The sequence below is a fragment of the Staphylococcus sp. HMSC065D05 genome (genome assembly GCF_001813195.1).
Classification (GTDB): domain Bacteria; phylum Bacillota; class Bacilli; order Staphylococcales; family Staphylococcaceae; genus Staphylococcus; species Staphylococcus epidermidis.
Genome location: NZ_KV811739.1, coordinates 1 through 41002, shown reverse-complemented (window position 1 = coordinate 41002; position 41002 = coordinate 1). Strand labels below are relative to the sequence as shown.

41 protein-coding genes and 2 pseudogenes are annotated in these 41002 nt (G+C 31.6%); 16 read left to right on the top strand and 27 right to left on the bottom strand.

Features of this window, described 5'->3' with window-relative positions:
* Nucleotides 1–71: 71 nt before the first annotated feature.
* Together HMPREF2897_RS03840 and HMPREF2897_RS03835 are read right to left on the bottom strand one after the other, a co-directional pair.
* Complete coding sequence (locus HMPREF2897_RS03840) at nt 72–1406, bottom strand: NCS2 family permease (protein ID WP_002447326.1); 1335 nt, start codon at nt 1404–1406, stop codon at nt 72–74.
* Nucleotides 1407–1518: 112 nt separating this feature from the next.
* Entirely contained in the window at nt 1519–3654 is a 2136-nt protein-coding gene (locus HMPREF2897_RS03835; RefSeq protein ID WP_002457943.1) for a DNA topoisomerase III, read from the bottom strand.
* A gap of 295 nt (nt 3655–3949) precedes the next feature.
* Here HMPREF2897_RS03835 and HMPREF2897_RS03830 point away from each other — a divergent pair, with 295 nt between their 5' ends.
* Together HMPREF2897_RS03830 and HMPREF2897_RS03825 are read left to right on the top strand one after the other, a co-directional pair.
* Nucleotides 3950–4813 carry a GRP family sugar transporter gene (locus HMPREF2897_RS03830; RefSeq protein WP_002457944.1) on the top strand — a complete coding sequence of 288 codons (864 nt, stop codon included), beginning with the start codon at nt 3950–3952 and terminating at the stop codon, nt 4811–4813.
* Nucleotides 4814–4840: 27 nt separating this feature from the next.
* Nucleotides 4841–5618: pseudogene (locus HMPREF2897_RS03825) on the top strand (glucose 1-dehydrogenase).
* A gap of 198 nt (nt 5619–5816) precedes the next feature.
* Here the strand turns inward: HMPREF2897_RS03825 and HMPREF2897_RS03820 are convergent.
* Nucleotides 5817–6725 (bottom strand): AEC family transporter, encoded by a 909-nt coding sequence (locus tag HMPREF2897_RS03820; protein ID WP_002447322.1) that lies wholly within the window; start codon nt 6723–6725, stop codon nt 5817–5819.
* Between the two features lie 141 nt (nt 6726–6866).
* Between HMPREF2897_RS03820 and HMPREF2897_RS03815 the strand changes: the two genes are divergently transcribed.
* Nucleotides 6867–7037, top strand: a complete 171-nt coding sequence (locus HMPREF2897_RS03815; RefSeq protein ID WP_002447321.1) for an SE1832 family protein — start codon at nt 6867–6869, stop codon at nt 7035–7037.
* Between the two features lie 301 nt (nt 7038–7338).
* Complete coding sequence (mspA, locus tag HMPREF2897_RS03810; RefSeq protein WP_002438539.1) at nt 7339–7656, top strand: membrane stabilizing protein MspA; 318 nt, start codon at nt 7339–7341, stop codon at nt 7654–7656.
* Nucleotides 7657–7705: 49 nt separating this feature from the next.
* On the opposite strand, the gene HMPREF2897_RS03805 is transcribed toward mspA, so the two are convergent.
* The 3 genes from HMPREF2897_RS03805 to HMPREF2897_RS03795 form a co-directional block, all read right to left on the bottom strand.
* Nucleotides 7706–10861: an efflux RND transporter permease subunit gene (locus tag HMPREF2897_RS03805; protein ID WP_002447320.1), complete on the bottom strand. Its 3156-nt coding sequence runs from the start codon at nt 10859–10861 to the stop codon at nt 7706–7708.
* Between the two features lie 76 nt (nt 10862–10937).
* On the bottom strand, nt 10938–12188 hold the full coding sequence (locus tag HMPREF2897_RS03800; RefSeq protein ID WP_002447319.1) for a lipid II:glycine glycyltransferase FemX: 1251 nt from the start codon (nt 12186–12188) through the stop codon (nt 10938–10940).
* Between the two features lie 399 nt (nt 12189–12587).
* Nucleotides 12588–13349: a VOC family protein gene (locus tag HMPREF2897_RS03795; protein WP_070592713.1), complete on the bottom strand. Its 762-nt coding sequence runs from the start codon at nt 13347–13349 to the stop codon at nt 12588–12590.
* 161 nt (nt 13350–13510) lie between these two features.
* Between HMPREF2897_RS03795 and HMPREF2897_RS03790 the strand changes: the two genes are divergently transcribed.
* Both HMPREF2897_RS03790 and HMPREF2897_RS03785 read left to right on the top strand, forming a co-directional pair.
* The gene (locus tag HMPREF2897_RS03790; RefSeq protein ID WP_002490191.1) at nt 13511–13954 is read left to right on the top strand and encodes a MarR family winged helix-turn-helix transcriptional regulator; all 444 of its coding nucleotides are present in this window, start codon (nt 13511–13513) and stop codon (nt 13952–13954) included.
* Nucleotides 13954–15147, top strand: a complete 1194-nt coding sequence (locus HMPREF2897_RS03785; protein ID WP_002475365.1) for an MFS transporter — start codon at nt 13954–13956, stop codon at nt 15145–15147. The genes HMPREF2897_RS03790 and HMPREF2897_RS03785 overlap by 1 nt, the downstream gene beginning before the upstream one ends.
* 201 nt (nt 15148–15348) lie before the next feature.
* Here the strand turns inward: HMPREF2897_RS03785 and HMPREF2897_RS03780 are convergent, their stop codons facing one another.
* The 7 genes from HMPREF2897_RS03780 to glp all read right to left on the bottom strand — a co-directional run bounded on the left by HMPREF2897_RS03780 (nt 15349) and on the right by glp (nt 20175).
* Nucleotides 15349–15699 (bottom strand): SarA family transcriptional regulator, encoded by a 351-nt coding sequence (locus tag HMPREF2897_RS03780; protein ID WP_001832414.1) that lies wholly within the window; start codon nt 15697–15699, stop codon nt 15349–15351.
* Between the two features lie 414 nt (nt 15700–16113).
* Complete coding sequence (moaA, locus tag HMPREF2897_RS03775; protein ID WP_002475356.1) at nt 16114–17136, bottom strand: GTP 3',8-cyclase MoaA; 1023 nt, start codon at nt 17134–17136, stop codon at nt 16114–16116.
* A 12-nt stretch (nt 17137–17148) separates the two neighbouring features.
* Nucleotides 17149–17754, bottom strand: a complete 606-nt coding sequence (gene mobA, locus HMPREF2897_RS03770) for a molybdenum cofactor guanylyltransferase MobA (RefSeq protein WP_070592712.1) — start codon at nt 17752–17754, stop codon at nt 17149–17151.
* A gap of 5 nt (nt 17755–17759) precedes the next feature.
* Nucleotides 17760–17993 carry a molybdopterin converting factor subunit 1 gene (moaD, locus tag HMPREF2897_RS03765; RefSeq protein WP_070592711.1) on the bottom strand — a complete coding sequence of 78 codons (234 nt, stop codon included), beginning with the start codon at nt 17991–17993 and terminating at the stop codon, nt 17760–17762.
* A gap of 5 nt (nt 17994–17998) precedes the next feature.
* Nucleotides 17999–18442: a molybdenum cofactor biosynthesis protein MoaE gene (locus tag HMPREF2897_RS03760; protein WP_070592709.1), complete on the bottom strand. Its 444-nt coding sequence runs from the start codon at nt 18440–18442 to the stop codon at nt 17999–18001.
* A complete protein-coding gene (gene mobB / locus HMPREF2897_RS03755; RefSeq protein ID WP_070592708.1) occupies nt 18443–18919 on the bottom strand; it encodes a molybdopterin-guanine dinucleotide biosynthesis protein B in 477 nt (158 codons plus the stop codon).
* Nucleotides 18916–20175, bottom strand: a complete 1260-nt coding sequence (glp, locus tag HMPREF2897_RS03750; protein ID WP_002447310.1) for a molybdopterin molybdotransferase MoeA — start codon at nt 20173–20175, stop codon at nt 18916–18918. The genes mobB and glp overlap by 4 nt, the downstream gene beginning before the upstream one ends.
* 61 nt (nt 20176–20236) lie before the next feature.
* Between glp and moaC the strand changes: the two genes are divergently transcribed.
* Nucleotides 20237–20728 (top strand): cyclic pyranopterin monophosphate synthase MoaC, encoded by a 492-nt coding sequence (gene moaC / locus HMPREF2897_RS03745; protein WP_002447309.1) that lies wholly within the window; start codon nt 20237–20239, stop codon nt 20726–20728.
* Nucleotides 20729–20785: 57 nt separating this feature from the next.
* On the opposite strand, the gene HMPREF2897_RS03740 is transcribed toward moaC, so the two are convergent.
* From HMPREF2897_RS03740 to modA, 5 genes are all read right to left on the bottom strand, one after another.
* Nucleotides 20786–21316, bottom strand: coding sequence for a MogA/MoaB family molybdenum cofactor biosynthesis protein (locus tag HMPREF2897_RS03740; RefSeq protein WP_002447308.1), 531 nt, complete (start codon nt 21314–21316; stop codon nt 20786–20788).
* A gap of 20 nt (nt 21317–21336) precedes the next feature.
* Nucleotides 21337–22338, bottom strand: a complete 1002-nt coding sequence (locus HMPREF2897_RS03735; RefSeq protein WP_070592707.1) for a ThiF family adenylyltransferase — start codon at nt 22336–22338, stop codon at nt 21337–21339.
* A gap of 86 nt (nt 22339–22424) precedes the next feature.
* The gene (locus tag HMPREF2897_RS03730) at nt 22425–23033 is read right to left on the bottom strand and encodes an ATP-binding cassette domain-containing protein (RefSeq protein WP_070592704.1); all 609 of its coding nucleotides are present in this window, start codon (nt 23031–23033) and stop codon (nt 22425–22427) included.
* On the bottom strand, nt 23034–23705 hold the full coding sequence (gene modB, locus HMPREF2897_RS03725; protein WP_002447305.1) for a molybdate ABC transporter permease subunit: 672 nt from the start codon (nt 23703–23705) through the stop codon (nt 23034–23036).
* 13 nt (nt 23706–23718) lie between these two features.
* A complete protein-coding gene (gene modA / locus HMPREF2897_RS03720) occupies nt 23719–24504 on the bottom strand; it encodes a molybdate ABC transporter substrate-binding protein (RefSeq protein ID WP_070592703.1) in 786 nt (261 codons plus the stop codon).
* Nucleotides 24505–24723: 219 nt separating this feature from the next.
* Here modA and fdhD point away from each other — a divergent pair, with 219 nt between their 5' ends.
* Complete coding sequence (gene fdhD, locus HMPREF2897_RS03715; RefSeq protein WP_002447303.1) at nt 24724–25518, top strand: formate dehydrogenase accessory sulfurtransferase FdhD; 795 nt, start codon at nt 24724–24726, stop codon at nt 25516–25518.
* A 122-nt stretch (nt 25519–25640) separates the two neighbouring features.
* Here fdhD and HMPREF2897_RS03710 read toward each other — a convergent pair whose 3' ends face one another.
* The 5 genes from HMPREF2897_RS03710 to yut all read right to left on the bottom strand — a co-directional run bounded on the left by HMPREF2897_RS03710 (nt 25641) and on the right by yut (nt 30818).
* Nucleotides 25641–26396, bottom strand: a complete 756-nt coding sequence (locus tag HMPREF2897_RS03710) for a GNAT family N-acetyltransferase (protein ID WP_002447302.1) — start codon at nt 26394–26396, stop codon at nt 25641–25643.
* A gap of 36 nt (nt 26397–26432) precedes the next feature.
* A complete protein-coding gene (locus HMPREF2897_RS03705) occupies nt 26433–26981 on the bottom strand; it encodes a biotin transporter BioY (RefSeq protein ID WP_002495925.1) in 549 nt (182 codons plus the stop codon).
* A 108-nt stretch (nt 26982–27089) separates the two neighbouring features.
* Complete coding sequence (locus tag HMPREF2897_RS03700; protein WP_002447300.1) at nt 27090–28031, bottom strand: nucleoside hydrolase; 942 nt, start codon at nt 28029–28031, stop codon at nt 27090–27092.
* A gap of 309 nt (nt 28032–28340) precedes the next feature.
* On the bottom strand, nt 28341–29483 hold the full coding sequence (locus HMPREF2897_RS03695; RefSeq protein ID WP_176744854.1) for an acyl-CoA dehydrogenase family protein: 1143 nt from the start codon (nt 29481–29483) through the stop codon (nt 28341–28343).
* A 432-nt stretch (nt 29484–29915) separates the two neighbouring features.
* Nucleotides 29916–30818 (bottom strand): urea transporter, encoded by a 903-nt coding sequence (gene yut, locus HMPREF2897_RS03690; protein ID WP_049386414.1) that lies wholly within the window; start codon nt 30816–30818, stop codon nt 29916–29918.
* Between the two features lie 267 nt (nt 30819–31085).
* Between yut and HMPREF2897_RS03685 the strand changes: the two genes are divergently transcribed.
* The 7 genes from HMPREF2897_RS03685 to HMPREF2897_RS03655 are packed head-to-tail and all read left to right on the top strand — an operon-like array spanning nt 31086 to nt 36132.
* Nucleotides 31086–31388 carry an urease subunit gamma gene (locus HMPREF2897_RS03685; RefSeq protein ID WP_002476246.1) on the top strand — a complete coding sequence of 101 codons (303 nt, stop codon included), beginning with the start codon at nt 31086–31088 and terminating at the stop codon, nt 31386–31388.
* A gap of 13 nt (nt 31389–31401) precedes the next feature.
* Complete coding sequence (locus HMPREF2897_RS03680; protein ID WP_070592697.1) at nt 31402–31803, top strand: urease subunit beta; 402 nt, start codon at nt 31402–31404, stop codon at nt 31801–31803.
* A gap of 2 nt (nt 31804–31805) precedes the next feature.
* Nucleotides 31806–33521, top strand: a complete 1716-nt coding sequence (gene ureC / locus HMPREF2897_RS03675) for an urease subunit alpha (protein ID WP_070592696.1) — start codon at nt 31806–31808, stop codon at nt 33519–33521.
* Nucleotides 33522–33534: 13 nt separating this feature from the next.
* On the top strand, nt 33535–33987 hold the full coding sequence (ureE, locus tag HMPREF2897_RS03670; RefSeq protein WP_002457967.1) for an urease accessory protein UreE: 453 nt from the start codon (nt 33535–33537) through the stop codon (nt 33985–33987).
* A complete protein-coding gene (locus tag HMPREF2897_RS03665; protein ID WP_070592692.1) occupies nt 33980–34669 on the top strand; it encodes an urease accessory protein UreF in 690 nt (229 codons plus the stop codon). Before ureE ends, HMPREF2897_RS03665 begins: the two co-directional genes overlap by 8 nt.
* Nucleotides 34670–34681: 12 nt before the next feature.
* A complete protein-coding gene (ureG, locus tag HMPREF2897_RS03660; protein ID WP_002447292.1) occupies nt 34682–35296 on the top strand; it encodes an urease accessory protein UreG in 615 nt (204 codons plus the stop codon).
* Entirely contained in the window at nt 35296–36132 is an 837-nt protein-coding gene (locus HMPREF2897_RS03655) for an urease accessory protein UreD (protein WP_002491569.1), read from the top strand. Before ureG ends, HMPREF2897_RS03655 begins: the two co-directional genes overlap by 1 nt.
* A gap of 104 nt (nt 36133–36236) precedes the next feature.
* Here the strand turns inward: HMPREF2897_RS03655 and HMPREF2897_RS03650 are convergent, their stop codons facing one another.
* The 4 genes from HMPREF2897_RS03650 to HMPREF2897_RS03635 all read right to left on the bottom strand — a co-directional run bounded on the left by HMPREF2897_RS03650 (nt 36237) and on the right by HMPREF2897_RS03635 (nt 40085).
* Nucleotides 36237–36581, bottom strand: coding sequence for a SarA family transcriptional regulator (locus HMPREF2897_RS03650; RefSeq protein ID WP_002457969.1), 345 nt, complete (start codon nt 36579–36581; stop codon nt 36237–36239).
* 404 nt (nt 36582–36985) lie between these two features.
* Nucleotides 36986–37309 carry a PH domain-containing protein gene (locus tag HMPREF2897_RS03645; protein ID WP_002447289.1) on the bottom strand — a complete coding sequence of 108 codons (324 nt, stop codon included), beginning with the start codon at nt 37307–37309 and terminating at the stop codon, nt 36986–36988.
* Nucleotides 37310–37344: 35 nt separating this feature from the next.
* On the bottom strand, nt 37345–38073 hold the full coding sequence (locus tag HMPREF2897_RS03640) for a transcriptional regulator, SarA/Rot family (RefSeq protein ID WP_002447288.1): 729 nt from the start codon (nt 38071–38073) through the stop codon (nt 37345–37347).
* A gap of 38 nt (nt 38074–38111) precedes the next feature.
* Nucleotides 38112–40085, bottom strand: coding sequence for a helix-turn-helix transcriptional regulator (locus HMPREF2897_RS03635; protein ID WP_070592690.1), 1974 nt, complete (start codon nt 40083–40085; stop codon nt 38112–38114).
* A gap of 571 nt (nt 40086–40656) precedes the next feature.
* Here HMPREF2897_RS03635 and HMPREF2897_RS03630 point away from each other — a divergent pair.
* A pseudogene (locus HMPREF2897_RS03630) lies at nt 40657–41002 on the top strand (CHAP domain-containing protein); the annotation flags it as partial.

Here is a 41002-nt window from a genome sequence, read left to right as displayed (position 1 = left end):
TTCTATATTATTTCAATAGAAATTGTCTTTTTTTCACTTATCCAAGAACTTTATGTCCCGGACTCTTTTTATTATTTATGAACGAATATAAAATATAATATGAACAAAGCCATTAAAAAGTACATAATAGGATGAACTTCTTTATACTTTTTAGTAATAATCATTGTTATTGGATAAAAAATAAATCCACATGCAATACCAGTGGCAATAGAATAAGACAATGGCATCATAATGATTGTAATAAAAGCTGGTACCGCAACTTCAAATTGCTTCCAATTTATATCAGCAAAATTAGCCGCCATCAGCACACCTACTACGACTAAAGCAGGTGTAGTTACTGCACTTGTTACAACTTCAATTAACGGACTGAAGAATAATGCTAATAAAAAACAAACACCCGTAACTATACTTGCAAATCCTGTTCTAGCACCTACAGCTACACCAGAAGTAGACTCAATATATGATGTTGTGGTAGTTGTACCAAACACAGACCCTACAATAGTCGCTAAAGAGTCAGAGAATAACGCTCTTCCAGCTCTAGGTAATTTGTTATCTTTCATCAATCCTGCTTGCGTGGCAACAGCTACTAACGTACCAGCTGTATCAAAGAAATCAATGAATAAGAACGTTAAAATAACAATTAGGAATTGAATTGTAAACAGTTGACCAGGATCTTTAAATGATTCAAATGCCGCACCAAAGGTTGGCTTGATACTTGGCACTTCTCCAATTATTCCTGATGGTGGATGGATTTGACCAGTTAGCATACCCGCTACGGCAGTTACAATCATACCTACAAAAATTGAACCAGGAACCTTCATAGCATATAAAATGACCGTAACAATAATTCCGAAAATAGCTAAAAGTACTGGTGCCTCAGTCAAATGTCCTAGTTTTACTAAAGTTGAATCACTTTTAATTATTATCCCTGAACTTTGTAACCCCACAAATGTGATAAATAAACCAATCCCTGCCGAAACAGCTAGCTTCATTTGATGAGGGATAGCATTGATAATAACTTCTCTTAAACCAGTAACAGTAAGTAATGCAAAGAATATACCAGAAAATAGAACACCTGTTAATCCCACTTGCCAAGGAATTCCCATAGTTAATACTACTGTAAAAGCAAAAAATGCATTCAACCCCATACCAGGTGCTAAAGCTATTGGATATTTAGCAATTAATCCCATAAATAATGATCCAACAAACGCTGCTAAAGCTGTCGCTACAAAGATTGCTCCTTGGTCCATCTTCATATCACTTGTTGCACCTTTTACACCAGCTAAACTTAAAATTTGCGGGTTTACAGCTAGAATATATGCCATTGATAGGAAGGTCGTAATTCCACCTAAAATTTCATTTTTATAACTTGTCCCATGCTTATCAAACTGGAAGTACTTTTTCACAATGAATGCTCCTTTATTTGAAATACTTTAATAGTTTAATATCAAATTTCTTAAAAAACAATACCAAAAACGAACTTTTTAGTCTGAAGTCACAAAGAAGTTCGATATTTATCTACAATTTGAGATTTTTCAGAGCATCTTTAAATGGATTATTATCGATTTCCTCTTTTTTATTTATATATTTTTTCATTTCCTTACGTGACACTTTACCATTCGTTTTATCTCTCATTCTTTTGTCCATTTGTGATTGAGTTTCTGTATGGCCACATACACATCTATAAACAGCTTCTTTTCCTTTACCGAATAAGGTCATTTTTTTCTTACAATTAGGGCAACGTGCATTGGTCTTTCGTTGAATATTTTTCTTAGTTTTACATTTTGGATCTTGACATACAAGCATCTGTCCATTTTTAGTTTTGACTTTAATCATAAACTTACCACATGTTGGACACTCAGTTGTTGTTAAATTATCATGTTTATATTTTTGCTCACTGCTTTTAATTTTATTTACCACTTTAAATGTAAAGTTTTTCATTTCTTGTATGAATTTCTGAGAATTATATTTCCCCTTTTCGATAAGCATTAATTTTTCTTCCCATTGGGCTGTTAGTATAGGTGAGGTTAATTCACTTGGAGACAATTCTAAAATTTGTTTTCCTTTTGATGTAACTTTAATTTTGCCATCTCGCGACTCTAAAGCATTCATGTTAAATAACTTTTCTATAATATCAGCCCTAGTTGCTACAGTTCCAATCCCCCCCGTATGTTTAAGTGTTTTTGCATACTTTTTATCATTCAAATCAATGTGATTTTGTGGATTCTCCATGGCTTTAAGTAATGAACCTTCATTAAAATATTCCGGTGCCTTTGTTTCATGTTCATGAATATCAATACGATGTACATTAAATAACTGACCTTCTTTAAAAGAATGCGTTAAAGTATTCGAAGAGGGGTTATCTTTTAAAGCTTTATATCCTAATTGTTTAGGTATTTTCTCTTTTAAAACAAAATGGTAACCTTTCAGTTGTGCATGGATTGTTAAAACTTCATATAAATAAGGATTCATTAAATTTTCTAAAAATCTTTCTGCTATTAGCATATAAATTTTAAACTCTCGTTGACTCAATTGTTCAATTGAAGGTCTAACTTCCGTAGGAATAATCGCATGATGATCTGAAACTTTTTGATTATTAAAAATATGCATTTTAGAAGAAAAGGTCTCAGATATTAAATCTCGAACATGAGATTTATAATCTGTAGCTAGAATTGCTCTTAACCGTTCTTGAATTGTATCGACCATATCATGTGTTAAATAATTAGAATCTGTACGGGGATAGGTTACTAACTTATGTCTCTCATATAAATGTTGTAATGTATTTAGTGTCTCCTTTGGCCCCATCTTGTAACGTTTATATGCCTCTTGTTGTAAATCTGTTAAATTAAATAAAGGTTGCGCGTAAGATTTCTTATTTTTTCCTTTAACTTCTAATATTTTTCCTTCTTGATGTTTAATTTCATGTTCAATCAATTCTAATTCTTTTTTATCTTTATATCGCTTTTGTTGGTTAAGATTTAAATCGTAACCATCAACATTAATGGATAACGTGTAATATTTTTCAGATTTAAAATAGTTAATCTCATCTTGTCTTGATTTAACTAACTGTATTGTTGGAGTTTGTACGCGACCTAATGATAATTGCGCATCATATTTTGTCGTTAGTGCACGTGTTGCATTAATCCCTACTATCCAATCTGCTTCACTTCGTGCAAGTGCTGCTTTATATAAATTTTGATACGCGTTGCCATTTTTCAACTGCTTAAATCCTTCTTGTATGGCTTTTTTTGTAACTGAACTAATCCACAAACGCTTGATTGGTTTTTTATTACCTACTTTATCTAAAATAAGACGAGCTACAAGTTCACCTTCTCGTCCAGCATCTGTTGCTATAATAATTTCTTTAACATTTTTATCTAAAATTAAAGATTTTACAACTTTAAATTGTCTATTTGTTTTACTAATCACTACTGTTTTCATTTTCTTAGGAATGATAGGTAAATCTTCTAAATTCCATTCTTTATATGAAGGGTTATATTGTTCAGGCGTTGCATTTGTCACAAGATGCCCCAATGCCCAAGTCACAATATACTGTTTCCCTTCTATATAACCATTACTTTTTTGTTGAAGATTCAAAGCATTAGCGATATCTCTTCCAACCGATGGTTTTTCAGCTAAGATTAAAGATTTCATTTTAATTTTCCTTTCACATTTATAAAGTACATCATGTTATAGAATTACATACATTGTAACATGTATCTTTTTGTAAATTAGTATATATAAAATTAATTAAGATAGTTATATATATGTACATATCTTGTTCAATCATATTATTCAAAAACTCATTATCTGTTATTATGAATATTTTCCTTACTAAAAATTTCAGCACTTTCAAGGTGTTGTTTTTTACTTCTTTTTTTAATTACTATAGAATGACTTCGAGTGTAATTGGGACACTTAATTTTGTTCTTAGGAGAGTGAGTAATAAGTGCAAATTGTAGATTTTTTGATAGCACTTTTACCAGCCCTGTTTTGGGGTAGTGTAGTCATTATAAATGTTTTTGTAGGTGGTGGACCATATAATCAGATTCGAGGTACAACTTTAGGGACACTTTTTATCGGATTTTCTCTACTAGGTACTGGACACGCAGCGTTTGATAATCTAACAGTAATTATTGTCGGTTTAGTATCAGGAGCTCTATGGGCTTTTGGTCAAGGAAATCAATTAAAATCAGTGCATTTAATAGGTGTATCTAAAACGATGCCTATTTCAACGGGTATGCAACTTGTCGGTACCACTCTATTTAGCGCTATTTTCTTAGGTGAATGGAGCACGATTGTTCAAGTAGTGCTGGGACTTATAGCAATGATTTTATTGGTTGTAGGTATTTCTTTAACATCACTTAAAGCCAAAAGTGAAGGCAAATCCGATAACCCGGAATTTAAAAAAGCAATGGGAATATTACTTCTATCAACAATCGGTTACGTAGGTTATGTAGTTCTTGGAGATATTTTTGGAGTAAGCGGTACAGATGCTCTCTTCTTCCAATCAATTGGTATGGCAATTGGAGGATTAGTTCTTTCAATGAACCATAATACTTCAATTAAATCTACTGCTTTAAATCTTATACCAGGTGTTATCTGGGGTATCGGTAACTTATTTATGTTTTATTCACAACCTAAAGTTGGTGTTGCAACTAGTTTCTCATTATCACAACTCCTAGTTATTGTTTCAACTTTAGGGGGTATCTTTATTCTAGGGGAGAAAAAAGATCGTCGCCAAATGATTGGTATTTGGTCAGGTATTATTGTTATAGTTATAGCTTCAATCATTTTAGGCAACTTAAAATAGAATTTTAAACTTTAGGGAGGTAACATAATGTTTGAAGAATTAGAAAATAAAGTGGTTCTTGTTACCGGAGCTGCCACTGGAATTGGCAAATCTATTGCTGAAAACTTTGGTAAAGCTAAGGCCAAGGTTGTTATAAATTACCGTTCTGATCGACATCATGATGAAATTGAGGAAATTAAACAAACTGTTGCTAAATTTGGTGGTTCAAGGTGATGTTTCAATTGAAGAAGATATTAAACGAATGATCGAAACAACAATTAATCACTTTGGAACTTTAGACATTATAATTAATAATGCTGGATTCGAAAATTCAATCCCAACTCATGAAATGTCGATTGATGACTGGCAAAAAGTGATTGACATAAACTTAACTGGCGCCTTTGTAGGTTCAAGAGAAGCCATCAATCAATTTTTAAAGGAAAACAAAAAAGGTACTATTATTAACATTTCAAGTGTTCATGACACTATTCCATGGCCTAATTATGTACACTATGCCGCAAGTAAAGGTGGCTTAAAATTAATGATGGAAACAATGTCAATGGAATATGCTCAGTATGGTATTCGTATTAATAATATATCCCCAGGGGCAATTTTTACTGAACACACTGAAGAAAAATTTTCTGACCCAACGACGCGTGAAGAAACAATAAAAATGATACCCGCACGTAAAATTGGAAATGCTCAAGATATAGCTAATGCAGTACTATTCCTATCTTCAGATCTTGCAAGTTATATACACGGTACAACATTGTACGTTGATGGTGGCATGATGAACTATCCAGCATTTATGGGTGGTAAAGGCTAAGTTGCATTTTTTCAATTTTAACTAGAAATAAAGTGTCATCATTTGATAGTGAATAGTAGTCTTAAAAAGCATCAGTCATCGGCTGAATATAAGTTACAAACTATAATAAAAAAGCTATGAAGATATCTACAATGATATATTTCTTCATAGCTTTTTTTAGTTATATATAAATGAGCATATTAATTGTGCAATCAATTTTTATACAAATGCAGCTTGATAAATATACAAAATGATAATGCTAATAATAATGGTTAAATTAGTTACCATTCCAACAAATGGTAATGTCTTATATTTGAATTGAATCGAATATGGTATGATTGCTACTCCTACTGGTAATAACCACGTTATAAGCAAGGTTGTTTTAATCATATCATCAGATACAGGTAATAAAAAGTGAACTAGTGTTCCAGCTAACACACCTAACCCGTAATGTAAACAAAGATATTTTATTGTTACAGGGAGGTATTCTCTCTCAATACTAAAATTAAGCATTACACCTAATAATATCATGGATAAAGGCATATTCGCCTTTGATAATACACTAAAGAAATCAATAGCTGGTTGCCATATATGAATATGAGACATATTCAATCCAAACATAATCATATAGGTTACTAATGGGACTGATTGAACTAATTTTTTCCCTAAAAATTTGAAGTTAAATTGGTCACTACCTTCGCTATAATAACTTCCTACAAAATAAGTAATACCAAACATGATAATGGCCCCACCAATATCAACCATTCCGAAATATATCATACCTTTAGATGGCCATATCGCCTCAACCAACGGATATGCAAATAAACCAATATTCATGGATCCAGTCATCATACCAACAGAACCACGCATATGGTTATCATATTTTCTAAAGAACCAAATTACAATAATTTTAGCTACTATACCGTAAATAATCATCATTATAGGCAATATTGAAAAAGATACATCTAATTTCGCACTATTTAAGTTAACTATAACGAGTGAAGGTAATGTAACATTTAACACTAAAGTTGAAAGTACTTGACTATCAGTTGCTTTCAAGTAATTCATACGTTTAAGAAAATAACCAAGTGCTATTAATAATATAATTATGACAAATTGTTCAGTCACATTGATTCCTTCTTTCTAGTTTATACAAATGAGTACTTTGATATCGTGTCCCTCTTATTTAGAAGTATCGTATTTCGTGATATAATCTTTATTAAATGTAAAAATTACTATTATTAACCCTTTGAAGAGGAGAATGATACGATGGACTTGAATTCAAAGTTATCAGAACTTAAATATGATTATACACGATTACAAAACGATTTAGAAAAACGTGAGTCGCTTCATCAAGATATTGACCCTCTACTTAAACAACTTGAAAATATTGAACAAGAAATCGCCTATGTACGTTCAAAATTAAATCAACAATCCTAAAATTTAGCACGTTGATTGTTTAACCCATAAGTATAAATTTAAACTACAAAATTTATTAAAATTTTTTTGCCAATTTTAGATGACATTAGAATCTAAAAATCAATGTTTTAAACATTGTTACCATATTGACAATCAATAAGCGATTTAACAAACACGTATTTCTAGAATTTTTAAATTTTGGTTTACAAAGCAACGTATGAAGCTACGACAACCAATTAATACGACTCATCTCTACTCGCATTCTAGTCATATGATTTTTATCGTGCTAATATATTATTCGTAATAGAAAGGGTGGCTTTTTATGAAACTTTATCTTATTTTATTGCCTGTTTTATACTTAATTGTTTCGTACATTAGTATTTTTAAAATGCATTCTGTCATAACTCGAATCTTGAGAATTGTTATGGGCATATTGTTACTATTTGTAGTTGCTTTGACGACGTTACAGTTCCCTAAAGAAAATTGGTGGGTATTTGTCGTTTTATTACTTTTAGTTGGTAATGTTGAAGTGACTGGTTTTAAAGAATTAAAAGATGATAAAAAAGGTGTTAGCATCTTAAATATCTTATCACTTTTATTATTTGTTATATTTATTATTTTAATTTTTATATTATATTAAATAATAAAAAAGACTTAGGTAAGTATAATCATCTTACCTAAGTCTTTTTTTACATATTAAACTTTTTAGTAAGTTTATTTTTCAAAGTGAATAAAATTTCGTACATAACCGGTACTACAAAGAGTGTGAGTAGCGTTGAAGAAATTAATCCACCTATTACTGTTGCAGCCATACCTTTGGAAATTAATATTGAACTGTCTTGACCAAATAACAACGGCACTAGTGCACCTATTGTTGCAATTGCTGTCATTAATATAGGTCTTATCCGTGTACCACCCGCTTCTATCAATGCCGATTTCATCTGCATACCTTGTTTTTCATTGTTAATAACACGATCGATTAATACTATAGCATTCGTAACAACGATACCAATTAACATAAGCATACCTATTAAACTTGGAACTGAAATGGTTTCTCCAGTAATGATGAGTGCCAGTACTACACCGATAACCGTAAATGGTAATGAGAATAAGATTGTAAATGGTGCCAGACCACCTCTAAATGTAATAACTAAAATTAAATAAACTATGATAATTGCTGCTATCATCGCCATTGCAAGCTGAGAAATAGCCTTATCAATGTCATCAGTAGCACCGCCGACATTAATTTTAATATGACTAGGTTTCTCAAGATCTTTCACTTTAGCCATGACTTGTTGAGATTTACCACCCACATCTTTATCAGTCACTTTACCTGTAACAGTCGTAGCATAATCGCCATCTTCTTGTGTCAGTTTACTTGGTGTGTATGATTTTTTGAGAGATGCTATTTCACTAAGTTTAATCGTACCGCCCGTAGGCTTATTTAGTTTAATGTTTTTAATTTTTTGAGAAGACCAATCTGTTTGCTTATTTTGTTTGACCTTTACATCGATAGATTTACCCTTTTCATTAACTGTAGAAATTGTTTTCTCAGGCAAGTTTTCATTAAGATTCATCGCAAGTTGTGCAGCAGAAATACCATTATCTGCAGCTTTATTTTGGTCAACTTTTATTTCATATTGGTCATACGTCTGTGATAAATCAGATTTAACATTCGTTATGCCTTTAATATCAGTCATCATTTTCTCTACACGGTTGACTGTATCTTTCATTGCACTTGTATTAGGTCCTTTGACAGTTACTTCAACAGAATTATTACCTGCTCCTGTTCCTAAATCTTGATTTTTCCATTCTCCAGGTTGTTTAAATGTCTCGATATGTTTAAGTACTTTATCAGGCTCTTCGTCAAAATTAGGCGTGTCAGATTGATATTTAATCATAATTGCCATGCTGTTAGTACTACCGGTAGGATCTTGTGGTGTAGGACCACCTATAGAATATTGAACAGTTTCTACTTTATCTTTTTTATCTAAATAATTTTGTACTTTTTCAGCATGTTGTGTTATAGATTTCTGTGTTTCTCCAGGTTTTGGAGTATATGTTAGAGCTAAAAATTTATTATCTCCTGTTGAAATATAACTCGTTCCTAGATTTCTTGCGCCTATGACCACACTTCCAACTAAAATAAAAATACTAACTATAAGCACAATCCATTTATGATTAAGTGACCAATTCAAAGCGCTTCGATAGGCTCTCCCAACTACTCCTAGACCTCCCTTTTGTTCCCTATTTTTAACGCCATTTTTAAAAAATGTTGCACCTAAAGAAGGCACTAGGGTAATCGAAACAAGTAGTGAAGCTAATAAACTAAAAGTAATAGCTAGCGCAAATGGTCTAAACATTTCCCCTACTGAACCTGACACAAACACTAGTGGTAAAAACACTACAATAGTAACAAGGGTCGATGACATAATAGGTTTAAATACTTCTCTAGTAGCGCTTATAATTAAATTTTCCCCTTTGAGCTTCTCATTCGGATCAGATAATCTTCTAAATATATTCTCAACGACAACTATAGAATCATCTATAACTCGCCCGATTGCAACCGTTAATGCACCTAAAGTAAGAATATTTAATGATACGTTGCTTAATTTTAATGCTATGAGCGCAATTAATATTGACATTGGTATAGATACAATTGAAATAGCTGTAGTTCTTATATTTCTTAAAAACAGAAGAATAACAATAATAGCAACGATCGTACCGAGAGCGGCCTTTTCAACCATAGTATAAAGAGAATCTTCAATAGGTTTAGCAGTATCCATAGTTTTAATAGATTTCATTCCACTCTCATTACGTACAAATTCATCTACTTTTTTCTGAACTTCTCTCGCAACTTGCACAGTATTAGCATCTTGTGATTTCATAATTTGTAAGTTAACAGCATCTTTTCCATTTGTCTTGGATATAGAAGTACGTTCATCACCGACACTAATATCTGCTAAATCTTTAAGTGGTACAGATGGCATTTGGCCTTTTTGTGCCATATGAGTTGAACTATTAGACGTGCGGTTATTATCAGTTGGCATTAGACTATCATTGTCGGAATCGCTATCATTTTGTCCAGCTTGTCCAGAAATAGATAAAGGGATTTTAAGATTTTTAAAAGCGTCTACAGATTTAAATTGACCATCAACAATAATAGATTTATTACTCTTATTAAATTGGAAAAGTCCTAATGGCGTTTCACGTGTAGCCGTTTTTATATAGTTCTCAACATCATTTGCAGTTAAACCTTTTTCATCTAAATTTTTTTGTTTAAACTTTAACGATACTTCACGATTAGTTTGACCGTTTAATTGTGCATTTTGCACACCATCAATGGTTTGCAATTTTGGTACGAGCTGTTGATTTAACTTATTAGTAACGTCTTTTAACTTTTGATTATTACTTGAAAAAGAATATGCCACAATTGGAAAAGCATCCATAGAGTTCCTTGTTAATTCAGGTTCACCAACGCCGTCTTTAAACTTAATTTTATCGATTTCTTTTTTTAATTGTTCTTCAGCTTTATCCATATCTGTACCATTATCATATTCTACAGTTACTATAGAAGCATTTGGTATAGATTCGGTCTTCACACTATTTACGTAGGCCAACGAACGTACTTGATTATCAATCTTGCTACTTATTTCATCTTGTGTTGACTGGGGTGTTGCTCCAGACATTGTAGTTTGAACTGAAATAACTGGATTTTCAACATCTGGTAATAATTCAAGTTTTAATTTGGCGCTTGAATAAACACCACCTAATATAATTAAAACTACCATCAAAAAAATAGCGAATTTATTACCTAACGAAAATTGTAATAATTTTTTAATCATGCAATTTTTCCTTTCTTATAAAAAAATCTGAACGCTCACAATTTATCATAGAAGCGTTCAGATCTGAATGTAGTAGTTATTTACCTTTAAGTTTACGTGATATTTTAATTTTGGCTTTCGTTAAACGAGGTTTCACTTTCTCAACTAAATGATATAACGGTTGATTTAATACATAATCAAATTCTCCAATTTTTTCACTTAAATATGTACCCCAAACTCGTTTAAATGCCCACAGCCCATAATGTTCTGAATCTTTATCAGGATCATTATCTGTACCACCAAAGTCATAGGTTGTTGCACCATGCTCTCGTGCATATTTCATCATTTCAAATTGCATGTGATGGTTTGGTAAGAAATCACGATAGTCATTCGATGAAGCACCATAGAGATAGTACGATTTGTTTCCTGCAAACATTAAGAGCGCACCTGACAAGTAAATACCTTCTGGCTCGCTTTTTTCAAGTTCTGTTAAATCAGATTTTAATTCATTTGTTTTTTTAATTTTATTTTCAATATCATTAAGTTTATTGAGTGTCTTTTTATCTTGCTTTTTTGATTGTAATTTCTCTTTCTCAGCTAATTGTGCTTCAAGGTCTTGATTAACCATATCTAATACTGGCTTGGGCTCTAATTTAACAAGGAAGAGTTCTGCATCACCGTCTTCATGAAGTGCATCATATATATTTTCAAAATAACTAATATCTCTAGTTAAAAAACCATCTCTCTCTCCAGTTATCTTCATTAAATTAGCAAAGACTTTAAGCCCCTCGCGATTTGATCGTTCTACTTTAGTTCCACGCTTAAGCGCAAGTCTTACTTTTGAACGATTTCGACGTTCGAAACTTTGAACTAATTCATCATCTGTTTTATCGATAGGCGTAATCATAGTCATTCTTGGTTGAATATAGTCTTTAGATAATCCTTCTTTAAAACCTTTATGTTTAAACCCAAGCTCACGTAAATTTTTAAGTGCTTCTGCACCTTTATCAACTTCGACATCGGGATCTATTTTGATAGCATACGACTTTTCATCTCTTGCTACTTCTTTAGCATAGCTAAGTAGAGCTTCTAACACTTCTTTATTATTATAATCAGCTACAAATCCCCTAGATACATAGCATAAAGTGTATGGGAGTTTAGGTATTTTTTTGAATAGTAGCTGGCCAACACCTTTAATTTGACCATTTTCACCGACAGCAATTCTTCTCGAATACCATCCTGTTAATTTTTTCGTATCTGCCCACTTAGATAATTGTAATAAATCACCATTGGGATGAGATTTCACAAATGCGTCATGTTGTTGATTAGTGATGTTCATCTTTTCCATGGTTTAAAATATCTCCTTTATTTTACAGTAATTTTAATTATACATCTTAATAAGAACGATGTCGACGATGTCACTTTCAAACCGTTTTAGTTCTTTCAATACTATTACCCTTGATATAATGGTTACTAACAACTAGTATAGAGGTTTTTATATGAGAAAGTTTATTTTGTTATTATTTATTATCCTAAATCTCGTAGCAATCATTATTACAATCAATCACCCACTAACAATTTCATATTTTAGTCTTCGTGTCATCTTCGTAGCATTTATATTTATTATATCCATATTTTTTATTTTTTTACGTACTACAAACTATGAATTGATTCTAAGTATTTTATCTACCGTTTTCGCTTTCATACACATCGGTTTAATTATTCACAGTGCATATCTATATTTATACTAGTTGGATGGCTCAAAACGATATTTAGCACCACGTATAAATATTGAGTATGGAGCTGTGGCATGGATATCGGTCATTATTAATGTATGAAAACCGGAATCTTTGCCGTCTTCTATTTTATAAATAACTTTATCAGTTTCTAATTTGAGATCAGTAGATGTAGCTGTTTCATTTACTATTTTCATTTTATACCATTCTTTCCAAAGACTTACTGTTGTTTCACGTTGAGTACTAGTAATAATCACCTCTTTAATTTCAAATTCTGACAAGTTGAAATTATGTATTTGTGATAGGTTTTGCTTTCTGCTGTTATCCCATTCTATAAAGAAAGGTGGTTTGACTCTATAGTCAGGGTTAGCAATATATAGCAATCTCCAACGTAATTGATGCCCTTTCTTATTTTCTCTTTCCATGTCAATAGGACCAATTACATCAACGCCTCTATTTTCTAAAGTACTTTTAACTTGATCTATATCCTTTGTTCTAAAACAAATACCTTTAAAGCCTTGTTTAAAATGATCCTGCACTATTTTTGTAGCAAATGATACACGACCTTCTTCAGTTTTAGCTACATTGTTAAGTTTTGACTCATTTTCAACATCTAGCAATTCGATATAACTATTTTTAATCGGTGCTATTTGATTAAAGGTGCCCAAATGATGATGTCTTCCACCATTTTGCAATTCTAATATTTCTCCAGGAAACTTAAATGACTCTAATTGATGTAAATAGTGAATGATATGGTCTAATTTTAAGTTCAACTTTATCCCCTCCACATGTTATTGCTCATTTTAACAAAATTTAACTTTAATTACTTTAAATATTAAAAAGGAATCAAAGACCATTGCAAAATTCACATTTTAGTCATATAATTGTCTCTGTCTTTTAAATGGTTAGCTAGGCTAACTAATATAACAATGAGGTGTTAGATATTTTAACCAATGAATTTTTCAATAGTTTTATAGGTATATATAGACCCTATATTAAACTTACACAACCTATATTAGATCAGCATCAGATTCATACTGGCCAATGGCTTGTGCTAAGAGATATCGCCAATTATCAACCTACTACACTTGTAAAAATTTCTCATCGTCGTTCAATAGAAAAGCCTACAACACGAAAGTTGATTAAAGTATTGTTAGACAATGGTTGGGTTATGACAAAAACAGGAGTTGATAAGAGAGAGAAATTATTAAGTTTAACTGACAAAGGTCAAAGCCTCTTTGAAACTATTAATAAAAAGGTCACTGTCATTCAACAAGATATTATAAAAAAAACTGGATTAACTGATGAGCAAGTATTTGATATTACAAATGCGATGTCTCAAATTCATGAAGCAATGATAAAGGAGGAGGAGCAGTAATGAATCAGTCTACAATAACTAAAGACCCCATTTTTACGAAGAGTTTTAATATTAACTTTGCTATTAACTTTTTTGTTTATCTATGTATGTATTTATTAATTGTCGTTATCGCGAGCTATAGTAAATCAGAATACCATGCTTCTGATTCTGTTGCTGGACTCGTAGTCGGACTTTTTATAGTAGGATCATTAATAGGTCGATTTGTAACAGGTAAATACGTCAATCGATTTGGTCCAAAAAAAATTCTCATTTTTGGTTTAATATGTTTAGTAGTAACACAGCTACTTTATTTTATACCTGGTTCTGTTTGGTTCTTAATGATGGTGCGTTTACTGAACGGTTTAGCAACAGCGGTTGCCACAACTGCTACAGGAACAATAGCAGCATATATTACACCACCTACACGCAAAAGTGAAGGTATCAGTTTATTCTCATTAAGTTTGGTGTTGGGAACCGCTATTGGCCCATTTTTTGGTATGTTATTGATGAATTCCTTTTCTATCAATATTTTATTTACTATTTGTGTAATTTTAGGTGTCATAAGTGGTCTATTATCACTGTTAATTAAAATTAATTTCACAACAGTTAAAGAAAACACAATTACACATAAACGGTTCAATTTGGCTCATTTTGTAGCCAAAGAAGCCATTCCGGTAGCATTCGTCATGTTATTAATCGGTGTTACTTACGCTGCTATTTTAACTTATTTACAGGCTTTTGCTGTTGAAAGAGATCTAGTTACATCAGCAAGTTACTTTTTCATTTTTTACGCTATTGCGTCCCTCATAACAAGACCTATTGCTGGAAGATTAATGGATGATAAAAACGAAAATGTAGTTGTTTATCCAGCATTTATCTTCTTAGTATTATCTTTTGTTCTACTGATGCTTAGTTTTAACGGATGGGTATTACTTATTGCAGGTATCGCATTAGGAATTGGTTATGGTAACTTGTCATCTTCTATGCAAGCTATCGCAATAAAAGTATCTCCATCAAATAAATATGGCTTAGCTACATCAACTTACTTTATTGGTTTAGATATAGGAATTGGATTTGGACCATCCTTACTAGGTCTTTTCACACATACGATTTCTTATAGTCAATTATATGGAATCATGGGTATTTTAGGATTTGCAACTTTAGTCATCTATATTATTGTTCACGGACGTAAGGTTCACAGCACTGCATATTAACTGCTAGAATTTTTTAAAAATTTCTAAGTTAACAAACCTAAATATGCCAAAATGACTTTTATGTAAATTTTATTCCAACATCGCTATATCACTCATATTAGGATATAAATAATAACAAAAATAGCAGTTACCTTAATATTCATAAGGTAGCTGCTATTTTATAATTTATTTAGTCACTTTTAGATTTAAAATTTACTGTTCTTAATTTGCAATACTAATTGTTTCAATTTCTCCAGTCATTTTGTCCAATAATTTCTTTTGCTTTGCATCGAAGAAATAGTAAACTTGTCTTTCATCGGTTTCTGAGCGTAATTTAGAAATGAGTTCTTTCTTATAGATTTTACGAATAATCACATCAATTTTACTAGTATCCCATAACATCTCGAAATGTAATGTGTCTCGTAACTCTTTACCACTAATTTTAGTGTCTGCATAAACCTTGTAAAGAACTACAAATTCTTCAATAGAAATACGATATGTTGTTTTAAGCCAATGCTTTAATTGACTTAATTCTCTCTCTGATTCAATAAAACGTTGTACTTTGTTACTCATAATAATATGCCTCCTAAGTTGATTCTTGGATGTTGTGTTTGTGTGATAAAACTCAATTGCTTATTTTTATTATATTACAGGTTTTGCATTTAATCTATAACAAATATTAAAATTGCCTCTAAATATTGTTTTGAAATTAAACAATTTAAACAATCAGTTATATGTTGAAAGGCATTTAAAATATCTAAATAGGTTTTGTCGTAGCTATATTAACTAACTAAATGTATAAAATTATGGATTTAAAATGTTTAACATGAAGACTTAAGCATATGTTGTCTATAAATACTCAAAACTGTATTAATTGTTTCTTGCTCATTTAATATAATTTATTAGTATTATAAACTTTTGAAACTAAATTTAAATGCTTATAATATAATGTCCAAATCCCATAAGTAGTAAAATTCTAAACTACGCCTATCCACCTATATAATTCATATTAATTTTTTTCTTTCTATTATTCTCAATAGTTTGCATCGTACGCTTATCAGAGTACTGATTGTTTCTAATACTCCACAATCGTTTAAATTGTGCTTTTAAATCATCATCTGTAGCTCCATTACGTATTAAGGCTTTTACATCAAACCCTTCTGAGGAGGCAAATAAACAACCATAAAATTTACCATCTGAAGACAATCGAGCACGCGTACATGTGGAACAAAATGATTCAGATACACTCGTAATTAGACCAAATTGCGCATCACTATCTTTATGTCGAAAATATTTAGCAACTTCCCCATAATATTTAGGCGCTACAGGACTTATCTCAAAATGTTGTTCTATCATATTAAGCATTTCTTCTTTAGTTACAACTTTATTGAAATTCCATCCATTATCGTTACCTACATCCATAAATTCAATAAAACGTACTTCAATATTTTTATTTTTAAAATAATCAATCATCGGAATAATTTGATTATCATTAACCCCTTTTTGAATAACCACGTTTACTTTAACTTCAAAACCTATCGATACTGCATAATCAATTTGTTCTAAAATTGTAGACGCTTTAATATTTCTATTGTTAATTTCTTGAAAAACGTTATCCTCAATCGCATCTAAACTTACATTAATACGTCGTAAACCAGCTTGATATAAATTTTTTCCATGTTTTTTTAATAACAAGCCATTAGTAGTCAATCCAATATCCTCTATACCATCTATGAGATTTAATTGCTCTACAAGTTTATAAAGATTGCGTCGTAAGAGAGGCTCTCCTCCTGTAATTCTTATCTTTTTAACTCCTAATTGAGCATAAATCTTTGAAATTCGTGTTAATTCTTCAAAAGTAAGCAATTCATCCTTAGGTAAGAAAGTGTAATCATCTCCAAAGATTTCCTTTGGCATACAATAATCACATCTGAAATTACATCGATCAGTGACCGATATTCTTAAATCCCGTATTGGACGACCTAATTTATCTTGTATTACCGTTTTCATTGTTGGACCTCCTTATTCATTTATCTGCTTTTTTAAAGAGTCCAAATCATGCTGAAAATTAATATTCTTATACCAATAATGAGGCGAGTCAATTTCAGTAACGTCTAACCAATCTGTTGATAATTGTTTAAAGACATGCTTTAGACTTAAATGATTTGAATTTAAAGCTTTTTCAATAAAAGGAAACGTCGAAAGTGTATAAAAACCAATCGTCGGTATACATATTTGTCCTTCTTTAAATGCTACAATATCTAAACGTGATTCAATTAAGTTTGATACCATGAAATGATATAACCCATTCATTGCTTTACTTGTAATCATTGGTGTATCAACAGATACAATGAAAAACAATTCTTCATCCATGTATTGCTTCATCACTGAGTAAATTCCTGTTAGCGGCCCTTTATTTTGATGATGTTCGTCATCAATAATCACATATTCATATTCAAACTGAGAAGCTAATTGTGAATTAGTGCTAATGATAATGCGATTAAACATATTTGTAGATTTTAACGTTTCTACAATTTTTTGATAAAAATATTGATTATCAATTTTAGCAAAAGCTTTAGCTTTACCAAATCGGCTAGATTCTCCACCTGCTAAAATAATTGCTTTCATCTTGATCAACCCCCACTGACCGGCGGAATGAGCGCAATTGTATCTTCTGGTTGGACCATATCATCTTGTCTGACGAATTCTTCATTAACAGCAATTTGAAATTTTTTTGATTTAAGTTCTCTATGGCGTTTTAATAAATATGACTCGAATTCTTGAACAGTTAATGTCGTATCTAAATGTATTGTTTCGGTAGATCGATTGAACAACTCTTTTAACTCTGCAAAATATAAAATTTTCATCTTGCTTACCCCTTTTTTGCTTCATTATATGTTCCCTTTTGATGGCCTTGCCATTCAGAACCATCATCCCAAATTTCCTTTTTCCAAATTGGAACAATTTCTTTTATGCGCTCTATGGCGTATTCATTTGCTTCATATGCCGCTTTTCTATGAGGAGAAGATACTGCAATTAAAACTGCTATATCTGATATTTGTAACGGCCCAATTCGATGTACAATTGTTGTTATTGTTCCAGGCCACTTTTCTTCAATTTCTTTTCCAATTTGAGCTAATTTTTTCTCAGCCATTGGTATATAAGCCTCATATTCTAAGTGTTGTGTACGAATACCTTTAGTCCACTCTCTTACGTGACCAGTAAATACGACTACGGCACCTTGACGTTCGTTAATCGTAAAATCCCTATATTGTTCTGTTTCAATAGGTTGAGTCACGATTTCAAATTGCTTCATTTAATTCATTCCCTTATCCTTAATTAATTTGTTGAGTAAGTGCTTAAGTTGATTATTTGCTCGTGGATGATTGGTTTCTATTTTCCCTATGACGTGAGAAAGTCTTTGTAGAGTTCTTAATTCATCATTATTTTTATAAACGATAATTTTATCATAATTTTCTTCTTTAAAGCCCTCAACTAAAATGATACTACAATCAATTGTAACAGAATTTTCAATTATTTCTCTAAGCGATTGTTTCTTATTACGTGTCACTGTTTGCTGTAAATGATGTCCCTGAACAATACTTTGATCTGCGCCCGCAGCAAAATGTTTCATGTGGTCAACATCAGATGACTGTAATTCAATTTCTTCACCAATATGCCCGTGATGTTTAATTGTTGCTACTGAATAACCTCGTTCTTTTAAAAATGATATCGCATGGTTCATCAATGTAGTTTTCCCTGAATTTTTCATACCTACAATTTGTAAAATCATAGTATCAATTCCTCTTCAAAACTATTAGATTCGGTCAAAATCACATCAACAATGTTACCTGCTTTAAATCCACGTGTACCACCAGGAAGCATAATCATAGCATTAGCGTGCGCAATAGCTACAACTGCACCTGATTTATTAAATCCAGATGGTATTACTGTCATTCCAGCTTTTGTTAATGTTGCCTTAGCACGAATCAATCGTGTAAATGGGTTAGCTTTATTAAAATCTTCCATAAGTGTAGCTTTGATTATTTGCGGATAACAAGCTTTAGCTCCCATGAGCTTATTTACAGCGGGTTTAACATATAATTCAAATCCTGTATAGCAGGCTGAAGGATTTCCAGATAAGCCAAATAAATATTTACCATCTACAAATGCAACCGTAGTAACACTACCTGGTCTTTGAGCCACTTTGTTAAATAGTATCTGCGCTTGGATGGACTTGTATATTTCTGGTAAGTAATCAAAATCTCCTACCGACACACCTCCAGTAGTAATTACTAAATCATGCTCTGATAAAGCTTTTCTTACGACCTCAATACTCTTTTCTAGATTATCATGCTGAACTTTATACATTCCAACTTGTATTCCGAATTGTTTAGCTAATGCTTTAATCATCGGTCCGTTTGAATTTCGTATCTTTCCTGGTTCAAGCTCATCTTCTACTTCAAGCAATTCACTACCTGTAGCAATTACTGCAACAGTTGGTTTTCGAGACACTCGCACTTTAGTATAACCGTATGTTGCTAAGACTGCTATCACACCAGAGTTAATACGCATACCTTTATGCAGTACGATATCACCAGCTTTTATTTCTTCACCTTGTAGTGAAATATTTTCTAAATGTTTAAAAGATTTTCTAATTGTAAAAGTTGTTTCAGATTCAATAGTTTGTTCAAACATTACTACTGCATCAGCTCCAGAAGGAATCTGAGCACCAGTCATTATTCGTATTGCTTGGTTTTTATCAATTGTTTTTTCTGAAACTGAACCTGCACCGATATGATCTATTACTTCAAATTCAATACGGTTTTCGCCACTTGCACCTTGTGAATCTTCACTTCTAATTGCAAATCCATCATAAGGTGATTTATTAAACCTTGGTATATCATAGGTCGCAACAATATCTTCAGCAAGAATATGTCCTAAACTTTCATCTAAATTAACATTGATATTCTTCACTTCTACATGTTGTTTCATAATACGATTAATTGCTTCTTTAACTGATATTGGCGTTCTTTTCTCTACAGACATACACTCATCTCCAAAAAATATTAATTTTCATGATATACTTACTCCTAATAGGAGGGAAAAAATGACTCATTTCACACATATTAATAAACAAGGTAATGCTAAAATGGTTGATGTTTCTAATAAGAAAATTACAAAACGTGTAGCAGAAGCACACTCAAGTATAATAGTTAATGAAAAAATTTATAGACAAATTACTCAAAATACTAATAGTAAAGGAAATGTACTTAATACTGCGCAAATTGCTGGTATCATGGCAGCTAAAAACACTTCTACAATCATTCCAATGTGTCATCCATTACCACTTACAGGTATAGATGTATCCTTCAAATGGGGTTCAAATAATGATGATTCATATCGTTTAAATATTACAGCGGTCGTGTCTACAACAGGCAAAACTGGTGTTGAAATGGAAGCATTGACTGCTGCTTCAGTTACAGCACTTACAATCTACGATATGACAAAAGCTATAGACAAAGGCATGGTAATTGGCGAAACGTACTTAGAATCTAAATCTGGTGGTAAATCTGGCGACTTCCACAGAAAAAATTTATAATTCTATTCATTTTATACATTAAAAATTCCTACATTATATCTAAAATCTTGAAATTACTTAATTCCTTATGTCTTTATTTAATTCAAACACTAAGTGACTCAATTCAGGTTTAATTAATTTTTCTATTGCAAGTTTAATTGCACCTGTTGAGCCAGGAAGTGCAAAAATCAAGGTATTATCACAGGTACCTGCAATAGCTCGAGTTAATAATGCTCTTGTACCAACATCTTCGGTATAACTTAAGTATCTAAATAATTCACCAAAACCTTCTAATTCTTTAGTTAATAATGGGCGAACAGCTTCTATTGTCACATCTCTTTGTGAGATACCTGTTCCTCCCGTTGTAATAATGACATCTAGTTGATTTGGTGAAGCTAACCAAAGCTTAAGTTGGTGTGTAATAGCTTCTATATCGTCTTTAACAATTCGATAATAATTAATATCAACATGATTTTCATGTTGATTTATCAAAGATTGAATCAGTTGACCACCTTTATCAGAATCATAATCTCTCGTATCCGATACAGTCAAAATTGCTACATGAATCGGTCTGTTTAAATGAATATTCTGATGTTGATGTTTGTGCATGTTTATCCACTCCCTTATATTTAACCAAATAGTTGATGCATTAATTGAATTGCTTTTTTAGGTTCTGTCGTTCCATGTATCAAAAATCTACCTCCAGAAAATGCAACAATTCGATATTCTCTAAACCTAAACATTGTCATATATAAATTCGTACGATGTTGAATATGATTTCGCTCGAGAAATGATAGTAATATTTCCTGAGAAATATCAGCATTTTTATATTGAACAGTGTCTCTTCCACATAAGGTCGCGTAATCTTGTTGATGTTGATTAAGGTGTGGATATGTTGGAGCATGACCACATGTTTTACAATCTTCATTTTGCATACGACTAAAACCAAATGTATAATGATCCCCTTCCCAAATATCCCCGTAAGTGAAGTGTGTCTTAACCTTATTACCAGTCAATAACTTTAATGCATCACTGAGTTGTAAACTGGTTGTCATTGTTACAGCTGGTTGAATAACTCCAACCGTATCACATGTTAAATTAATAGATGGTAATTGAGGCATTAAGCAATTAAAACACGGTGTTTGCCCAGGAATAAACGTTGCCTGAACATATGTACTTTGAACAACACCACCATATATCCAAGGAATCTGATGTTTATAAGCAAAATCATTAATTAACTCACGCGTATCAAAATTATCAGTTGCATCTAATATAATATCGACATCTATTCCATGTTGCTCTAAGAAATTGTAATTGACATGCTCAATATAAGCATCTATCTCTACATCTTTACGTATCTCTTTTAAAACTTTCTGTGCAGCGATTACTTTTGGTAGTACATCTTCTGCATCACGCTCTATAAAGAGTGTTTGTCGTTGTAAGTTGCTAAATTCAATGTAGTCTCTATCAACAATAGTTAACTTATTTATTCCTGCTCTCACTAATCCCTCAGCTAAGTGTGTTCCTAACGCCCCCATACCTACTATAAGTACATGTTTTTTCTCAAGTTGACTTTGACCTTTTAAACCAATTTGCTTAAACAACACTTGTCTCGAGTATCTTTCTTGCATCAAATTCCTAAACCTCTCTTTATATTTTGAATATACGAATAATTACTAAAATTAACAGGTAAATAGCACTTCTTGCTATATTTTATTCAATCTTCAATTGTTATAATCTTATGTGCCATTTGCTGCGCTTCATAATTTGAATGCGTTACAAATATAATGGGAATTTTCCATGCTTCGAATATTTTTAAAATTAATTTAATACCTTCTTTTTTTGTCTTATCATCTAAACTTGAAAAAGGCTCATCAAGCAAAATTAAATCGGGTTTCGTACTTAGCGCCCTAGCTAAAGCGACGCGCTGAGCTTCACCTCCTGATAAGGTCACAGGATACTTTTCAAGTAAATGCTCTATTTTTAGAGTATGAATAAGTTTATTGATATGTTCAGAAGGCTTAGTCATAAACGTTATATTGTTATAAACATTCATATTAGGGAAAAGTTGATAATCTTGAAATAAATATCCTATACGACGTTGTTGAACCTTAACATTCAAATGATGTCGTGAATCAGTTAATACACGTTTACCAACCTTTATATATGAATAATTTATAGCTTTCAAACCGGCAATTATATTTAAAATTGTTGTCTTTCCAATTCCAGACGGTCCTTGTATCGCATATATCTTAGGGAGTTGATCATCTATGTTTATATTAATTTTCGTCTGATTAAGCACACCATTCAATTTAATTGTGAGCATTTAATCAACCTCCCTAAACGTATCACGATTAACTAGATTAATAGTCGCTATGACAGTTACCGCAAATGCAACTAATACAAGCACCCATAACCAAGCTTCATTTTCTTTCCCTTGCTCCACTAAAAAATAAATTTCTAAAGGCAATGTGTTTGTTTTGTCTGGAATATAGCCAGCAACCATCAAAGTAGCACCAAATTCACCTATTGCTCTTGCAAAGCTCATCATAATACCTGCAAGAATAGAACGTTTAGATAATGGTAACACCAATTTAAAAAATATTTTTGTTTCACTTGCTCCCATGGTTCTTGCAGTATTTAACATCTTTGAATCTATACTTCGAAACCCATTCACTGTATGTTGATACATAAGGGGAAAACTAACAATGACAGATGCAATCACTGCACCTGTCAAAGTAAATACTACTGGTAAGTGTAAGATATTAGTAAAGAATTCTCCTACAGGACTTCTTGTTGAAAATATAATTAATAATATAAAACCAAGAACAGTAGGTGGTAACACAATTGGTAAAATGATAAAACTTTCTAATAGTTTTACCCAATATCTATTTTTATTGTAAAGCCATTTAGAAATCAATATGCCAAAAATAGTAACTATTATTGTACTAATTAAAGCAACACGAAAAGAAATCCAAAAGGACGTTAAATCAGGCATAGCTCAGAACCCCTTATACAGAAAATTGATATTCTTTAAGAATTTGTTTAGCTTTATTGGATTTTAAGAAGTTAATCCATTCTTTAGCTATTTTTTTATCTGAAGTTGCACCTGCTTTATAAGTAATTGGCTTGCTTAATTTAATTTCTTCGATGACTTTAACTTTATTTGCTTTTTTCTTTTGTTGATATAAGTCTGTTTTATAAACGAATCCTTCCTGTGCGTTTCCTTTTTCCACATAATTTAATACTTGTTTTACGTCTTTAGCAAAAATAATTTTATCTTTAACATCACCATATAAATGTTGATCATCTAAATATTGTTTTGCATATTTACCTGCAGGCACTGTTTTTATTTGTCCTAGTGCGAGTTTGTCGTTTTGATTTAAATCTTTTACAGAGGTATAACTTTTATTTTTATCACCAATTAATACAAGCTGATTCTTTGCATAATTATAAGTATCATGTGCTTTGTTTTTTTTCTTCAACAGATCTATATCTTTAGTGTTAGCTGACATCATGACATCTGCCGGAGCACCCGCTTCTATTTGCTGTCTTAACGCACCTGATCCGCCATAGTTAAATTTAATCTCTACATTTGGATGGTCCTTTTTAAATTCATTTCCTAATGATTTACTGACTTCAGTCAAACTTGCTGCAGCAGAAACTTGAAGTTCTTGTTTATCACCTTTTGGCGATTGTTTTTCATTCTGTTCTTTATTCAGACCTCTCTCATTAGTACAACCTGCTAATACTATACTTAATGTTAAAATAGTAATAAAAATATGTTTTATTTTCATGATAGCCTACCTCCATTTAACCTTTATTATACGCTTTAAATAATATTTGAAAAAGAAATAAAATGTGATAAATTATGTCATTATTTATACAACTAAATGTACTCGAATTGACTTTATAAAATCTTCTTAAAAGTCCTTTCCTAATAATAGGATATACAAAAGAGTGAGAAGTGAGTTACATTTAAGATAATAAGTAGTCATGATTAAAGGGGTAAAAAAATGAAAAAAGATGTGACGCAAAAACAAACTATAATCAAATTTGAGAATGGACACTTATACACAGCATCGGATTCATGTGTAACAGAGATGCCATTAACAATTAAAGTCAACGATATTGAGTTTGCAACTATTATTTGTAGTCCAAACCATTTAGAAGAATTGACTTTAGGTTTTCTTGCATCTGAAGGTATATTCTTAAAGAGGAATGACTTACAATCCATTCATATTGACGAAAGTAAAGGATTCGCTCATGTAAAACTAACTCAATCAGTAGGTCAACAATTCGAACATCCTACAAAACGTGTGCTGGCTTCCTGTTGTGGTAAAAGCAGAGCATTTTATTTTCAAAATGATGCTGCTATTGCCAAAACATCAATGACAAACATTCAACTTCAACCCAAACAAGTTATTAATTTGATGACGCAATTACAGGATGCAAGTATTATTTTCAAACAAACGGGTGGTCTTCATAATGCTGCCATCAGTGATGGAAAAGACTTTTTTGAACATCGCCACGATATCGGACGTCATAACGCTCTTGATAAATTATACGGTTACTGCATTCAACGACATATATCTGTGAGAGATAAGATTTTGATTTTTAGTGGCCGTATTTCATCAGAAATTTTAATCAAAGCAGCTAAAATCGGTGTAGGAATTATATTATCTAAATCTGCTCCTACTTCACTTGCAATACAACTTGCAAGAGATTTAAACATTACCGCAATTGGGTTTATTCGAGAAAATCATTTTAATATCTATAGTCATCCAGAAAGAATCATAAATGAATTTTAAACTTAAATGAATTTTAAGGTTAACACTACATGTCCGATCACCTTTGAACATATAAAAAATAACCTAAGATAGATTTAATAATCCATCTTAGGTTATCACTTCGATGTAAAATTTCGATTAACTTAAATATTTTCTTTTAAAATATGATACTTAAAACCTTGGTATATATATCCTTGTCTTAGATACATATCTTTAGCAGTATCTTCTCCATCTGCAACAAGAATAACAGGTCGCTCGTTAGCCATACGTCCAACGTAAGCTTGTATTTCAGAACCAATACCTTGATGTTGGAATTCTTTTAAAACCCCAAAACCATCTATTTCTATTGTTTTATCCGTCATTATAATATCAACTATTCCAACTGGTTGCTGGTTAACATATGCAACTAAACGTTCAATGTCATCCAAGTTGTGTGAGCTATAAATATGTTGTTTAACCATGTTGGTATAGTTATCACCAAAAGGCCGTGCAAACGCATCATAGACATGAAGGTAATCATTGATATTACTACTTGTTACAAGTTGAATATCTACGTCTCTTTTGCGTGAAAGTTCCTTTAACGCTTTAGCTTCAATGACATAAAGCTCAAGTACTCCTATCTGAAAACCTAGGTCACGTATTTTTTCCAACAATACTTCATCTATATTTTCATTAGCTGGAAATGAAAATGAAAGATGATAGGATGATTGATTTAGATGCGTTTTCTTTTGAACCTCAATGTCTTTAAGCCATTGATTCATTGTTGGCATCGTTTTATAAATCCACGTGTTACTTGCATATTTTAAAGGTTGAGAAGGTAAGATATAAATCACCTTTCTAGAATCTTCAGTTATTTTATTTCCATCAATATAAATATCTTTAAAAGTTATTTTCGACATAAATATCGCCTCATCAACTTCATTATTATTTTTTAGTTACCGAATAAGAGTCTTGAAACGTGAATGATTTAAAATTGCTGCACCTATTAAACTTGCAATAATAGCCTTAATAATATCACCTGGCATAAATGTAAATGATAATATAAATGCCTTAGAGATAGGTATATGTATAATGAAGCCCATAATGATTGTACCTAATATATCTAATCCTAATACACCGATAACTAGTGTAGCTATAAAAATCACTAAGAAATTAATTTTATGCAAATATGCATCACGAATAATACCTATAAAGTAAGCTACAACAGGATATAAGAATAAGAATCCTGTCGAAGGTCCTGCAAATACGCCAATTCCCCCACGGCCTCCAGAAAGCACTGGTAAACCTGTAGCTACTAATAATAAAAAGACAATAACACTTGTAGTACCAAGTTTTCGCCCTAAAATAATTCCTGCCAAAAAGATTCCTATATTCTGTAATACAATAGGTACTGGCATAAATGGCAGAGGTACACTTGGTACTAAACCTAAAATACAAATGATAGCAGTCATTAAAGCTGTATATACTAAATGTTTTGTAGTCACTTGTTCAACCTCCTTACATAGATTTTATTATAGCACCCTTGTAAACTTTTATGAACGGAAAGTTTACAATAAGTTGAAGTAGATAATCTTTTTATTAACTAATAAAACTTAAGACTCAATTTTCTTTGCTAAATCCGTTATGTATTTAAAAAATGCTTGTTTATTTACATCCGTAATGACTTGAACTTCACGTCCATTTTCAGATTGGAATGTTCTCCCTTGACTAGGTCCTTGACTGACTACATCAATTTTCAATTTCGTTGATTCAACTAAATTTGGAGAACCCACATAAGCAGTAGTTAATACATCCCATAAAAAGTATGTTGAATTGGTCACAAAATGTGTGAGTGGTGGTACTGCTGCGTAACTTGTGCCCAGAAAATCAACGCCTAAATATTGTCTTTTATCTGCCCACATTTGACGAACTTCCATTGTTAGAGGGACTTGATTTGTACTTTCTAAAGCAACAATATCGACAATCATATCACTATCTAATACAACTTTTACAGCCTCGGGATCCCAAAATGCATTCCATTCAGCTGTACCATCATGTTCTGGTTCTTCAACATTTCCTTTGTCTAAAAACGTTCCACCCATCCAAACTAATTTCTCTATATTTTTTAAAATTGAGTTGTCATAGTTTATAGCTTTAGCTAAATCTGTAAGCGGTCCAGTAAATAACAATGTAACTTTCTCATCACAACGCTTCACCTTACGAATAATATCTATATACGCCTCGTCCTCACTAGCCTTACATCTTTTGGGTATACAAGACTCATTTAGCACTGGTAGGGCATCCATAAAGAAAGCATGCATTCTCCATTCTTTTGGAAAAGGATTTTTCCCTCTTTCATATGATGGTGCTACATTAATTTCAACGTCTGAAAAACGATTTATAATCTTTAATGAAGCACTTAATGAAGGCTCTAAATAGCAGTCTGCACCAATCGTACTTACACCAACAAGTTCTATATTTTCCATTTGTAATAATAAAAATAGTGACACTAAATCATCAACGCCACCATCATGATTAAAATATACTTTGGTCATAGTTGATACTCCTAACGTTTTTAATGAATAACTTAATTATATTTGAAATCTTTTATGACACCAAATAATTTCCAGTTGATCATTGAATACATGCCAATCTATAAATAATTAGCAGTTACATAGCCATTTCATTATGATTGCATTAGAAAAGCCTGTGACAAAAAGATTGTCACAGGCTTGCTTAACTTGAAGTCTATCAATGACTAAATTAAATTATTAATGTACATCGCGCTTTTTTTAAAATTTATATGCGTTGCAATGAAGAACATTAAATTCCATCTCATTCCTTTAAAGAATATCAATATAACATTAGAGTTTGTTTGTAATACTTTTAGCAATATTAGTGTAAGCCATATCTTCCATTGGTGGATTATGTAATCCAGCACGTATATCTCTATAGTACCGCTGAAGAGGTCTGTTCATTTCTAGGCTCTTAGCTCCAACTATTCTCATAGCTAAATCAACGATTTCTATACCTTGGTTCATTACCACCACTTTACTTGCTGAGGTTTCATTCCATATTTGTGCATCCTCTGTATATGATTGATATCCTCTAGCTGTACTCCATAGAAAATGTCTTGCAGAAAGTAATAAACTTTCCATTTTCCCTAAATTTTGTTGCACTGTAGGTAAACTATCAATCGTACCTGTAATACTGTTAGGACGATAATTTTTTGCAAAATCTACTGCATAGTCACGAGCTGCTTGTGCAATACCTAGATAACAGCTCGGTATATGAAGAAGCCAACCATTAGGTATTGATTCACGTTTTGATTCTACAAAATTTTCATTAGGAACATGAACATTATCAAGAATTAAATCATGGCTCTCAGTCGCTCTCATACCAACCATATCCCAATTGTCAGCAATACTTACTCCTTTAGTTGACCGAGGAATTAAAAAGAATCCCATCGATTTAGTTTCTTCAACATAGGCGCCAACAATATAATGTGTCAATGCTTTACTCATAGATGTAAAGGTTTTAACACCGTTTATAACATAACCATTTTCAACTTTAACAGCATGTGTAGATGGGCGACCACCTCTAGTAGGACTACCAGTTTCCGCTTCACTGACTGCTCTATTGATCAGTGCACCGTGAACAACTTCTTTAGCAAAGGAATCTAACATTGATGGTGTCCACATATGTTGCTCGTACAATTGACCAATTACACTCAAATGCCACCCTATAGATAAAGCAGTCGCTCCATCAATAGCACCCAAATAACTTTGTAAAATCACCATATCTTCAATAGTAGCACCTTCACCTCCATACTCTACAGGCAAAGTTAGTTTAGTATATCCTTCCTTTATCAGCCATTCAATATTTTCATATGGGAATCTAGATTGAATATCATTTTCAGCTGCACGTGCTTTGAATTCACTTTCAATCTTTTTAAATTTACGAATCCACTTCTTTTGAATGTCAGTGTGAATTAAAAAAGACTCCATCACATTCACGCCCCCTATGACTCATTTTATTTTAAAATTAATTATTCATAGTTTAACACTCGACTTTATTTTTTCAAAATTTACGAATGGATCTTCATACGCATTTTTCTCTGATATTGAAAGGTTACCAATAAATATATACATCACTTAACTATGAATATATCTAATTAGTCAATTTTATTTCTTTTATAAAATTTCAATATAAAATCATCGCCACATTCATAATGAAGACAGATGCTTTTTAGTAGAATTTTGATTTTCAAATACATTTAAATTTTATAAAGTAATGCTAAAATTTCGGACATAAAACGTAGTGAATTAAATATCTGTTCTAAAACAGTTGTGATTATAAATTTAAAAATAATCATAGTGTATCAATTAAGGTTAACTCAATTTGCAAATTTTAATATTTTCACTTTAATTATGCATTATTTATACAGATTGATTGTTAATTCCTGCAAACAACATAATCCATGTAGCAAAAATAAATGGCCATGTTAAAGGTGGTAAACCTAGAGGTGCGAGCAATGTACTCAAACCTAAATGTATGAATGCAGTGAGCACTATTCCTAAAATCATTGCGAGATAACTATGGATTGCTGTCTCAAAAGTGACACCTAGCGCAATCGCAGATAAAACTACATTATAGCCAAAAATGCCGTCATTTATACTACTATAGTCTCCACCCAATAATATAATTATTAGGAACCCAATGATGTTTGCAATTATAGAAACAATTCCAGCTTTTTTAGAACCTATAAAAATCCCTATTAGAATTAATAAACCACCTATTATGCTGGGCATTAAAAATATTTGTCCAAATCCATCTAAAACTGATTGAAAAAAATGAACACGGATGTGGTCATTATTTAAAGATACCTTTTCTATATGCTCCGGAATAATATCAATCTGAGTATGTAACGTTTTAAGTTGATTAGGTATTAACAAAGTAATCCACGTCATAATAACAAACGGGCTAGTTAAAAATGCTATTTTATGTGGTTTCAATACTTCTCTTACCGCTGCTCCAATCGGTAACGTTAAAATAGTGGATACGAATGTGATTAATATACCGCTCCAATTGCTATCCAAAAATAAAGTAAGTGCAATTGCTGTTAATACAGGGTTAAACCCGGCTAATCCACTTTCGATTTCATCTTTTGTGTAATTCATATGTGGTGCCAATATCCAAGTCATTACACTTGCAATTATAGCACTGATTGCTACTTTCCAATTCACTGCAAACAATCCAATTAAAATAAATAATCCAGTGTATGGATTATTTATTAAAACCACTTGAGAGATACTACTTAAAATTACTTTTATCAATTTCAATTTTATAGCCTCCTTTTATTCATAACATTAATTATTTAATAAAGACAATTTTCAAATTACCACTAAATATTCATCATATCAATTACATTTTACTAAAATAATGTTTATGTACGCTGGATTTTTTCATATTTATTCAACTTTATACACTTAATTTTAAAAAAACATTGTTAATTCTATAAAATTATCAAAGTATTATACTTGTATAATTCATTAAATGGTTTTAATATAAAATTCGCAAGACAAATTATTTTGAAAGAAGGGATAGTTTTGCACTTTACACAACGTGAACAAGACAAATTAATGATAGTTGTAGCTGCTGAAGTTGCACGTCGTAGAAAAGCAAGAGGACTTAAACTTAATCATCCTGAAGCACTTGCTTTAATCAGTGATGAATTATTAGAAGGCGCGCGTGATGGTAAAACGGTGGCTGAACTCATGAGTTATGGAAAAACAATTTTAAACGAGGACGATGTCATGGAAGGCGTAGCTAACATGATTACAGAACTTGAAATTGAAGCAACTTTTCCAGATGGTACTAAGTTAATAACAGTCCATCACCCAATCGTTTAAGGAGGCTATATCAATGATTCCTGGTGAAATTATTGTTAAAAACACTGAAATAGAAATCAATAAGCATCACCCCGAAACGGTGATCGAAGTAAAAAATACAGGCGATAGACCTATACAAGTAGGTTCACATTTCCACTTTTTCGAAGCAAATAAGTCATTAGAATTTGATCGTGAGAAAGCATATGGTAAACATTTGGATATTCCTGCAGGCGCAGCTGTGAGATTTGAACCTGGTGATGAAAAAAAAGTACAACTTGTCGAATATTCTGGACGACGTAAAATTTATGGATTCCGTGGTTTAGTCGATGGCGATATTGATGAAGAACGCGTATTTCGTCCAAATGATTCAAATCAAAACGCCGCTGTTAAAAACGATGCAGGCGAAGACAATGCGAATAAAAAAGGTGGTAAATAAGCATGAGTTTTAAAATGACACAATCTCAATACACTAGTCTTTATGGACCAACTGTAGGAGACTCTGTGAGATTAGGAGATACGAACTTATTTGCACAAGTTGAGAAAGACTATGCAAATTATGGCGATGAAGCTACTTTCGGTGGCGGTAAATCAATTCGTGATGGTATGGCTCAAAATCCTAATGTGACAAGAGATGATAAAAATGTAGCTGATTTAGTTTTAACTAACGCATTAATTATTGATTATGACAAAATTGTTAAAGCAGATATCGGAATTAAAAATGGTTATATTTTTAAGATCGGTAAAGCTGGAAACCCAGACATAATGGATAACGTTGACATCATCATTGGTGCAACAACTGATATTATTGCTGCTGAAGGTAAAATTGTTACTGCCGGCGGTATCGATACACACGTGCACTTCATCAATCCTGAACAAGCTGAAGTTGCACTTGAGAGTGGTATTACAACGCATATCGGTGGAGGAACTGGTGCTTCTGAAGGGGCTAAAGCGACTACTGTAACACCAGGACCTTGGCATATTCATCGTATGTTAGAAGCAGCAGAAGAGATGCCTATTAATGTAGGATTTACTGGTAAAGGTCAAGCTGTCAATCATACTGCACTTATTGAACAAATTCATGCAGGCGCTATAGGTCTTAAAGTACATGAAGATTGGGGAGCTACACCTTCAGCATTAAGTCATGCATTAGACGTTGCAGATGAGTTTGATGTTCAAGTCGCTTTACATGCAGATACATTAAATGAAGCTGGATTTATGGAAGATACTATGGCTGCTGTTAAAGATCGTGTATTGCATATGTATTATACTGAAGGAGCTGGTGGTGGTCATGCACCTGACTTAATCAAATCAGCTGCATATTCAAACATCTTACCTTCTTCAACAAACCCAACATTACCTTACACTCATAACACTGTAGATGAACATTTAGACATGGTTATGATCACACACCATCTTAATGCTTCAATACCAGAAGACATTGCATTTGCAGATTCTCGTATACGTAAGGAAACTATAGCAGCAGAAGACGTATTACAAGATATGGGCGTATTTAGTATGGTAAGTTCAGATTCACAAGCAATGGGACGTGTCGGTGAAGTTGTAACACGTACTTGGCAAGTTGCACACCGTATGAAAGAACAACGCGGACCATTAGATGGTGACTTTGAATATCACGATAATAATCGTATTAAACGTTACATTGCAAAATATACAATCAATCCTGCCATTACACATGGTATTTCTGACTATGTTGGATCTGTAGAAGCGGGTAAACTTGCCGATTTAGTAATGTGGGAACCTGAGTTCTTCGGTGCCAAACCCGATCTTGTTGTTAAAGGTGGCATGATTAACTCAGCAGTAAATGGTGATGCTAATGGCTCCATACCAACTTCAGAGCCTTTGAAATATCGCAAAATGTATGGTCAATTTGGCGGTAACATTACACATACTGCTATGACTTTTGTTTCTAATACTGCATACGAAAACGGTATTTATCGTCAACTTAATTTAAAACGTATGGTACGTCCTGTTAAAAATATTAGAAATTTAACTAAAGCAGATATGAAAAATAATAATGCTACACCTAAAATAGATGTGGATCCACAAACATATGAAGTATTTGTTGATGGTAATAAGATTACGAGTGAAGCAGCAAAAGAATTACCTTTAACGCAAAGATACTTCTTATTCTAGGAGGACGTAAATCATGATTATAGAAGAAATACAAGGAAATATTGCTAATTTATCACAAGATGAAAAGCAAAAACATGTTGAAAAAGTTTATCTTGAAAACTCTGATTTGGTTAAACGTATACAACGTGTTAAAACAGATCACGGTAATGAAATAGGAATACGACTTAAACAACCCATTGATTTACAGTATGGTGATATCTTATATCAAGACGATACAAACATGATTATTGTCGATGTAAATAGTGAAGACTTACTAGTAATTAAGCCTAGAAGTTTAAAAGAAATGGGAGATATTGCCCATCAACTTGGTAATCGACATCTGCCTGCCCAATTTACAGAAACTGAAATGCTTATTCAATATGACTATCTTGTTGAAGATTTATTAAAAGAGTTGGGTATCCCCTACTCACATGAAGACAGAAAGGTCAATCAAGCATTTCGACATATAGGACATTCGCATGATTGATCATCAACATTTAAGACTATTTCAGTTCTGTGATTCTCAGTTTCCAACTGGTGCATTTAGTCATTCATTTGGACTTGAAACATATATTCAAAGAGAAGCTGTTCATGATACTGAGACATTTATTGAATGGTTAACATTGTTTATAAATGAACAATTAACTTATTCAGATGGGTTAGCTATGAGAATTGTGTACAACGCATTAATACGCAATGATAAAGATAAAATTTTAGATATTAACCAAAAACTATTCGTACAAAATTTACCTAAAGAAACACGTATTGGCGCTAAGCAAATGGGCACACGCATGGTAAAATTAGCTTTAGATCTTTATGAAAGTGAATGGATTCAATGGTACTATGACCAAATGAAAAGTCATAAAATACAGCTTCATCCAGCTGTGTGCTTTACTATGCTAGGACATGATTTATGCGTCAATGTAGAGTCCATCATTGATTATTACTTATATCAAAATATCTCTAGCCTTACCCAAAATGCAGTTAGAGCGATTCCTTTAGGACAAACAGCTGGGCAGCAAGTCGTAACTGAAATGATATCCCATATCGAGAAAGTACGTAATCACATACTAGAATTAGCTGAGAGTGATTTTGGTATGACTGCTCCCGGCTTAGAACTTAATCAAATGGAACATGAAAATGTTCATGTTAGAATCTTTATTTCATAGGAGGCATATGAGATGTCAAATCCAATTAAAATTGGTATCGGGGGCCCTGTTGGTGCAGGTAAAACCCAATTAATAGAAAAAGTGGTTAAACGTCTTGCCAAAGAAATGAGCATCGGCGTTATAACAAATGATATCTATACTAAAGAAGATGAAAAAATATTAGTTAATACTGGTGTTTTACCAGAAGATAGAATCATTGGTGTAGAAACTGGAGGTTGTCCTCATACAGCGATTCGTGAAGACGCCTCAATGAACTTCGCAGCCATAGATGAGTTATTAGAACGTAATGATGATATTGAACTCATTTTTATTGAATCAGGTGGCGATAACTTAGCGGCTACGTTTAGTCCAGAACTTGTTGACTTTTCAATTTATATCATTGATGTTGCACAAGGCGAAAAGATACCACGTAAAGGTGGTCAAGGTATGATTAAATCTGATTTCTTCATTATTAATAAAACAGACCTTGCACCATATGTGGGCGCTTCATTAGATCAAATGGCTAAAGATACTGAAGTATTTCGTGGAAATCGTCCATTTGCTTTTACAAATTTAAAAACTGATGAAGGTTTAGAAAAAGTTATTGAGTGGATTGAGCAAGACGTCTTACTCAAAGGATTAGCTTAATGGGTAATCAGAGTTGGACTGGCCAATTGGATTTAACAGTTTTTAATAATGGCCAAAGCTCAAAAGCACGAAATATATATTTTGAAAAAGCGCTCAAAGTCCTACGCCCTATATACTTAGAACAATCTCCTGTACCAACTTTCTATATTGTGAATGTTGGTGGAGGTTATCTAGATGGAGATAGATACCGGGTCAACGTCAACTTAGAAGATAAAGCACAAGTAGTACTCACTTCTCAAGGTGCAACTAAAATATATAAGACGCCCAATGATCATGTAGAACAGTATCAAACATTTCATTTATCAAATCAGTCATATATGGAATTTGTGGCAGATCCTATTATTGCCTACGAAAATGCTAAATTTTACCAGCATAATACGTTCCATCTTAAAGAAGATAGTGCTATGTTTTACACTGATATATTAACACCAGGATATTCATCTAAAGGGCAAGATTTTACGTATAAATATATGCATCTTATTAATGAAATTTACATTGAAAATCAATTAGTTGTTTTTGATAATATGATGTTAAGTCCTGAGAAAAGTAAACTCGACGGTATTGGGTATATGGAAAACTATACACATCTAGGTTCTGCTTATTTTATCCATCCGGACGTAAATCAAAGTCTCATAGACGATATTTACGTGGCGGTTGCTGACTTTCAAAAACAATACGACTGTAGAATAGGTATCTCACAATTACCTACTCATGGATTGGCTGTTCGTATTTTGACTAAAAGAACTCAAATAATAGAAGAAATTTTGACTCGTGTTCAATCATATATCAATCAAACGATTTATCATCGACAAATTAACTCCTTAAGAAAATATTAATTTTTTCAAATAAAAAGACTAGGTGCTCACTTTAAAGTGGGATACCTAGTCTTTTTTAGAAATCTTCATCTTAAAAACACACATGAAACGCCAGTGTCTTAGTATTATTTGATATAGTTTTCTAATTCTAAAATCAATTTTTTTATTTTTTCTCGTTGTTCATCGGATACAAATACAATTACTGTTCTTTCATCATGCACGCTTCTTTTTTTAGATAATAAATTTAAATCTTTTAATTTTTGTAATGCTTTAGTTAAATAATACGGTTTAAACTCTGAACATGTAGCAATTTCTTTTGAAGATATTTCGTTAGATTCACTTTTCAAAATGTGATTAAGAATATAAATTTCTTCATAATTTAAATTATATTGCTTTTTAGTATCTCTAAAAAATTTTTTAACTTGAAATGTCGCATTAACCAAATCATTGATGTCTTTAATTTTTCCCATTATAAAACCACTCCTCTGATGCACATCTTGTTGTAGCAAGGTTCACATGTATTTTATCTAACCGAAAATTTCTCCGCCCATGTTACAAGGTACATTTTAAACAAATAAGTATAAGAATTCAATATTTTTATAACTACAAAATGCATTTATACATTTATTTCTTAACCAAAACATTTATAATAGTGAAATTGATGTAATTAAAAATATTAATACTAATAATATATCACTAATTACGTCATCGTATTTTTTAAAATTTTAATATAACATATCTGTTTAATTGGAATTAATTCGTATACATCAAAAGAGCAGTCAAATTTTTTACATAAGGCATTTTAAAGGTATCAAATCTTTTACAATTCAAAATTTTAAGTTCATTGTAAATACCACATAATAAACTAGTATATTTATTGAATTTGTTGTTTTATATAATCAACAAAAGCTTGTACATCTTCAGTCTTAATTTCACGCATTGGAACTGTTCCAATATTGAACTCAAATATAATATCTGAACCATCAAAATGAATTTGATTAATTTCATCATAACGTATATTTCGATAATAAAATTGTCCATTCATATCAACATTCATAATTAACCGCTCATTTGTTGCTATGAAGGCACCTTCAAATTTAGTCTGGCCCTGTACGTTATACTCAATTACACCTAATACAGAGGGTCCTTTTTTCTCGGTAGGAAATAAATCATCTGGATTCACATTGTCTAAAATCATTCTTTCAACTCCTTTTAGTTAATACAAATTTTATTTTACACATGCTGTATTCCCTGTTCTAATTTATTGTAACATTCCTCGATTTCTGACTGAATCACATTAATTTTTTCTTTTCTAAGTGTTAATACAATATAGCGTTCATCATCTCTACTACGACTTTTAATGAGATAACCTTTTGACTGTAAGGTCTTAATAATAGGTCCCAATGAAATGATTCCCTTTAAAGAATGTACTTTTATGCTTTTAAATGTAGTCTTGTTATCACTAATGATAAGTAACCCAAGAAGGTATAATTCTTCTAATGTTAAATGTTGATGGGTACAAGATTGTTCAATCACTCTAAATTGACTATGGCATTTTAAATAATACGATAATAAAGTTGAATGATTGATTTCGTTTATTAATGTAGATTTCACCTCTAAGAAGTGTTCTAGTTCTTCAATTAATTGAGTTATTTTACTAGATTGATTTTGAGTTAACGTAATAACTAGTCTACGTTGGTCGTATGGATGTCGTTTTTTTGAAATCCAATTAAATTCATATAGATGTGTAATACTTTTTAACAATTTGTTTTTTTGATAATTTTTGTAAAAGATGATCATATTTAAACTTAATTCTTCTTTATGATTTTCAGTGAAATGTAATATAAATATTAATAATTTAAGCTGTTCAATTGTCAGCTGGTAGCCATATTTCAAATATTCTATTGTGACGTGATCTAATACAAAATGGGCTAAGAATTGTTTAATCTTCTGTTGTTGCATTTGATGATAATCCTTTCTTAGTCAACAACCTTGCACGACTACGAACAAAGAAATGTTAAATGAGCAATACTCATTTTAGGAAGATCAACTATTGCTTGTTGGCTTTCTTTACTCTTCAACTTTGCTAACCAATATTGATGTGGGTATGGTATATGACTATCTAGCTCATCATTCTCATTCATTAAAAGTGGTATCATTTCTATATATTCATATTCTGCATGGTTGAGTGATTGAATATCTGAAAAAATTAATTGTTGATGGTTTACATTTTCCTTAATCGTATTTTTTAAAGAGATAGCAATGGCCTGATATTCATACTTATATTGAGTCATAATGATTGCATCATCTTTATAGACGATTGTCCCCCTTAATTGGTTAAACATTCTTATTACATATGACAAGATATGATACGGTTTTAAATTTGAATGATATGTTACTGTGGTAGCGTAATCAGAGAAAGGTTGTATTAAAACACCTCTCACTTCTCCACACATTTTAATTAATGTATGAATATGTTGAATCCATGGATATTCCACAATCTCACTTTTTAAATCGGTCAAATAGCTAGTTTCCAAAATGACTTTTTCAAATGATATCTCTTTAATATATAAATGTAATTGATTAATAGGAATGAAAATTTGAGTCACTTGTTTTTCTAAATTTTGATAATTAACATTTCCATTTTTCTCATTTTTAATACGATAATTTAACTTATAATATTCAAAATAAGAACTAATCATCTTTTTTAACTGCACTACTTGTTTTAACATCATGTCCTCTACAATAAATTCAATCTCAAGTTGATTAAATTCTCTTAGCATGATGAATAACATTTGAAATGTTAACTTCAGAGCCATTTTTTCCTTTGATGTAAAAGTATCATGTCGATCGGTAATGATTTTAAATGTTGGAATTAAATTCAAACCGGAACAAAAACGTAAAATTTTCAACATCTCATAGCGACATAACTCTTTGTTTTCAATCATAGAAGTGTAGTTAAGCTCTATTACATAGCGCATTGATTTTTGACTTAAACTTAAATTACGCTTTATATGAATTATCTGCTCCTGATCAAGAATAGTACTTCGGTTATCTTCAATATAAATATCATAAGAACGATATTTTTTCCTTTTATCTGACATCTCAATATATTTTTTACTTATTATTTTTGAATCTAAATCTTGTAATTCGTGAATGTTCATAAGAAAATGTCTATCTAAATCAATTTCTTCAGCAGTATTTTTGAAGATAGACGTCGCTATATAATCTCTTCTAATCAATTTAGGTGTGTAACCATATGTATTTTTGAATAATTGTATAAATCGAGAATAATGATGAAAACCATGATCTATAGCTATTTCTTCGATAGGTTTATGGGTTGTCAAAATATCTATAAGACAAAATTTTAATCTAAGTTGATTTAAATATTGATTAAATGTTTGAAATGGCGTTTGTTTAAACATAGATGTAAGTGCTTGATTTGATAGGTTAACAGCTTCAGCTAGTTCATGTTTGTTGATTTTACTGTCATGATGATCCACTAAATATTGATGTATATCTTCAGATAAATAAAAATCTTTATTGACATCAAGTTTTGGTTTCTTTAGATAACTCAATTCAATAAGTAAAAATTGTATCAATCTTTGTATCTCGGACACATCATTATAAGATAAACAATGTAACTCTAATATTTTTAATATCCAGTATTTTATTCTATCTCTACTACGTTCATCAATCTTTGTACCACTTATTAAAAATTGAGTATCCTTCTGACTAATATATCGATGTATTGGTATATCGATAATACAACACATGGTATCCGTATTACTTAACAGTGAATACGTATCATTCATTACAACAAATGCTATATCATCTTTCTTTAATGTATGTTTCTGAACATTGATAGTGATTTCACATTTCCCTTTCAAACAATAAAATACCTTTACACTCAGTGCCTTTTCTGTATTAATGGCTAAATTATTAAAAACACGTATCGAATAATTTTCTCTCATATGTCTTCCTCACGATGTCCTAGTGTGTATTTTAAATTAAACTTCTCCCCGATTGCTAAACTAAATTTAACTAGACAACATCTATTTTTCAGTGTCTATTATACAACTCTCAAAAAATTAGTAGTAACAAATTAGATTTTAATTATATCAATTTTCTTTTCCATTTATATAGCTTTCTCAAAATATTGCTCAATCATATCATCAAATCAACATAAAATATCAAAAATTCAAATACTGTTTATTCACATTGCTATGTTAATTATTATCTAAAAGAATTTTCAGTAATTTTACATTCATGTAACAATGTTTGTGTTACTCAAAATCAAATACTTTAAAAATGCTGAGCGTATCATTTCTATTCATATTACATAAATTAATTGGGTTAAATGAGATTGTGTAACAATATTAGCAAAAAATTACAAATCAATAACAATGCACACAAACATCAATTTTTCTGTTAGAGTATGGCTTGTCGTTAAACAAGAACGAATAAAAATTATTTTGTAACTCATTGATCACATGATTATTAATTATAAAAAAACTAGTTTAATTTTCAGGAGGATATTTAACAATGAAAAAAATCGCTACAGCTACAATTGCAACTGCAGGAATCGCTACTTTCGCTTTTGCACACCATGACGCACAAGCAGCAGAACAAAATAATAATGGGTACAATCCTAACGACCCTTATTCATATAGCTATACTTACACAATCGATGCTGAAGGTAACTACCACTACACTTGGAAAGGTAACTGGAGTCCAGATCGTGTAAATACTTCATATAACTATAATAGTTATAATAACTACAACAACTATGGTTACAATAACTATAGCAACTACAATAACTACAGTAATTACAACAATTACAACAATTACAACAATTATCAATCAAATAACACGCAATCACAAAGAACAA

What these genes read in the sequence shown, in the direction of transcription:
- HMPREF2897_RS03665 (WP_070592692.1), top strand. Translation starts at nt 33,980, where the DNA reads ATGATTGATCATCAACATTTAAGACTATTTCAGTTCTGTGATTCTCAG.
- HMPREF2897_RS03635 (WP_070592690.1), bottom strand. Translation starts at nt 40,085, where the DNA reads ATGAGAGAAAATTATTCGATACGTGTTTTTAATAATTTAGCCATTAAT.
- fdhD (WP_002447303.1), top strand. Translation starts at nt 24,724, where the DNA reads ATGAAAAAAGATGTGACGCAAAAACAAACTATAATCAAATTTGAGAAT.
- ureC (WP_070592696.1), top strand. Translation starts at nt 31,806, where the DNA reads ATGAGTTTTAAAATGACACAATCTCAATACACTAGTCTTTATGGACCA.
- moaA (WP_002475356.1), bottom strand. Translation starts at nt 17,136, where the DNA reads ATGAAAACGGTAATACAAGATAAATTAGGTCGTCCAATACGGGATTTA.
- HMPREF2897_RS03800 (WP_002447319.1), bottom strand. Translation starts at nt 12,188, where the DNA reads ATGGAAAAGATGAACATCACTAATCAACAACATGACGCATTTGTGAAA.
- HMPREF2897_RS03710 (WP_002447302.1), bottom strand. Translation starts at nt 26,396, where the DNA reads ATGTCGAAAATAACTTTTAAAGATATTTATATTGATGGAAATAAAATA.
- modB (WP_002447305.1), bottom strand. Translation starts at nt 23,705, where the DNA reads ATGCCTGATTTAACGTCCTTTTGGATTTCTTTTCGTGTTGCTTTAATT.
- ureE (WP_002457967.1), top strand. Translation starts at nt 33,535, where the DNA reads ATGATTATAGAAGAAATACAAGGAAATATTGCTAATTTATCACAAGAT.
- HMPREF2897_RS03645 (WP_002447289.1), bottom strand. Translation starts at nt 37,309, where the DNA reads ATGATTTTAGACAATGTGAATCCAGATGATTTATTTCCTACCGAGAAA.
- glp (WP_002447310.1), bottom strand. Translation starts at nt 20,175, where the DNA reads ATGTCTGTAGAGAAAAGAACGCCAATATCAGTTAAAGAAGCAATTAAT.
- HMPREF2897_RS03835 (WP_002457943.1), bottom strand. Translation starts at nt 3,654, where the DNA reads ATGAAATCTTTAATCTTAGCTGAAAAACCATCGGTTGGAAGAGATATC.
- HMPREF2897_RS03650 (WP_002457969.1), bottom strand. Translation starts at nt 36,581, where the DNA reads ATGGGAAAAATTAAAGACATCAATGATTTGGTTAATGCGACATTTCAA.
- modA (WP_070592703.1), bottom strand. Translation starts at nt 24,504, where the DNA reads ATGAAAATAAAACATATTTTTATTACTATTTTAACATTAAGTATAGTA.
- HMPREF2897_RS03680 (WP_070592697.1), top strand. Translation starts at nt 31,402, where the DNA reads ATGATTCCTGGTGAAATTATTGTTAAAAACACTGAAATAGAAATCAAT.
- HMPREF2897_RS03760 (WP_070592709.1), bottom strand. Translation starts at nt 18,442, where the DNA reads ATGAAGCAATTTGAAATCGTGACTCAACCTATTGAAACAGAACAATAT.
- moaC (WP_002447309.1), top strand. Translation starts at nt 20,237, where the DNA reads ATGACTCATTTCACACATATTAATAAACAAGGTAATGCTAAAATGGTT.
- HMPREF2897_RS03815 (WP_002447321.1), top strand. Translation starts at nt 6,867, where the DNA reads ATGGACTTGAATTCAAAGTTATCAGAACTTAAATATGATTATACACGA.
- HMPREF2897_RS03805 (WP_002447320.1), bottom strand. Translation starts at nt 10,861, where the DNA reads ATGATTAAAAAATTATTACAATTTTCGTTAGGTAATAAATTCGCTATT.
- HMPREF2897_RS03655 (WP_002491569.1), top strand. Translation starts at nt 35,296, where the DNA reads ATGGGTAATCAGAGTTGGACTGGCCAATTGGATTTAACAGTTTTTAAT.
- HMPREF2897_RS03735 (WP_070592707.1), bottom strand. Translation starts at nt 22,338, where the DNA reads ATGCAAGAAAGATACTCGAGACAAGTGTTGTTTAAGCAAATTGGTTTA.
- mobA (WP_070592712.1), bottom strand. Translation starts at nt 17,754, where the DNA reads ATGAAAGCAATTATTTTAGCAGGTGGAGAATCTAGCCGATTTGGTAAA.
- HMPREF2897_RS03785 (WP_002475365.1), top strand. Translation starts at nt 13,954, where the DNA reads ATGAATCAGTCTACAATAACTAAAGACCCCATTTTTACGAAGAGTTTT.
- HMPREF2897_RS03740 (WP_002447308.1), bottom strand. Translation starts at nt 21,316, where the DNA reads ATGCACAAACATCAACATCAGAATATTCATTTAAACAGACCGATTCAT.
- ureG (WP_002447292.1), top strand. Translation starts at nt 34,682, where the DNA reads ATGTCAAATCCAATTAAAATTGGTATCGGGGGCCCTGTTGGTGCAGGT.
- HMPREF2897_RS03700 (WP_002447300.1), bottom strand. Translation starts at nt 28,031, where the DNA reads ATGACCAAAGTATATTTTAATCATGATGGTGGCGTTGATGATTTAGTG.
- HMPREF2897_RS03640 (WP_002447288.1), bottom strand. Translation starts at nt 38,073, where the DNA reads ATGCAACAACAGAAGATTAAACAATTCTTAGCCCATTTTGTATTAGAT.
- mspA (WP_002438539.1), top strand. Translation starts at nt 7,339, where the DNA reads ATGAAACTTTATCTTATTTTATTGCCTGTTTTATACTTAATTGTTTCG.
- moaD (WP_070592711.1), bottom strand. Translation starts at nt 17,993, where the DNA reads ATGAAAATTTTATATTTTGCAGAGTTAAAAGAGTTGTTCAATCGATCT.
- HMPREF2897_RS03780 (WP_001832414.1), bottom strand. Translation starts at nt 15,699, where the DNA reads ATGAGTAACAAAGTACAACGTTTTATTGAATCAGAGAGAGAATTAAGT.
- HMPREF2897_RS03730 (WP_070592704.1), bottom strand. Translation starts at nt 23,033, where the DNA reads ATGCTCACAATTAAATTGAATGGTGTGCTTAATCAGACGAAAATTAAT.
- mobB (WP_070592708.1), bottom strand. Translation starts at nt 18,919, where the DNA reads ATGATTTTACAAATTGTAGGTATGAAAAATTCAGGGAAAACTACATTG.
- HMPREF2897_RS03695 (WP_176744854.1), bottom strand. Translation starts at nt 29,483, where the DNA reads ATGGAGTCTTTTTTAATTCACACTGACATTCAAAAGAAGTGGATTCGT.